Origin of the sequence: Enterobacter sp. T2 (assembly GCF_010692925.1) — a bacterium.
Taxonomy (GTDB): Bacteria; Pseudomonadota; Gammaproteobacteria; order Enterobacterales; family Enterobacteriaceae; genus Enterobacter; species Enterobacter kobei.
Map to the genome: position 1 here is coordinate 2,117,150 of NZ_CP048736.1, position 57,671 is coordinate 2,174,820.

A 57,671-nucleotide genomic window follows, 5' to 3' on the forward strand; every position below is an offset into this window, starting at 1 on the left:
CTAACTGTGTACATCAATGGCCCGCCGCAGGTGCGCCAGCCAATCCAGGATCGCACCGCGAGCCACAACGGCTCGAGCGGCTCCATCACCTACACCACCCCCGTCAGCATGCAGTACCGCGCTGATTACTGACCCGCCGCCCGGCGGGTTTTTTATTACCTAAATTCAGGAGAGTGCTATGGCATTCGCAATCCCTAACGGCTCGCGTGTGAACGTGGCCAAAGCCTATCAGGCTCCGATCACCTTCACAGCAGCCTCCAACGCGACGGAATGCGAACTTACCGTTGCCTCGGCTGCCGGGATTCTCGCGGGCGATGTTGTCCAGGTCAGCTCTGGCTGGCTCAAGCTCGATAACATGGTGCTGCGCGTCAAGTCGGTGACCAGCACCAAAATTGTGCTGGAAGCATTCGATACCACCGATACCACCAAATTCCCGGCAGGCACCGGCGCGGGGACGCTGCGTAAAGTCGATTCGTGGATCACCATGCCGCAGGTCATGACGCTGTCCACTGAAGGCGGTGACCAGCAGACCATCAGCGTGCAGTTCCTCGAAGACGACAAAGCCCGCACCATTCCTACGTTTAAAAACGCAGTGGTTCAGGTCTACACCTTCGCTCACGACCCACAGCTGGCTATCTACAAGCGTCTGATTGACCTGGATGACTCCAGTGACACCACCGCGGTGTGGTTCCATAACCCACGCGGCAAAGCGGATCGTTACTACTCAGCCAAAGTGTCGTTCCAGCGCGTGCCGCGTACCGAAATTAACGCCGTTGAAAGCAACGAAGCGCGTATGAACTTCGAATCGGACATGCAGATTTACCCGATCGCCGATTCATCCGTGACGCCGCTGGCGTTCCTGACCGACCTGCCGTCAACCAAGTCGGTTGCCACAGGTGCTGCACTGGATCTGGCTGTGGTTATGCAGGGTGGCTCCGCGCCGTACACCTACGTGTGGAAGAAAGGCAGCACTGCTCAGCCCGGCAAGACCGCCTCGACGTTCAACATTCCTTCTGTCGAATCCAGCGATGCTGGCGTCTACACCTGCGAAGTCACCGACGCCGCGGGCAAGACCCTTACTTCCGCTGCCTGCACCGTCACTGTCAGCTAACCAACCGAGCCCGGCGCGCCGGGCTTTATTTTGCGCATCGCACGCGCACATCAAAGAAAGTCTTTCAGCTGTGAGCCTGGGTAAACCGTTAACTTTCGGCGGCCTTGCCGTGCGACAGGCTCACGCCTAAAAGGAACATAAAATGTCTGAATCTTTAAGCATCCCTCGTGTAACAACGACACCCAAACCTTTTGGCGTAAACGTCGAATGGAAGTGGCCGGAAAGCCAGATGTGGTTTCTCTCGCTGGAACTGCAATACCTTCGTGAAGATGGCCGTTTCGAGAAGAAGCGCATCTACTGGCCTACTGCCAGCCATCTGATCTCCGGCCTCAAGTCTGGTGAGCGATTACAAGTACGCCTGCGTCCAGTTGCAGTGGATGGTACTGCGCGTGAATGGCTGGCTGCTGATTGGATTGACTGTATCTCATCAGTTAATACCGAAGAGATTCTCCAGGCGCTGGGCGACGAAATCCATAACAGCGATGCATTTAAAGTCCTTGGCGGCGGGTGGTCTTGCGAAAAAACCGGAACGCTGATTATTAATAACGGCCAGGTGTTCATTAACGATGCGAAGATTGGTGGTGGCATATGTTCTACGAACTATAGCCTGAAGGCAGGCGTGGACTACGGCGAAAAACAACATTCAGCCGGCATGGCCATCGGCGTTGAAGGCAAGCAGCGCAAGGTAGAGTTTAAAGCCGATCGCTTTAAGGTGCATGAAGCCGCTTCATCCATCATCAAAAACGCCGTCGCAACAAGCGTTAAGACGAAGATTAGGCTTGGCGATGAAATGAAGCAGGCCGTGATTGATGCCGTGCGAGAAAGTGATTTGTTCGCATCCCTCCAGGCAGGTATTGATGCGCAAACAGCTTCAGTAGCTGGCCTGCAACAGGCGATGCACGATGCGGTGAACGATGCTATCCGCAACGCGCTGAAGCCCGGCGGCCTGCTATACCGCCGCTAAATCCCATCATGCATTTGAATATCCAACCCGCTTCGGCGGGTTTCTTTTTTTCTAAGGAACCGAAATGACCAAATTTTCCCTGATCCCAAACCCTACCTTTTCAGTGACCGCGAGCATTCCGCGCGCTGGCGCTGAAGACGGCAAGCTGACGTTCACTTTCCGCCATAAAACGCTGGAAGAGCTGCGCTCTATGGACGAAAAGCTGCAAAAGGATGCTGAAGGTAAAAAGGCTGCTATCGAGCCGCAGGCCGACTACCTCATGGAAATTGTCGAGGGGTGGGCGCTTCCCGATGAGTTCAACCGCGAAAACGTTATTGTCCTTCTGCGGAACTATCCACGCGCGTTCGACAGCATCGGGCTGGCATACACCAAAGAGCTGATGGGTATCCGCGAAAAAAACTGAGGCAGGTCGCCGCAGCGTTGTACACGCCGGGGCCGACTCTCGCGGAGCTGAGCGCTTTTGGTTTGACGCCTGAGGACGTGGAGGAAGAGGTGGGGATACTGCCATCTGTGTGGGAGTCTTTCACCATCTTCTCTGCCCTGGCAACCCAGTGGCGAGTCGGCGCGAGCGGGGCGACCGGCCTTGATTACAACGTTCTCCCCTGGATGTTCGAGTTACACGGGGTTGAGGATGCGGCGGCCTGCATGGCTGACCTTCAAATTATGGAAAGCGAGGCTCTCAAGGTAATGCATAAGGAGACGAAATAATGACTGACCAGATCGCCTCGATTACTTTGCGGGCCGATGTTTCTGACCTGAAAACAGCCAGCAACGAACTGGATAAACTCGGCCAGGCAGCGGCCGGTGCCGTAGATAAAGCAGATGATCTGAATAGCGTGTTTCGCGCTGGCGCTGAATCTGCGAAGCAAGGCAGTGAAGGGCTCAAGGAGCAGCAGAACGCGCTCAAAGGGCTGCTGGAGAATATCGACCCGGTTACCAAGGCCTTAAACCGCCTGGATGAGCAGCAAGAATCGCTGCGGAAATTCCAGGCCAAAGGTTTCCTGGATACCGATACCTTTCAGGCTTACAACAAAATCCTGGATGACACCCGCCTCAAGCTGACCGACACCGGAGAAGCCGCGGCGCGCGCTCAGGCCGAATTAGCCGCTACCCAGGCGGCAGAGAAGCAGTCCGCCGCGTTAAAGAATCTCCTGGGCTCAATCGACCCGACGATTCGTGCGTTCAACTCACTGGATGAGCAGCACGCACAGCTGGTAGCCCATTTCGAAGCAGGGCGCATTAACGGCGCGCAGTTCGAGCACTTCAACACAATCCTTAACCAGACGCGTGAGCGCCTCTCTGGTGTAGCTGACGTACTGCCAGAGGCGCTATCCCGGCAGGAAGCTGCTGCCCGGCGCGCTGGAATCTCCGTTGGGCAGTACAGCGCAGCGATGCGTACGCTTCCGGCACAGTTCACCGATATCGCCACGCAGCTGGCTGGTGGTCAGTCTCCGTTCCTGATCCTGCTCCAGCAGGGTGGGCAGATTAAAGACCAGTTTGGTGGAGTGAAAGGCGCGCTGACTGGTGTAGGCGATTATTTACGCACTCTGATTGGCTTCATTAATCCGGTGACAGTGGGTATTGGCGGCCTAGTGGTTGGCCTTGGAGCAATTGCTGTAGCTTGGTACAAAGGCAGCCAGGAAGCCAGTGAGTTTAATAAGCAGCTGATACTCACGGGTAATTATTCGGCAAGTTCTGCGAGCCAGTTGTCGGACATGGCTCAAAAAATTGGCGGCTCCAGTGGAAAGGTTGCGGCTGCCGCTCGAACACTCGCAGAGGTGGTTGGAGCAGGTACATTTAAAACGGAGCAGCTCGAAACAGTTACCCGGGCAGCACTGGCGATGCAGGAGGCCACTGGCCAATCTGTTGATAGCACCATTAAGAACTTCCAAAAGCTGTATGCAAGCCCAACCAAGGCAGCGGAAGATCTTAATTCGACGCTCCATTTCCTCACCTCATCCCAATACGACTATATTTCGGCGCTGGAACGGCGGGGTGATAAAGAGGGCGCGGCAGAGGCGGCAGCCAAAGCCTATAGCGAGGCTGAGCAGAAGCGCAGCCAGCAAATCCTCGACAATATGGGCTTTATCGAGAAAGCGGCTAAAGCGACTGGTGACGCCATCAAGGGGATGTGGGACAGCCTTCTTGATATCGGTCGTCCAGAAGCGCCTGCCGATATGCTTAAGAAGATGCAGGCGCAGCTTGCTGAGTATGAGAAGGCTCTCCTACCAGAAAGACAACGGATGGGGTATGGCTACAGCTATGATACGAGCAGTAGCGATCAGGAGTATGACTCACGACGCAAGGCTCAGTTGGCGGCTATAGCATCCCTGAAGGAGCAGATCGGCCTAAAGCAAAAAGAAGTATCCACTCAAAAGGAAATTAATGAGTCAGAAAAACAGGCGGCCGATGCCGACAATAAACGTACCGATGCACTGATTTATCGGAATCGTATCCTTGAACAGTCAGCGACCTGGCAGGAGAAACGCACTAAAGCTCTGTCTGAGCTATGGAAAAATGTCGCACTCGCTCCTGATAAATGGAGTGAGCAACAACGCCAACAGGCAGTTGACGCGATAAACAAGCAGTTTCACCCAAATAAAACGCCCAAAACCCCAGCCGTTAAGGTGTCTGTAGGTGATCGCTCAACCGACACTTACAATGCTGAGACTTTAGCTCTGCAAGCGCAGCTAAAAACGCTTCAAGAACATCGTGATATTAACGATGTAATCAGTCAGCAACGTAAGCAGCAATGGGAGCTGATATCCAAAATCAGTATTCTCGAGGCAACGGCAAATGATCCAAAAGGCCGTGCGCTTACCATTGATGAGAAGTCACTGCTCGCCAATAAGGATAAACTTCTCGCGCAGGCTGATATTAATGCAGCATTGGGCGATCAGATTGCAAGGCAGCAGAAACTGAATTCTCTTGCCGATCAGGCGACCAAATTTGCTCAGCAGCAGGCAGCTAAGCAAGCAGAAATTGATGCGGCAGCTGCAGGGACCTCAACCAGGGAGGCTGAGCGGGCGGCAACACGTCAGCGTTTGTCTGAGACCTATGCCTTCAATCCTGACGCGCAAAAAAAAGTTTTGGCTCAGCAGGAAGAGACATACCGGAAGGAAGACGAACTTCGCAGTAACTGGCAGGCTGGAGCAAAGCGCGGATGGGCTGATTATGCGGATTCTGCAACTAACACATTCGAAGCAATGCGTAACGTTGCTGGATCCACCTTCAGTGGCCTTTCCGACATGCTGACCAGTTTGGTCACAACTGGAACTGCCAGCCTCAAAGAATTCACCAAATCCATGTTAAAGATGATCGCCGAGGTGACCAACCGGTTACTGGTTGCCTATGCAGTACAGGCCGCAATGGGCTGGATAAGCGGTGGCAGCAAAGGCGGAAGCACCCCAGGGGGATCATATGCGAACGCTGCTGCTGGCGTAACGTTCAATGCCAAAGGCGGCGTGTATGATTCATCCGGGTTAAGTAAGTATGTGAATGGCGTCTACGATTCTCCTCAGTATTTCACCTTCCAGGGCGCATCGAAGTTTGCGAAAGGCGGTGTTTTCGCAGAGGCTGGTGAAGAAGCTATCATGCCGCTAACTCGGGATTCTGCAGGGCGGTTGGGTGTGCGTGCCCAGGGCGGTGGTGCTTCTGGACATCAAATCAACGTTGATATTTATGTCGATAACAAAGGTAACGCGACTGCAAATACCAGCGGGGGTGGTGACGCGGCTGCTCGCGCGCTGGCTGATCGTGTGAAGCAGTATGTTCAAGAAGGCATCGCCAGAGCAATCAGAGATGATGGAGCGATTGGTGGCCGCTTTGTGAAAAAGTAATATCATCGAGTTGCGTTACATTCTGACATCCCCTTGTTATCATGCGTTAAACCATGCTAATCAAGGGGATGCATATGGGATAGCTAAACCTTAGGATGTTGCGTACAGCTACTCTCCATTGTCATAACCGTCCATTGCCGTATTAATACAGGCCTTAATTATCGCCTTGGTTGCAACTATGCTACCAAGCGAGGCTGTATTATCTATTGTTGAATCCGTGCAGGTTTCAGTAATACCTGATAACGAGGACTTTCTCTTTAGTGATTCTCTAACATTTTTAGCATTATCATCTAAATGTCTTAACTTCACCCCTGCCTGATACCAGTTGATACCGCTGGCTATAAATTGATCTGGCGTGGAAAGGACCGGATTATCAGGATAGTTTTTTTTGATCCAAATGTTCATGTAAGTAGTTACAGTTTCAGCATAAGCTCTAGCGGATGCCTCTTGTCCGGCCAAGGCATTTCCGCTAAGTAATATTAGAATTAATGCTACCATCTTTTTCATTTGTTCATTTCATCCTTAATTAATGTAATGCGATGACGGCAGGCGCGATCTGTAATCGGCTTTGCAGTCTGCTCAGGAGGGCTCGCTACTTAATTAATGGCTAGTCCTTATCGTTACCAGCGCCAGCCATTGCGGTTACTAAGTTATAAAACGCCTCCCTCACTTCAGGGTACTTGTTCAGCAGGTCTCTACCAAGAATCACGACCATTGAATTTCTAGTCTGCGCCTCACGACTGATAGCCTCAGAAAGAATAGATACTATTTCTGCATTCATCGAACGGTTGTTTGCTTTCGAGGCGATTTCTATTTTTTCTTTTAATTCAATAGGAAGTCTAATCCTTAGCTGTGGATCTTCTCTGCTCATTGTTATTACACGCTCTACAAAATTCACAATATGTAAATTATGCCCCACGGTGGGGTTGACAGCAATGACGCACGGTGTGACACTTACATCAAGCCTCACGGTGGGGCATTTACTGGAGGGTTTAATGGAAAAGGCAAAAGACATGTACCAACGCAAGGTTCGCTTCCCTGAAGACGTACGTAAGGCTATCGAGAAGAACGGTGGCGATGAGTGTCGTCAGTTTAATACAGAGCTTATTTACCAGCTGAGAAAGGTGTACGGATTGGCAGGTGAGAAAAGTGCTCAAGCATAAAAACGTTGAAGCCCCGGCTGCGCTAACAGTCAGGGCTTCGGTATCGAACAAATCCAGCGACGGAAGTATCGACATGAATATTGTACATAACAACGAATTAACTTTCCAGAATATCAACTTCGCTTACATGGAGGTTGCAGGGCAGATTTGGCTGACCGCTGCCCAGGTAGGCGAGGCTCTCGGCTACTCTGATGATAAAGCCATTCATCGCCTTTATCGTAAGCATGCTGATGAATTTACAGCAAATATGACAGGGGTGGTTAAAGTGACCACCCCCGGTGGAGTGCAGGATTCTCGCGTTTTTTCTCTGCGCGGAGCCCACCTGATGGGTATGTTTTCTCGAACCCCAGTTGCCAAAGAGTTCCGACGCTGGGTGCTGGATGTGCTGGATCGCGAGGTGCAGCATTCACCGATCGCTAAGCAATTCTCCGATGAGGAACTGGTTAGCCTTTGTTACCTGCAGTTGTGGATGGAAAGGAGCCAGTTGGTCAGCAAGAATCTTTATCCCGCGATGAAGCAGGCAAAATCTGAGTATGCGGGGGCGCTGTACGATATTGCCCATGATATTCACTACATGACTGTAGAGACCAAAAAGATTTTACTCCGGGAAGCTAAAAATCTGGATGACAAGAATTTTGTCGTAAGTCGCGCTCAGCCGATGCTGGCAAAACTTCGCGGCGAAGACGGATGGATTCACTGATGGGCGCATGGGATGGCGCAAAAAGAAAAAGCCGATAGTTCGAGCTACCGGCTTTCAATGAAACGTGTCATAAGGACCAACGAATGACTTCATTAAATTTAGCAGTTCACGAGCGTAATGTCGATCCCCAAGCATTCCCTGTGCTGGAATGGTCTGGTATGCGTGTTGTTACCACGGAGATGCTGGCCTCTGGATATGGTTGTGAAGAGAAAAGCATCCGTATGAATCTTTCACGAAACTTAGAGCGCTTTGAAGAGGGGAAGCACTACTTCATGGTGACTGGCGCAGACCTCAAAAATTTGCGAGCCACTGACAGTGGCTCACAAATCTCCACCAAAGTACGCACTCTAACTTTATGGACGGAGAAAGGCGCTGCCAGGATGTCGAAGATAGTCGACTCTGACGAAGCGTGGTCCTTCTTTGAGCGCCTGGAAGATTCATATTTCCGACCTGCGCCGGTTGCAGCGATTCCTCTGACTTACGAGGCCGCGCTCGAAGACCTCCTGGCGAAAGTGAAAGAGAACCGCATCATCGCCGAACAGCGTGATCGTGCAGTCAAAGAGAAGCGTTGGATCTCTGAGAAGCGCGAAGCCACCGCCATGGCAACAGCTTCCGCAGCTGTTCGTGCCAAAAACAAACTGGCAGAACGCATCGGGGAGGGGAAAAACTACGCAGCCATCATCCCTGTAGAGAAGAAGCTCGGGCAGAAATTCAAATGGCAGCCGCTCCGCAAGTGGTGCAGGGAGAATGACACTGAACCGCATGAAGTCGAAGATCCGCGCTTTGGCACTGTTAAGTCATGGCCTCGCGCTGCTTGGATGGCGGTTTATGACGTGGATTTACGCAAGATTTTTTAATCGGCTGAAAAGACAGCCAATCGGCCGATTTCTTGGCCAAACATTTAACCCGCTCCGGCGGGTTTTCCCGTTCCCGGTCGATTGAGATCAATAAATCAGCGTTTGCCGTTGCGCCTGTGCTATTCCTGGGTAGGATGTTTCCACTTTTACCAATGGGGAATAGGGATATGAAGAAGTTGATTGTTTATGGTGTGGTAATTCTTTTGGTTTGCTCTGTTGCGGCAATCGCATTGGTTCCGGGTCAGGATGCTCAGAATGCAGCAATGACTGATGCATGTAGCTCAATTATCAAGTCAAGAATGAAATCACCAGCATCCTATTCGATGGAGAAGGCTCTCATCAGCTCTAAAGAGCTTTCTGGCGAAGAACGTGACAAGAAGATTGATAGCCTCCAGACGGATGCTTTGCGCGAAGGGGTGAGAAACGGGCTTTTTACGCTTAAAAGTGCCGAAATATTTGTAGATTTCAATGCGAGCAATGCTTTTGGAGTACAACTCAAAGGTTTGGGGAAATGCGAATACAGCATCTTCAGCAAGGATTGGGTATCCCTTGAGTCTGTAATAATTGATGGTAATTCTTTGCCTTCCGTTGATGTGACGATTGAATCAGTTGGCAATAAAATTGATTCGGGATTTTCCTCAAAACTAAAATATTTGGAATATAAGGTTCAAGGCAAGATTTGATTCCTTAAATATCATACAAACCCGCTTCGGCGGGTTTTTTTATGGAGTAAATATGGCAGTTGAAACATACAGCTGGCGCTCGCAGCTCGGTGCTGGTGCGATTGAATATAGCCAGGCAGTACGCGCTGCGCAGTTCGGTGATGGCTATGAGCAGGTTGCTGATAATGGCATTAACTCTACTGCTATTCAGGTGCCAATGAAGCATACCGGCACCGAAACGGAGGTGAACAGTATTCGTGATTTCCTCCTGGCTCATACCGTGAAGGCCTTCATCATCACGCCGCCGGGAGAAGAGAAGGGGCTTTACCGTGTAGTCGCAGATTCTGTGCGGAAAAATCAGATCAGCAGCAAATTCGCTGAGCTGACATTCACTATCAAACGGGCTTATGGGGTGTATGCATAATGGCATTAGTCGATCAGGCGGCAATGCTGGCGCCGGGTGGCAGGGTCCGCCTGGTTGAAGTTGACGCCTCAGAGTTCAGTGGCGGGATCCACCGATTCCACTACGCACCTTTCCCCCATACACCCGAAGAGATCGATGTTGCCAATGGAGATGAACAAAAGCTTGGACCCAAGCCAATCGTCTTCGGAGGCAACACCTACGATTTTTGGCCGTTTCAGGTTTCAGGCCTGGAGCTTTCAACAGACCAGGCGGCGGAGCCCACCCTCAGCGTCTCAAACCTTGACGGCCATATCACTGCGCTGTGCCTGCAATTTAAGGACATGGTTAACGCCAAAGTGGGCATTATCGATACCTATGCGGTCTATCTCGATGCTGTGAATTACCCTGGTGGCGTAAACCCTGCAGCTGACTCGTCAATGTTCACCCTTCAGACTTTCTGGCTTGACACCAAAACCTCCGAAGACGACGAAGTGGTTTCATGGTCACTCAGTAGCCCCGCAGACTTGCAGGGGCTTGTTATCCCAACCAGACAAATCACCTCGCTCTGCGAATGGGCGCTACGCGGGCAGTACCGGAGCGGCGATGGATGCACCTATAACGGCACTGCGTATTTCGACGCTAAAGGGAATCAGGTTTCAGATCCTGCCCTTGATGTATGTGGTGGTTGCTTAAGTGACTGCCGTAAACGATTTGGGGCTGGCCTGGCAGAGCCCAGCGCTGCAATTCTCGATTTTGGCGGCTTCCCGGCAACAGTTCTCTTCACCCGATAACCGGACAATCCAATGAACAAAACCATAATGGCAGCTATCCGGGCACATGCGCTGGAGGAGTCTCCGCGCGAGTGCTGTGGCTTCGTTATTCAGTCCGGGCGCAGGCAGCGTTACCTCCCGGCACCGAACAGCCACGAAAACCCTACTGAGCATTTCCGCATTGACGGCGAGCACTGGGCGAATGCAGAGGATGAAGGAACCATTATCCGCGTTATCCATTCTCATCCTGGCGATGGTGCGCGGCCTATCCCGTCAGACTTCGACCGCCAGCAGTGCAATAACTCAGGAGTGGTCTGGGGCATCTACGCGCCGGACTGTGACGAGTACGCTGAGATATCGCCGGATGCGATCCCGCTGATTGGTCGCCCGTTCATTCTGGGCTCGCACGACTGCTGGGGGCTGATTATGGACTGGCACGCCATTCAGGGCGTCACGCTGAACGATTTTCGCGTCGATTACCCATGGTGGGAAAGCCAGTACCCGGACAATCTCTATTTCGAAAACTGGGAGCGGGAAGGGTTTGTCGAATGCGACCCGTCGCCAGGCTGTATGGTCATCATGCAGGTTGAATCCAGTAAGTGGAACCACGCGGGGATCATTACCGAGGAAGGTGAGCTGCTACACCATCTGTACGGGCAGCCATCCTGCATCACGCCGTATGCGCGCGGTTATTTCAAAGACAGGACTATGATCTGCGTCCGTCACAAAGAGCTACCACAGGAGATAAAGCCATGGCGCGTTTAACCACGATTCGATTGTATGGCGCACTGGGCGCCCGGTTCGGGCGCGTGCATAAACTGGCAGTGCAGACATCTGCCGAAGCGGTCAAAGCCCTGTGTATCAACTTCGACGGGCTGGAAGACTATCTGATGAATGCAAAAAAAAATGGCATGACCTTCGCGGTGTTTCGCGGTAAGCGCAACATAGGCGTGCAGGACTTCCAGGAGCTGGCAGGCGATAGCGATATTCGCATAGCGCCAGTTATGGAAGGGGCGAAGAAGGCCGGCATGTTCCAGACAATCCTCGGCGCCGTGATGGTTGTTGCTGGTGTTATTACTGGAGTGGCAACCGGCTGGACGGGCGTTGGCCTAACCTTTGGGGCCGGACTTATCATGTCGGGCGCGTCAATGATGGCGGGCGGTATTTACCAGATGCTTTCGCCCCAGCCCAAAGGGTTACAGGGTCGCGATGACCCGGACAACAAGCCCAGTTATGCCTTCGGCGGCGCGGTTAACTCTTTGGCGATGGGTAATCCGGTCCCGCTGCTGTACGGCGAGCGCGAGATTGGCGGCGGGATCATCAGTGCCGGCATCGTCGCCGAAGACATTTAATATTTCCTTCTCTGACCAATAAGCACCCAATCGGGTGCTTTTTTTATGGACGCAATATGGAAACCATCACTGGTGCAAAAGGTGGCAGTCAGAAGCAACACACGCCCGTTGAACAGCCAGATTCAGCACAGTCCATGGCGCGCTGCCGCATGTTGCTGGCGCTCGGTGAAGGCGAGTTTGCTGGTGGCCTGGATGCGACCCGGATATTCCTGGACGGTACGCCGCTGGGAAACTCAGACGGAACGATGAACTTTGAAAACGTTTCCTGGGAATTTCGGCCAGGAACACAGACCCAGACGCCGATTCCGGGTTTCCCCGCAGTGGAGAACGAAACTACAGTCGGCGTATCGCTGACAAAAGCCACGCCCTGGACGCGCGCGCTGAGCAACACCCAGATTGACGCTGTGCTCGTTCGCATTGGTATTCCGGGTTTGCAGCAGCAGGAAAACGACGCGGATATTGTCGGCACTACCGTAAAGTACCATATCGATCTTGCTGTAGATGGTGGTGCGTTCTCTACGGTCATGACAAGAACCGTCACAGAGAAACTCAGTTCGCTCTATGAACTAACCCATCGTATCAACCTGCCGAAAGCCACTACAGGCTGGCAGATACGGGTGGTGCGCGATACCGATGACAGCACCAGCCAGATGTTGCAAAACAAAACACAGGTGCAGGCCATCACTGAGGTGATCGATGCGCGCCTGCGCTATCCCCATACGGCGCTGTTGTACGTGTCGTTCAACGCAAAGTCATTCAACAACATCCCGAAAATTTCCTGTAAGCCGAAGGGCCGAATCATCCGCATCCCTTCAAATTACGATCCATTAGCCCGGTCCTACAGCGGGGCCTGGGACGGAACGTTTAAGTGGGGCTGGACGAACAACCCTGCGTGGATCTGGTTCGATGTTCTGACCGAGCCGCGTTTTGGTCTGGGCCGCCGCGTCACTGCGGACATGCTGGACAAATGGGAGCTTTACCGCATTGCCCAGCGCTGCGATCAGAAGGTGCCGGACGGCAAAGGCGGCAGCGACACCGAGCCGCGCTTCCTGTTTGACGTTTACATCCAGTCACAGGCCGATGCCTGGCAGGTGATCAAGGATATTGCCGCAGGCTTTAACGGCATGACGTTCTGGGGCAACAACATGTTTAACGTTGTCTCTGACATGCCGGCGGACACGTCGAAGCTTCAGATACTGACGCGCGCCTCGGTAGTGGGTAAACCGGTCTACTCGAGCGGCAGTGAGAAAACCCGCTTTTCAAGCGCGCTGATCAACTTCAGCGACCCGGATAACCATTATCAGGACCGCACCACGGCGGTTATGTTTCCGGACCTGGTTAAACAATTCAAGTTTAAGCAGACGCAAATCACTGCGATCGGCTGTACCCGCGAGAGTGAGGCTCAGCGGCGCGGCGGGTGGGCTGTGTACTCCAACTCACTCGACCGGATTATCACGCTACAGACCGGGCTTGATGGCTATGTCTACGTGCCAGGTACCGTGTTTGCATTTGCCGACGAACGCCTTTCAGGGCGTGTTTATGGCGGGCGTATAACCGGATATAACGCCGGGTTGAAGGCTGTGACAACCGATCGGGGTACCAGTGCCGTTGCGGGTGACACACTGATGATCCGCACACAGGGCGGTACCGTTGAAAGCATGGTGATCCAGGCCGTAAACGGCACGCAGCTGGTGGTTGCCACTCCTTTCACGGCAGCGCCGTTACCCAATGCTGTATTCGTCATCGATGCCGGGCAGTTACGCCTGCAATACTTCCGCGTTACGAACCTAAGATTTGATGATGAAGAAAACACCTTCACAATCACCGGGGCCGAATATAACGCATCAAAATATGATGCGGTCGACAACAATGCCCGCCTGGACACGCCGCCAATCAGTCTGATACCAACCGGCCTCGTAAACCAGCCGACCAACATCGCGGTAGCGAGCTATGACGCAGTGCGCCAGGGGCAGCGAGTGGCTACCCTGACGGCATCCTGGGATGCGCCGGTCGACAAGAACGGCAAACCACAGGCGGATGTCATAGCCTATCGGGTGCAGTGGAAGCGCGGCGACAATGAGTGGGTTAACGTACCGGAGACCGGTCTTCGCAATATCGAAGTGCCTGGCATTTTCGAGGGTGATTATCTGGTCCGTGTACGCGCGATCAACTCCGGCGGTGCGTCGAGTCTCTGGGCAACTTCCGCGCTTACACACCTGAAGGGACGCGCTGGTGATGTACCCAAACCTGTCGGGCTTAAAGCCTCCGAAGACGTCGTATTCGGAATCAACGTCACCTGGGGATTCCCGGCGAATACCGGCGACACCCTGAGCACTGAGCTGCAATACAGCATTGCCGCTGACGGTTCGAATCCGATGCTTTTGGCATCTGTACCGTATCCGCAGAAACTTTATCAGCAGATGGGGCTGAAAGCAGGCCAAGAATTCTGGTATCGCGCCAGGCTGGTTGACCGCATCGGGAATCAGAGCGACTGGACCGACTGGGTGCGCGGGCAGGCCAGCATAGATGTTTCCGATATCACCGATGCAATCCTGGAGGACATCAAAAGTTCTGAAGTCTTCAAGGACCTAATTGAGGATGCAGTAGCCAGCAGTGACAAACTGGCCGAATTGTCTGATGCGATTAAGGAGAACGCCGATGGTCTGGCTGCAGCAGTAGGTTCGAATAAGCAGACAGCAGAAGCAATCATTGGCAACGCCCTGGCTATTGCTGATGTTGTTGTGCGCCAGACTGCGCAGCAGGGGGCTAACTCTGCGACATTCGAACAGCTCCGGGAAGTGATCGCTACTGAGACGGAAGCGCGCGTCACGGATGTTACTCGTCTAGAGGCGAAAACTGCCCAGAATGAAGCGGGTATTACTGATGTTCGCCAGGCGTTAGCAACGGAAACTGAAGCTCGCGCTTCTGCGGTAAGTCAATTGACGGCTGCCACTCAGGCCGCATCTGACAAAGCTGATTCAGCAGCGGCTGTAGGTGCTCAGAATACAGCATCAATCACTGACCTTAGCCAGGTTGTCACGGACCTCGATTCCTCAATGGCATCACGCCTGGAAGAGCTGGGTGCACAAACTGATAAGGCCAGCGGCGGTATTCAGAACAATGCTATCGCGCTGATCACCAGTACGCTCGCGCAGGCTAACCAGCGCAACCTCCTGAGCGTCCAATATGGAGATAACAAAGCCAGTATCGATCGAGTAGACAATGTGATGGCCGACGCCAGTAAAGCTGTCGCTGAGTCATTGCGCACCTTGGATTCCAGCACCGGTGGAAACACCGCGAATGTCACTGACTTGTCAAAGACGCTCGCTGACTTCACTCAGGTGTCTGCTACGCAAATCAACTCGCTGAAGGTCACGGTTAACGGTCAGTCTGCGGCTATTATCCAGAACAGCCAGGTATCAGCGGACATCAATAACAACCTGAATGCGATGTACAGCATCAAGGTCGCTGTTGATTCTAATGGTAATCAGTATGCAGCAGGGATGGGGATTGGTGTTCAGAATACGCCATCTGGAATGCAGACGCAGGTTATCTTCGTGGCTGACCGCTTCGCGGTTATGACCCAGGCAGGCGGCGCCGTGACTCTTCCTTTTGTTATCCAGAACGGACAAACCATCATCCGTGACACAGTAATTGGTGACGGGACGATCGGTAACGCCAAAATCGGCAGCTACATTCAGTCTTCAACATGGGACGGCACCGGAAATGTTGGCTGGCACATCAACAAGTCTGGCTACGCGACGTTCAATAATGTGACCGTTCGTGGCTCGATTTACGCCATAAACGGTAATTTTTCTTTCAATGGCTCCGGCAACACAACGGTGATTAATGGTAATGGCGTAACCATTAATATTCCGGGTGGCGGCCGCATCGTACTGGGGACGTGGACATAAATGCCGACAGGACTACTGATAGAACTAAATGACGGCGGAAAGCGCATGGAGATAACGGCGGGGCTGAGATGCCCGTCATTTGGAGCAAGTTTTGACAGTGGATATCAGAAAGCCAAGTACGCGGATATTTCCGGTTATGTATCCGGTTCGCAGGTGTTGTTTATCCCCCACGCGACGGCTTATCTTGATTCAGGTCTGCTTCATAAAATGAACTCGGTCACCATATCGGGAGCGCGAGTCACGCAGAACTCAACGATGAAAGACAACAGTATCAGCGAACGAGAAAGCACGTACACGTTTCCCGGAAGCCTCTGGCAGATATTTCCGACGGGCCAGCGTAGTGGTGTGGGCTTGCTCATAAGCGACAGCACAGATTTCACATCTATAACTAACGCTACTCAGTCAGGCCAGTGTATCTGGAAAGGTACTGTGAATGTTCCAACCGGGGGCTGGGCGGTTCCGACGATAGCAGGTTATGACAAGTCGAAATATATCGTTTTCGGACGCTGTAATAGCGGTAATACGATTGACTTCGACGGCAACACAGTAAGATTCTTCAGTCCTCCGTCAACTAATGATGACGCTCCCACAACCGGCACGATAGACATCGTTATCTTCGCCAGTGGTGTGACGCCGCAGCCGGGAACGGGGCTAAACATCTTCAATGCAGCCGGGGCCTGTACGTTTTCAACTACAAAGCGACCTTTCGTATACCTCAATCAACTCTGGTCACCTTCCACAAGTGCCGTGAGCATCGGCAGCGGCTATGTACCGCTGGGCAGATTTGGTCTGATGATTCATATGGTAAATGGCATGTACGTGTATCGGATGTTCGGAATAAAGATACAGAACGGTAGCGCTTCAGTTCAGGGCGGGAAATACCTTGGACGCGAGCAGTATGCCATATTCGGTAATAACACGATTACTCCGCTCAGCCTTCCCGTCTTGCCTGATATGTACGTCTGAATTAACTTTCTATTCAAATCAACCTCGCTCCGGCGGGGTTTTTTATTACCTGGAGATAATATGATTTATACCACTGGCACTATTGCCATTAGCGGAAATACCCTTACAGGTACGGGAACAAACTTCACTGCAGCTGGATCGCTGATTCGTAACGGCTGTACCGTCATCGCACTGACCAGCCCCGCCCAGGTATTCCAGATCACTGCTATCGGCGGGGCAACAAGTCTCACAGTGACTCCTGCGGCAAGTCCTGCAATACCGGCGGGAACGAAGTATTCCATTTTGCTAAGCGACAGCCTGAGCGTGGATGGTCTGGCGCAGGACATCGCTGAAACATTCACTATGTACCAGCGTTACATGAGCGGTTTCGCTGATGTGATGAACGGTACTACAGACGTCACTATCACGATTAACGGTGTGCCCGTCACCGTACCGGGGCAGAAATCGCTGGCGAAGAAAGGGGCTAACAGCGATATAAGCAGCCTAAGCGGCCTGACTACCGCACTCAGTATCAGCCAGGGCGGAACAGGTGCAAAGAATGCTGCTGACGCTCGCACAAACCTCGGTTTGGGAAGTGCCGCCACCAAAGATGTTGGCCCCAATACTGGTAATGTCCTGGGAGTTGGATATTTTGGTTTCGGAACTCCAACTATTAACGTTTTAGGAAGTACAGAATCAGGGTTTTATGGTATTGACGGCTCTGGTACTTCCTGGGCGCCGCAAGCAGGATCTGGAATTGTATGCGGGTATGACCCAACTCGCCGACAGCAAATATTTACAGGAGCATCCGGCAATCTTTTTGTCCGGAACCTGGCTAGTGCTGCTATGAATACAGCTTCGTCCACCATTCCATGGACACAGATGCAGTCTGTTGGAACATCAGATATTAATTTCAAGCACGTCAATGGCGATCTCGATGTTGATGTTTCTCTTGAAAACATCTGTCAGATGGAGTTTAAGCGATTCTACTATCTTGATGATGATGAGCAGACAGAGCGCCGTGGCGTAATTGCTCAGCAGATCGAACAAATCGACAAGCAATATGTTCACTCTGCTGAGGGCGTAGGGAAAATGACGCTTGACCTTAACCCACTGATGATGGATGCCCTTGCAGCCATAAAGGCACTTAACGCAAAGGTAGCAGAACTTAGTAAACAGGTTGATGAGCTAAAACAGGGTGGAGCTTGATATACCTGAAGACAGCATATTGAAACGGCTTTGTTAAGAAAACCGCCGCCCGTCTTAAGAAAGAACGGGCGGCGGCTGGTTGCTCAGTGTTCATGCCCGAGCAAACGTGGGGAATATTACACGATAGATAGTTAAAGCCCAACCTGGCGAACAGTAGGAGACTCAGAGGTCAGCCACATGTCAGAATCTTCAAACATCTCCTCCAGCATGCGGTTCAGTTTTTCCCGATCGCTTTTGCTGGCGTCGCTATTCAGGCCGTTTGCCTGCATCGGCTTCACCTTCACTTCGGCATCAGGGAAAATCTGATGCACCCGCTTCGTCAGCTCTGCCAGTATGATTTCTCTGGCCCCTTCTAGCCCCTCAACATTACGCTTGTCATAAACCAGTTCTACGAACATAAATGCTCCGCTAATCACTGTTTGAATATACAGTATTTTTGCTTTGGCGGTTTTATCTGTCAAGGCATGAACAACTTGTTTTTAAATTTTGGGGAACATACTGCTGGCGTGTTTGTTATCGATTAGCCCTACAGGGCTGATGTGGTCTGGCGCTGACTAAAATTATGCGTGGGGCATGGATGGGGCAAAAATTTAGCGCAAAACAACTCAAACACACAGAAGGTGATGATTCGTCTTGCGCTAACACTTTGCTTTTTACCTGCTTACTTTATACATACTCATGCTTTCATTTTTTGCACCTTTAAATCATGGATTTCCAGCTCTACTCGCTGGGGGCCGCCCTGGTATTTCATGAAATCTTCTTCCCGGAACAGTCCGCTGCGATGGCACTGATCCTGGCGATGGGAACCTACGGCGCAGGCTATATCGCGCGTATCGTCGGCGCCTTTATTTTTGGTCGCATGGGCGACAGCATTGGCCGTAAAAAGGTACTGTTTATCACCATCACCATGATGGGGATCTGCACCACGCTGATTGGCGTGCTGCCCACCTATGCACAGATCGGGATTTTCGCGCCCGTACTGCTGGTGACGCTGCGCATCATTCAGGGACTCGGGGCAGGGGCAGAGATCTCCGGGGCCGGGACCATGCTGGCGGAGTACGCACCGCAAGGTAAACGCGGCATCATCTCCTCGCTGGTGGCGATGGGGACTAACTGCGGGACGCTGAGCGCGACCGCTATCTGGGCCGTTATGTTCTTTGCCCTCGACCGCGAACAGCTGCTCGCCTGGGGCTGGCGCGTGCCGTTCCTCGCCAGCGTCGTGGTGATGATCTTTGCCATCTGGCTGCGTATGAACCTCAAGGAGAGCCCGGTCTTTGAGAAAGTGAACGATGCGCAAACCGCGCAGCCGGACACATCGTTAGGGGCCATGGTGAAAAGTAAATCTTTCTGGCTGGCGACCGGTCTGCGTTTCGGTCAGGCGGGCAATTCGGGTCTGATTCAGACGTTTCTGGCCGGTTATCTGGTCCAGACGTTGCTGTTCGATAAAGCCATTCCCACCGACGCGCTGATGATAAGCTCCATTCTTGGGTTTATCTCTATCCCGCTGCTGGGCTGGCTGTCCGATAAAGTGGGACGCCGTCTGCCGTACATTATCCTTAATATTTCCGCCATTATGCTGGCGTACCCGATGCTGTCGATCATCGTCGATAAAAGCTATGCGCCGGGAACCATTATGCTCTCCATCATCGTTATCCATAATTTCGCGGTACTGGGGCTGTTTGCGCTGGAAAATATCACCATGGCGGAGATGTTTGGCTCGCGAAATCGCTTTACCCGGATGGCTATCTCCAAAGAGGCGGGCGGTCTGGTGGCGGTGGGGTTTGGTCCGGTGCTGGCGGGGATCTTCTGTAACATGACCGGTTCCTGGTGGCCGATTGTGGCCATGCTGGTGGCTTACTCTGTGATTGGTCTGGTCTCGGCCTGCCTGATGCCCGAAGTGCGGGATCGTGATTTGAGCGCAGCGGAAGATGCTGCGGAGGCCACGCCAAAAGAGCCTGTGGCCTACGGCACGGTATCGTCACGGCGGTAATGGTACACAGCCTTCGTGACTTGTCACACAACTTTGTCTTTGTGTCACACCACCTGAACAAAAGTTAATATAAATCAAAATCTCAAATGGCAGTATCAGTATGGTGGATGGCAGAGATTTTTTACCCCAACTGCCATTCTAGTTGGTGTAGTCAGCAGGCGCTGCCGCTTTATAACAAGCGGCAGCGATCCACAGCTTTCTAATTAACGAGTCTTAATCATGGAAAACACGTTATTACAGGCCAAAGCGACGCTGCCTCAGTACAATCGCGACAGCCTTAAAGCACGCATTGTTCATTTAGGATTTGGCGCCTTTCACCGCGCGCATCAGGCGGTGTATGCCGACATCCTCGCGTCTGATTATGGCAGCGACTGGGGCTACTGTGAGGTTAACCTGATTGGCGGCGAGCAGCAAATTGCCGACCTGAAGGCGCAGGATAACCTCTATACCGTAGCGGAGATGTCCGCCGATGCGTGGACATCCCGCGTGGTGGGCGTGGTCAAAAAGGCCCTGCATGCGCAGGTTGACGGGCTGGAGACCGTACTGGCAGCGATGTGCGAACCGCAGGTGGCGATTGTTTCACTGACCATTACCGAGAAGGGCTACTGTCACTCTCCCGCAACCGGGCAACTGATGCTCGATCATCCATTCATCGCCGCCGACCTGCAAAACCCGCATCAGCCGACGTCCGCACCGGGTGTGGTGGTGGAAGCGCTGGCGCGTCGCAAAGCGGCGGGGTTACCGGCCTTTAGCGTGATGTCCTGCGACAACATGCCGGAAAACGGTCATGTGATGCGCAACGTAACCTGCTCCTATGCCCGGGCGGTAGACGGCGAGCTGGCGGACTGGATCGAGGCTAACGTCACGTTCCCGTCAACCATGGTGGATCGCATCGTACCTGCGGTCACGCCTGATACGCTGGATAAAATCGAACAGCTCACTGGCGTGCGTGATCCGGCGGGCGTGGCCTGTGAACCCTTCCGCCAGTGGGTGATCGAAGATAACTTTGTGGCGGGGCGTCCTGCTTGGGAAAAAGCCGGGGCCGAGCTGGTATCAGACGTCATTCCGTTTGAAGAGATGAAGCTGCGCATGCTTAACGGCAGCCACTCCTTCCTGGCTTACCTGGGGTATCTGGCCGGTTATCAGCATATCAACGACTGCATGGAAGATGAGAATTACCGCGTTGCGGCTCACGCGCTGATGCTCCACGAGCAGGCGCCGACCCTGAAGGTGAAAGGCGTCGATTTAGGACATTACGCCGATCTGCTGATTGCCCGCTACAGCAACCCGGCTCTGCGTCATCGCACCTGGCAAATCGCGATGGACGGCAGCCAGAAGCTCCCGCAACGCATGTTAGATTCCGTGCGCTGGCATCTGGTGCATCAGAAACCTTTCCCCCTGCTGGCGCTGGGCGTGGCGGGCTGGATGCGGTATGTCGGCGGAGTGGATGAGCAGGGTAATGCCATTGAGGTGAGCGATCCGCAGCTGGCGGTGATTCAGGCGGCAGTGAAGGGAAGTGCTGAAGGGGAAAGCCGCGTGCGTGCGCTGCTCGGCATTGAGTCTATCTTTGGCAAAGAATTACCGCGTGAGACGGTCTTTGTTGATGCGGTGATGACCGCGTACCAGTCTTTGGTGCAAAAGGGCGCGAAAGCTACCGTGGCGCAGTACGCGTCTCAACGGTAATTCAGTACATGCCGCCGTGCGCGGCGGCATGTCAGCGCACAACTTAGTGCATACCCAGACGAATCAGCTCAATCGGCTCGAACTTACCTTCGCATCCTTCCACTTCCACCGTTTTGCTGCGGCGCACCTGCGCGGCATCCAGCCCGTCGCTGTGGATCGCTTTAATCACGCCAGTTTTGCCTGTGCCGCTAATCATCACGCGGCTGCCAGTGGTAATTGCATTGCGGTTACGGTCGTATGTCATCATGGTATTTTCTCCTCTCTAACTTATCCGTTACGGCGGTATTTCAGGTTTCACCGTCCACGGGGCATATAAATACGCCTGTCTGCAAGTGATGTTTTTGTTTTTGATCAAAGTCACACTTTTTTCTTAATGACATGAGGTGCTGACGGTTCGCGACAGCAATTTACAAAGCAGACCGTTATTTTCATTTATTGATAGTTTCAACATGGAAGCGTTTAGGATTGGTTTATATTCCTGCTGCCATTCTGGGTGCAGGAAATAACCCTTTCATCGGAATAAGGAGTCAGGCTTATGTATAAGAACATTTTGATGCCTGTAGATGTGTTTGAAATGGATTTGAGCGACAAAGCGGTTCGCCACGCGGCAAGCCTTGCAAAGGCAGAGGGGGCATCAATTACCCTGGTCAACATTCTGCCTGCCAGCAGTCGGTCTCTGCTGCGCGGATTCAATGCCGATATCAAAAAGTTTGAAGAGTATATGACCGCGGAATCCGCGAAGAAAATGAACGAATTAAAAAGACTGTTTGATATTGCCCCAGAGAATATTCACAGCATGGTTCGTTTTGGCAACGTTCGCGATGAAATTATCAAGCTGAGCAAAGAGGGGAAATATGATGCGATTGTCATCGGGTCGAAAAACCCGAGCATCACCACCCATCTGCTGGGATCGAATGCGGAATCCATTCTGCGCTACGCCACGATTCCGGTGTTAGTCGTTCGCTAAACCCAACGCCGCGCCCAACAGGGTGCGGCGAATATTACTCCTCGCTAAACCACTCGCTGTTTTCCTGACGAATAAGCTGCACGGATTCGCTGATTTCCTGCAAATGCAGCGTCATCGCTTTTTCCACGCCGTCCGGGTCGCGTTTTTCCAGCGCGCTGAAAATATCGTGATGCTGTCTGAGCAACATTTCCGGCGGGGAGACGTGATCGAGGCTCATATAACGCACGCGGTCGATGGTGGCCTTGATGTTCTCAATGGTATCCCAGGCCAACTGACAATCCGCTATTTGTGCCAGTTTCTGGTGGAATTCATCATCGAGCTGGAAGAAATCGTTGAGCTGCTTACGGTCGATCGCTATACGCTGCTGATGCAGGTTCTGCTCCAGCAGGTAACACTGGTTATCATTGATAAGCGTTGCCGCCCGGCGGGCGACCGCGCATTCAATGGCCTGGCGAACGAAACAGCCGTTACGCACCTGAGAAAGTGAAATTTTGTTTACGTAGCTGCCGCGCTGCGGGCGGATCTGAATCAGGCCGTTTTCAGCAAGCTTAATGAACGCTTCACGCACCGGCTGACGGGAGACGTCAAAACGCACTGAGACCTCTTTTTCAGAAAGCGGCGTTCCCGGCGGAATCAGGCAATGGACAATATCACGTCGCAAAATGCGATAGATTTGCTGGTTTACGGGCTGGGTGGGATTGAGTTGCGATTCAGCGGCCATGAGTTGTCATTTCTCAGAGAGTTAGCCTGAACATACTACCATTCTTTTCGAACCCGAAACAGACCCGGCCCGCAGGCCGGGTGGGGCTTATTTAGCCACGATGGACGCTAAGTCCGGCAAAACTCTGGGTGACTGGCATCATTTCCACGGTATTGATGTTGACGTGCTTAGGCAGCGTCGCCACCCACCAGACCGCTTCAGTGACATCTTCCGGCGTCAGCGCGTTAGCATTTTCGTAGGTTTTATCCGCTTTCGCGTCGTCACCCTTGAAGCGCACGTTGGAGAATTCAGTGCCGCCCACCAGACCCGGCTCGATATCGGTAACGCGAATGGCGGTGCCGTGCAGATCGGTGCGCAGGTTCAGGCTGAACTGACGGACAAACGCTTTGGTCGCACCATAGACGTTGCCGCCCGCGTAAGGCCAGCTCCCGGCGGTAGAACCAATATTGATAATGTGACCGCGATTACGCTCAACCATGCCCGGCAACACCGCGCGAGTCATATAGACCAGCCCTTTGTTGTTGGTGTCGATCATGTTTTCCCAGTCTTCAACGCTGGCTTTGTGCGCGGGCTCCATGCCCAGCGCCAGTCCGGCGTTGTTGACCAGCAGATCAATGGCGCGCCACTCGGCAGGCAGGTTAGCAATCATCTCTTCAATGGCTGCGCGGTTGCGCACGTCCAGCTGTGCGGTCAGGATGCTGTCACCTAATTCATCTTTCAGCTCCTGCAGGCGCTCCTGACGACGGCCCGTTGCAATCACCTTGTGCCCGTTGGCGACGAAGCGACGCGTGATGCATTCACCAAAACCCGCCGTTGCCCCGGTAACTAAAATAATCATCTCACTGTTCCTCAACGCTTTTTGTGTTGTACTAACATAGCACGGCCGCAGAGGGTGCGTTAAGGCAACATTTGTATGACAGCATTGCAGGTGATGGCGGCCTGGCCTACTCTGGGAAGATATCCGTTCTGAGGAGTGAAAGATGACGGCCACGAATCCTTTTTTTGAAATCAGTCTGTTGCCTTACCAGGCACCCCATTTTGATCAGATTAACGACAGTCACTATCGTCCGGCGTTCGATGAAGCGCTGCGTCAGAAGCGGGTGGACATTGATGCGATTGTCTCGCAAACCGCCGCGCCAGACTTCAATAATACCGTGCTGGCGCTGGAGAAAAGCGGCGTTATGCTCTCGCGCGTCAGCAGCGTCTTTTTCGCCATGACCTCTGCGCATACCAATCCGTACCTGCAAGAGTTAGAGGAGCAGTTTTCTACTGAACTTGCCGCGCTGGCGAATGACATCTGGCTGAATGACACACTTTTCGCCCGCGTTGAGAGCGTCTGGCAAGATCGCGGTGCGCTGGATGCCGAGTCCCGTCGGCTGGTCGAGGAGACGTACCAGCGGTTTATTCTGGCCGGTGCGCGTCTGAATGAGACAGAAAAAGCCGAGCTGAAGGCGCTGAACACCGAGGCAGCCTCCCTGACCAGCCAGTTTAACCAGCGTCTGCTTTCCGCCGATAAAGCGGGTGGGCTGGTGGTGGATTATGCGCATCAGCTTGAGGGGCTCAGTGCAGAAGAGATCGCCGCCGCCGCGCAGGCGGCCGCGGAAAAAGGGCTTAACGACCGCTGGCTGATCTCGCTGCTGAATACGACTCAACAACCTGCGCTCTCTGCGCTGCGCAATCGGCAGACGCGTGAAAACCTGTTCAACGCAGGCTGGACGCGTACCCAGAAAGGGGATGAAAACGATACCCGCGCGCTGATCCTGCGTTTGACGGCGCTCCGTGCGCGTCAGGCTCGCCTGCTCGGCTTTGAGGATTACGCCAGCTGGAGTATTGCCGACCAGATGGCGAAAACCCCCGACGCCGCGCTGGCCTTTATGCGCGGCATTGTGCCTGCCGCCCGTGCCCGAGCGGAGCGCGAACAGGCCGATATTCAGAAAGTGATTGATGACGAGCAGGGCGGTTTCACCGTGCAGGCCTGGGACTGGGCCTTTTATGCCGAGCGCGTGCGCCAGGCGAAATATGCGCTTGATGAGTCGCAGATCCGGCCCTACTTTGCGCTCAATACCGTGTTGCATGACGGCGTCTTCTGGGCGGCCAGCCAGCTGTTCGGTATCCGCTTCGTGGAACGCTTCGATATTCCGGTTTATCATCCGGACGTTCGCGTATGGGAAATTTTCGACCATACCGGTGAAGGGATGGCGCTATTTTACGGCGACTTCTTTGCCCGCGATTCCAAGCAGGGCGGAGCCTGGATGGGCAATTTCGTTGAACAATCTTTTGAGTTTTCTGCCCGCCCGGTTATCTACAATGTCTGTAACTACCCAAAACCGGGTAACGGGGGCACCGCGTTACTCTCCTGGGACGACGTAATTACCCTGTTCCACGAGTTTGGGCATACCCTGCACGGTCTGTTTGCCAGCCAGCGCTTCGCCACGCTGTCCGGTACCAATACGCCGCGTGATTTCGTTGAATTTCCGTCGCAGATCAATGAACACTGGGCCAGCCATCCTCAGGTATTTACCCGCTACGCCCGTCACTACGAAACCGGTGAACCGATGCCGGACGCGCTGCGGGAAAGCATGCTCAACGCGACCCATTTCAACAAGGGTTATGACATGACGGAGCTGCTGGGTGCGGCATTGCTGGACATGAACTGGCACGCCATCAGTGAAGCCGTATCTGACGTTGAAGCCTTTGAAACGGCTGCGTTGAAAAAAGAGGGGCTGGACCTGCCCGCGGTACCCCCGCGTTATCGCAGCAGCTATTTTGCCCATATCTTCGGCGGTGGCTATGCGGCGGGGTATTACGCCTACCTGTGGACGCAAATGCTGGCAGACGATGGCTATCAGTGGTTTGTCGAGCAGGGCGGGTTGACGCGTGAAAACGGACAGAAATTCCGCGAGGCGATTCTGTCCCGCGGGAACAGCACTGATTTAGCTGAACTTTACCGGAGCTGGCGCGGGCACAATCCAAGGATTGAACCGATGCTGGAGAATCGTGGGTTAAGTGAATAGTGTCCATTTGGGCTGAAAAAAGAACCGGGCGTGAAGCCCGGTTTTTTATACCCTTTAATCAGCGATATTTTAGCATACTTTTGAAAGATAACCGGTGAAATTGAACGCGCCGATAAAAGGATTTTTTATTAATAGAGACAAAGCGCTACATTCGAGAACTGTTAATAATTTGATCTGGGTTGTAAGAAATAAAATCTTCTTTCAAATGTCTTTTTTAATTCTAAATTTTTGCCCTTTTATGCCGATAAATGAGGATAACAAAAAATCGACGTTATAGCAGTTAAGAAGGCGAAAGATGACCCTACCTCTGACCACTCCTGGCTTTACGGATGCTGAGCATTCTAAGAGGCTGATAAATAAAACCTTTACCTATGTTGTAACGTTGCTGATCGCTATTTTTGCGGCGGCAATAATTTCTTTATTGATAATAAAAAATAATGTTAATGAAATCAGCGATTCGCATGATGATTTCTTACTAAGAAAAGCGTTAGATACCCGACAGGAGAGCATCCGTAGCCATTTAAAAGACTATGCCGAGTGGGGGGATGCCTACAAACATCTTCATCAGAATGTTGACATGCACTGGGCATGGGATAAGCAGAATCTTGGCAAGTCTCTGTATGATAACTTTGGCTATGAGGGGGTGTTTGTTCTCTCTCCGGAAGGCGCCACGCGCTACAGCGTGATTTCCGGGAAACGGATACCTGAAGATCTGGAGCGTTGGTTGGGTCAATCCACAAAAGACCGTTTACTCAGTGAACTGAGCAAAAAAAAGGGATTGCCGGTGTCTATGCTAACGCTTATCGACGGCATACCGGCCATTGTTTCTGCTGAATGGATAACAACGGGTGATGATTCGAGTGTACAACCGTTACCGGGCAGACCTTCAGTCATGGTGTTTGTCGACAAATTAACGGCTAAAAAACTCCTTGCGATTGGGCATGATGCCGCCATCAAAAATGTTCGCATTTCACCCAATGAAGTGAATAATCAGACGTCATTGACCATAAGCACGCCAAATGGTGATGTGCATATTTTATGGGACAGTGAAAATCCTGGCCAGGCGCTGATCGTTTATTTCCTGCCATTACTCATTCTTTCCGTACTGCTGACAATATCGATGACGGTGATCCTTATGCGTCATATTATGCACAAGGCGAGAATTCATGACGAAAATGCCTTTCTCCTTGAGCAGGCACGGTTGAATCTTATCACCAGTGAAAAACGATTCAGGGATGTCAGTGAAACAACCAGCGATTGGTTCTGGGAAACTGACTTATCGTTAAAGATTACATGGCTATCAGGTCGTTTCTCCACGGTAACGGGATATGAACATAGTCAATGGATCGGCCGCAGGCTGGATGAGCTCTTTCCGTCGACAAGTCACTTACTTCATGATCGTGTCCGCCACCGGGAATTAACTGGACGCTTCGAATTTAAGAATTGCCCTTATATTAACTATCAGCAATCCACGTCCTACTGCACGCTTCTGGCTAAATTTTCTTCTCAGCCTGATGGTTCGGTGGTTTTACGGGGCGCGGCAACAGATGTCTCTCTGGAAGTGGAAGCAACTAAACGTGTGGAATTTCTGTCACGGCATGATGAATTAACGGGGCTTCCAAACCGGTATCATATTAAGGAGTTTCTGGCGGGCCGGTTAGCCAATGAAGGCGTCAATAATTATCCCTTTGCAATGATTTGCCTGGATCTGGACAAGTTCAAACCCGTCAATGACATTTTTGGGCATTCCACCGGCGACGCTCTGCTTGGCGAGGTCGCCTTACGTCTTAAAAGCTGTATTCGGAGCGGTGATTTTGTTGCACGGCAGGGCGGGGATGAATTTATGCTGCTCCTCGGTAACACCAGCCAGACAGACCAGATTGAAGAGGTGTGCCAGCGCATCGTGTCAGAACTCAACCGTCCTTTCACCATTGATGGCAATGATGTGACAATAGGGGTAAGCATGGGGATTGCACTGGCCCCACAAGACGGCAACAGCGCAAACGATCTTCTGCGCTATGCTGACATTGCGCTTTACCAGGCAAAACAATCCGGGAGAAACCGATGGGTCTATTATCGCCAGGATATGTCGGAAAAGCTGACCGAACGCAGAAAACTCGAACTGGAGCTGAAGACCGCCATTCGCGAAGACCAACTCTATCTGGTTTATCAACCGCGTTATAACCTCCGATATTCGAAAACAGATGCCGTCGAAGCGCTGGTCCGGTGGCAACACCCGGATCGAGGAACCATGATGCCCGATCAGTTTATCCCGTTGGCTGAAGAAACAGGGCTGATTATTAGCCTCAGCAACTGGGTCATTCGTAAAGCGTGTACGGAGGCCAAAGATCAATTGCCGGGGTTATCGGTATCAGTCAACATTTCGGCTATTGAATTCCAGGCGAGCGATCTGGCTGAAAGAGTAAAAGAAATTCTTCACGAAACGGGACTTGAACCCACCAGGCTGGAAATAGAAGTGACTGAAAATGTCACGCTTTCCGATCCAGAAAAAACGTTGCACACCATGAAAGCCCTCAAAAAAATGGGCGTACGGATTCTGATCGATGATTTCGGTACCGGCTATGCCTCTCTGAGCTATCTTCGAAAGTTTCAGTTTGATGGGCTAAAGCTCGATAAAAGCTTTATTTTTACCTTAGCGGATTCGCCACAGAACCAATCGGTAGTCGAGAAGATAATCGATTTGGGTAAAGCCTATTCCATGGAAGTGACCGCTGAAGGAGTGGAGACCAGCGAACAGCTGGCTTTTCTTAAAAAAAATAAGTGTGATGAAGTTCAGGGGTATTAACTTGGAAAACCCGCCGCCATTGCCGATCTCAATTTAAACGCCAACCTGGTGAATACATAAACGCGTTTTAGCATCTTCCGCGCCCCCTGGAACAGGGAAGCATCAGCGAAAAAAAACCGGGCTTTTCGCCCGGTTTTTTATCTTACGACCAGCACAGGGCATTTTGCGTGGCGCACCACTGCCGCCGCATTTGAACCTAACAGATACGTTGATATGTCAGGCTTATGGGAGGCGATGATGATCAGGTCGGCGCCGATCGTGTCCGCGAGTTTAAGGATCTGATCTTTTGGCGATCCCGTAACGGCGTGCGTCTGCACCTTTTCTGGCGGAATTTTAAATTGCTTAACGATTTCATCCAGTTTTTCTAAGGCCGCATGCTGGAACTCTTTTAGCTTCGGCATCTCCACGGAGTAGGCCAGGCCTAAAGATGAATAATAAGGTAGCGAAGGAATGACCGTAAGAAAATGGACTTTAGCTGTGTTAAGTGCGGTATGAGCCTGAACGAAAGGAATCACCATATGCGTCAGGCTATCTTCGGAAATATCAATGGGAACCAAAATTGAATTGTACATGTGTCCCTCCTGCGTGTTTTTTACACAATTCAGGTTAGACCGTTAATTCCAGGAAAACAGAGAGCAGGTTGTCATAACGGAGACAAATTTCGGTTCTGTGATAGCTATACAGGCGAACGTTCCCGGCATGGGGTCAATGACGCGTTCAGCCTGTCGTGACGATGAACATCCTGGCCTGCTGGGCTAGCTGGCGTTCAGCCTTAATCGGCGCATACTTTTCTGAATGATAGAAAGCAAGCGCCTGATCTAAAGTCGGGAATTCAAAAATGCCAGCATAGGGTAACGGGGCTTCATCGCCTTCGAGTACTTCTGCAACCGAACCAAAATGCACAATTTTCCCTCCCGCTTCCTCTAACGCTAATGTGAAGCGGGGGGCAAGGCTGGCCTGTCGCGCAGGGTCAATAATACGTAAGTTGATGTGGACGAATGCGGGCATCACTGTTCCTCAAATCTGATTAATAGTGTATATACAGTATTTGAGATTGTATTGATTGTCGAGATGAAAAGATGAACAACATCGATGTGGCGCTGCTGAAGACCATTCCGGAAGTGTGTCCTGTGTTTCAGGCGCGAGCCACTGCCCGGGCTATTACACGCTATTACAACGCCTGCTTAAGACCGTTTGGTCTGACCGCAGAGCAGTTCAGTCTTTTGGTTGGGATCGGAGGTACACCCAATGAAACCGTTGCAGAACTGGCCGCAAGGGCGGGGGTAGATGCCACCACGCTGAGTCGAAATATAGGTAGTATGGTGTCCCGCGGCATTATCGACGCGGTGGGAGGCCGGGGACGTGCCGGTAAACGACTCACCCTCACAGCAGAGGGCTGGAGCCTGCTCGAACAGGTCATTCCGGTATGGAAGGCAGCTATGGAAGAACTGTCCCATCAGATGGGGAGCGAACAACTTAGCCTGACGACGAATATGATGAGAAGCCTGGGCAAAGCCACTGCTTCTTTATGACGCGATCCGCGACAATCCGTACCTGCAACGCGACGTACCAAACCGCGCAATGCCGGGTATACTACGTTTTAATTTTTTCAGGCGACCCTTTGTAAAGGCAGGCAGTATGTCTCTTCGTTCGCTGCGGGCGTTATGCCTGACCAGTTTTTTCATTGCGGATGTTCGCGATGGCCTCGGCCCTTTTCTCGGTATTTTTCTCACCGAACGTCACTGGACGCCTGATGATATTGGTATTCTGATGACGGCGGGTGGGCTGGCGGGTTTACTGGCCACGCTCCCGGCGGGATTCATCACCGACACCTCCCGAAACAAACGCGCTGTACTCGCGCTGCTTTGCCTGTTGATCACCCTGAGCACGCTTCTGCTCTGGTTTAGCCAGCAGAGCGGCGTTGTCGCCGTTTCACAAATTATCACCGGCATCTGTGCGGCGTTTGTGGGGCCATTGATCACCGGAATTACCTTAGGGCTGACCGGCCAGAGTGGGTTCAGCGCGCAGATGGGCAAAAATGAAGCGTTTAATCATGCGGGCAATTTTATGACCGCACTGATGGCTGGCGGTATTGCCTGGTACTGGGGCGTCGGCGGAATTTTCCTGCTGATGACCTGTACGACGTTGCTAACGTTGTGTGCGCTGCTTGCCATTCGCAATAAGGATATCGATAACAATGCCGCGCGCGGGTTGTCCTCTTCAGCGAACCTGCCTGTTCCGGGCTTTGCGGTGCTGATTAAAAACCGGGCGCTGTTTATTACTGGACTGACGCTGCTCCTGTTCCATCTGGCGAACGCTGCGCTATTACCGATGCTCAGCATGAGGGTTGCGGCGGCACCCGCCTCAATCAACCCCGGCTTGTATGCAGCGGGCACTGTCATTATTTCTCAGGCCGTGATGATCCCCGTCGCCATTTGGGTCGCACGGAGAATAGAACACTACGGCTACTGGCGATTAATTATGCTGGCGCTGCTGGTGATGCCGGTGCGTGCGGCGCTGGCGGCGTCCACGGACGCGCCGTTGATGATGATCCCGGTGCAAATTCTCGACGGGCTGGCCGCTGGCATCCTCGGCGTCGTGGTACCGTCGTTTATTGTTGTGCTGTTGCGCGGGAGCGGGCACGTCAATGCCGGGCAGAGCGTGGTGATGTTGATGCAGGGCGTTGGGGCATCGATGAGCCCGGCGTTAACCGGCACGATAGCCGGGCATTACTCCTTTGCGACGGCATTCAGCGTGCTGAGCGCGATTGCGCTGGTGGCCGTCCTGCTCTGGTGGCGCGTTGCTCACCGAACCTGGGAAACAGACAGTACGCCGGGTGGGGCATAGCCGCCACCCGGCGTCATACTTATGCCAGCTCGTTAGGGCAGGTTTCGCCTTTTTCCAGCTGCTGCAGGTTACCCAGCGTGGTTTCTGAAATGCTGATCAGCGCTTCAGCCGTCAGAAACGCCTGGTGACCGGTAAACAGGACGTTATGACAGGCAGACAGGCGGCGGAACACGTCGTCCTGAATCACATCGTTGGACTTGTCTTCAAAGAACAGATCGCGTTCGTTCTCATACACGTCCATCCCGAGCGCGCCAATTTTCTGGGTTTTCAGCGCTTCGATAGCGGCCTGAGAGTCAACCAGGCCACCACGGCTGGTGTTGATGATCATCACGCCGTCCTTCATCTGGTCAAACGCCGCCTGGTTCAGCAGGTGATAGTTTTCCGGCGTCAGCGGGCAGTGCAGGGAGATCACATCAGACTGCGAGAACAGGGTCGGCAGGTCAACATATTCCACGCCCAGCTCCAGCGCCGCGGCGCTTGGATACGGATCAAATGCCAGCAGACGCATGCCAAAGCCTTTGAGGATCCGCAGGGCAGCGACGCCAATTTTCCCGGTCCCGATCACCCCTGCGGTTTTACCATACATGGTAAAGCCGGTAAGCCCCTCCAGCGAGAAGTTGGCATCACGGGTGCGCTGATAAGCGCGGTGAATACGACGGTTGAGCGACATCATCATGCCAATCGCATGTTCCGCGACGGCTTCCGGGGAGTAGGCCGGAACGCGCACCACCTTCAGCCCCAGCTCTTTCGCCGCATCGAGATCCACGTTGTTAAAGCCTGCACAGCGCAGGGCGATATACTTCACTCCCTGTTTTTTCAACTCTTCCAGCACCGGACGACTGCCGTCATCGTTAACAAAAATGCAGACGCCTTCACAGCCGTGCGCCGTTTTGGCGGTTTTTTCGGACAGCAGAAAGTCGAAAAATTCAAGCTCAAACCCGTAAGCTTCGTTAACATGTTGCAGATACTTTTTGTCGTACTGCTTTGTGCTATATACCGCGAGTTTCATAAGACTTTCTCCAGTGATTTTGCATTCACGTTAGCATGATTAAAATTATCTTACAATTTCTAAAATATTATTGAATTCAATAAGTTCTATGAATTATTCTAGAGCATCTATCCTTAAAAATGGCATTTCCTTCAACTGACTGGCTAAACATGCGACAATGAAAGGCATCGTCGGCTTAATTCTTTCGCTAAATCAGGATATTAACTGCCCATGAAGGGTAAATACAAAGCCGCACTTGCGCTTTTACTGCTGTTCATTTTATTGCCGCTGACGCTGCTGATGACGCTCGCTCAGTGGGTACCGACGCTTGCCGGAATCTGGCTTCCCGTCGGGACGCGTATCGCTTTCGAAGAGAGTCCTAAACTGACTCGTCATGCGCTGGTGATCCCCGATCTCCGCTATCTGGTAGAAGAGTGCGAAATTGCTCGCATTGAGAACGTGACGCTGTCACATCCGAGCCGCTGGCAGCTGGATATCGGCGCGCTGGATCTTAACGCCGTCTGCCTCAGCAAAATTCCCCAATCCGCGCCGTCGACCGTTGCCCCCAAAACGCTGGCGCAGTGGCAGGCGGTGTTACCGAATACCTGGCTGACCATTCACCGTCTCACCCTCTCGCCCTGGCAGCAGTGGCAGGGTGAGCTGAAGGCCTCGCTGACCCCGTCCAGCCAGGAGATAGCCTATAAAGGCGAGCGGGTGAGCATTCAAGGAACGCTTCGCGGCCAGACGCTTTCGGTCAGCCAGTTCGATGTTCAGCTACCCGATCAGCCGCAGCCCATCAAACTGGTGGGGGAGTTCACTCTGCCGCTGGTGCCGGATGGCGTGCCGGTAAAAGGCCACGCGGTGGCAACCTTTAACGTGCCACAACTGACGTCTCTCGTCGATGCCGATCTGGACTGGGAAGACAACCGTGGACAACTGGTGGTGATGGCGCGGGACAATCCCGATCCGCTGCTCGATCTGCCGTGGCAAGTTACGGCGGAACAGCTGAACATCAGCGACGGGCGCTGGAACTGGGATCTGTCCGGTATGCCGCTGAGCGGACGCGTTTCGCTTCGCGCCGATAACTGGCAGCAGGGGCTTGAGAAAGCCACCCTGACCGGGCGTTTGAACGTGCTTACCCATGGTGATGCTGGGAAAGGCAACGCGGTACTCAATATTGGGCCCGGCAGGCTCAGTATGGAAAACAGCGACATGCCGCTGCATCTCAGCGGTGAGGCGAAGCAAAACGACCTCATTCTTTATGCCAAATTGCCGGCAACACTGACCGGCAGCGTATATGAACCGCAACTCGCCTTTGAACCGGGCGCACTGCTTCGCTCGCGCGGGCGCATCATTGACTCGCTTGATATCGATGAAATCCGCTGGCCGCTGGCAGGTGTGAAGCTGACGCAGAAGGGCGTGGACGGGCGGTTACAGGCTATCCTGCGTGCCCATGAAAACGAGATGGGCGATTTTGAACTGCATCTGGACGGGCAGGCGAACGACTTTTTACCCGACAGCGGTCTCTGGCAGTGGCGCTACTGGGGAAAAGGGAGTTTTACGCCGATGCATGCCCGCTGGGATGTCGCCGGGAAAGGCGAGTGGCGTGACAAACTCATTGAGCTCACGGCGCTCTCCACCGGTTTTGACAAGCTCCAGTATGGAACCATGGAGGTCAGCACGCCGCGTCTGGTGCTGGATCAACCCGTGCGCTGGTTCCGTGACGCCGAAAAGCCGACGTTCAGCGGCGCGCTGGCGCTCAATGCCGGGCAAACCCGTTTCTCCGGTGGCAGCACGCTGCCACCGTCGGTGCTGACCTTTAGCGTCGACGGCACCGATCCGACGGTGTTCCAGTTTAAGGGCGACCTCCATGCAGAGAAAATCGGCCCGGTACAGGTGAATGGTCGCTGGGATGGTGAACGTCTTCGCGGGCAGGCCTGGTGGCCGAAACAGTCGCTCACCGTGTTCCAGCCTCTGATCCCTCCGGACTGGAAAATGACGCTGCGTGACGGGGAACTCTATGCGCAGGTGGCTTTCTCGGCGGCGGCCGATCAGGGCTTTGAGGCGGGGGGGCACGGCGTGCTGAAAGCCGGTAGCGCCTGGATGCCGGATAACCAGATCAACGGTGTCGATTTTGTGCTGCCGTTCCGCTTCAGCAAGGGGACCTGGTCCCTGGGCACGCGCGGCCCGGTTACGTTGCGTATTGGCGAAGTGGAAAACCTGGTGACCGCGCGCAATATTACCGCCGATCTACAGGGGGATTATCCCTGGACGGAGGACAATCCGCTGCTGCTTACCAACGTGAAAGTGGAAACCCTCGGCGGGAAGATTACGATGCAGCAGTTGCGGATGCCGCAGCACGATCCGGCGCTGCTCCGCGTGGACAATATCTCGTCAAGTGAACTGATCGGCGCCGTCAATCCGAAACAGTTTGCCATGTCAGGCCCGGTAAGCGGGGCGCTGCCATTCTGGCTGGACAATGAAAAATGGATCATTAAAGATGGCTGGCTGACCAACCCTGGCCCAATGACGCTGCGTATCGACAAAGATACGGCGGATGCCATCGTGAAAGATAATATGGTTGCGGGTGCCGCGATCAACTGGCTCCGCTATATGGAAATTTCTCGTTCGTGGACAAGAATCAATTTAGATAACCTGGGTGAATTAACCATGCAGGCGACCATCAAGGGAACCAGCCGTGTGGATGGCAAAAGCAGCTCCGTCAACCTGAACTATACCCATGACGAGAATGTCTTTACCCTCTGGCGCAGCCTGCGTTTTGGAGACAACCTGCAAACCTGGTTTGAGCAACACGCGGCGATACCCGGTCTCCGCAGTTCGACTGGCAAGGAAAGTGAGGAACAACAATGAAAAAGATGGCTGGTGTACTCACCGTTGCCGTTGCTGCGCTAATGACCGGCTGTACGCCGCGTATTGAAGTCGCTGCGCCGAAAGAGCCGATTACCATCAATATGAATGTCAAAATCGAACACGAGATCCACATTAAGGTCGATAAAGACGTTGAAACCCTGCTGAAATCGCGCAGCGATCTGTTCTGAGGATGCCATGAAACGTTTAGCTCTGATTCTACTGGCTCTGGGGATGAATGCGCAGGCGGCTGCGCTGACCTTAAATGATGCCCGGGCGCAGGGGCGCGTGGGGGAAACACTCAGCGGGTATATTGCCCCGATCCAACAGGATGCAGAAACGCTGGCGCTGGTAAACCGTATTAACGCGGCGCGCACCGAGAGCTATCAGAAGCTGGCCGACAGCAATAATTTACCAGTCGATGAAGTGGCGAAAATGGCGGGGCAAAAACTGGTTGCTCGCGCGCAGCCGGGCGAATACGTGAAGGGAATTAACGGCAAATGGCTGAAAAAATAGCTAGCGGTGGCGCTTGCGGTATTCGCCGGGCGAGACGCCAAAACGCTGCTTAAAGGCCGTTGAAAAATGGCTATGGTCGGTGAACCCCCAGCTGTAGCCAATTCCCGCCAGCTTTTCATCATCCCCGGCAGAGCGCAGCACCTGCGCACAGAGATCCAGCCGACGGTTTTTAATGTACTGCGCGACCACCAGCCCCTTCTCGGCAAACATGCGGTAGAGGCTGCGCACGGACATCCCGCTCTCGGCGGCAATCCACTCCGGGCGCAGAGAGTCAGACTGAATATGATCGTCAATCAGCGCCACGACATGCTGGAACTGGCGTTCCTTGCGCGGCTGAATCACGTCGCGTTGCTGAAACGCGGGGCGCAGCAGGCAGACCATGGCTTCGAGCGCGGCTTCGCTCTCCCGGTCACTCAGGTCGGCGTTGTTCATGCTTTCCATCAGCAGGCGATGGCTCAGCTGTACCGTTGGCAGCGAGCGAGAGAGGGCGAGCGCGCAGCTAATCTCATGGAAACGACACTGTTGCTCAATAATCTGGCGGGGTACCAGCAGCGAAATCTGGCGGGATTTTTCCTGCCAGTTGATTGACAGGGCCGGGAGGCGTCAAGCAACGTGATATCGCCTGTTCGGAGCACAGCGCGACGGTCATCCTGTTCAATTTCCGCACTGCCCTCAAGCTGGAAGACGGTATAGAACCAGGCATCATTACTCTGTTTGATCTCCTGACGGGAGCGGAACAGATTTACGCCGCCGGCGGTGACGGTGCTGAGCTTCAGGCTGCGCGCATAGCTGGTCTCCAGTTCGCCGACGAATTTTCCCCCGGAGGGCTGTGCATTAAAACGCCCGCACACCTGGTTAATCTGCGCCAGCCACTGCTGATACTGTTCCTGCTCGCTTGCACACGCCATCGTTTCTCTCACTGCATCGTCAATGTTTTCGCATTGTTGCATTTATGTTGCGTTTTGTCAGAGCTCTGGGCTGACTATAGGAAAGAACACTCATCGGGAACAGCGATATAAGGTGGAATTATCACGATTTGCGGCACCTGTCACAGGTGGCAAAGCGAATGTCACAGAGACAAAAGCGAGAATGCGAAACCCCTCTTAGACTGGATGAACACCCTGCGAATAATAACGAAGGAGTATCCTATGTCCGAATCCCAGGTGGCTATTCAGCCTGCCGTGCAGCAGTTTTTAGACCGACATCATGGCCTGTGGATTGAAGGGCGTCAGGCCGCGTCGGACAGCGAAAAGCGGCTCAACGTCTATAACCCGGCCACGGGCGAGGTGATTGCCTCGACGGCCGATGCCAGCGTCGATGACGTTGACCGTGCCGTCATGTCCGGCTGGCGTGCTTTTGTTGCCCGCAGCTGGGCCGGAAAATTACCGGCGGAGCGCGAGCGGATCCTGCTCCGTTTCGCCGATCTGGTTGAACAGCACAGCGAGGAGTTGGCCCAGCTTGAAACGCTGGAGCAGGGGAAATCGATTAACATTTCCCGTCTCTTTGAAGTGGGTTGTACCCTGAACTGGATGCGCTATACCGCCGGGCTGACCACCAAAATCGCAGGCAAAACCCTCGACCTTTCTATTCCCCTGCCACAGGGGGCGCGTTATCAGGCATGGACACGTAAAGAGCCGGTTGGCGTGGTGGCCGGGATTGTGCCCTGGAACTTCCCGCTGATGATTGGGATGTGGAAAGTGATGCCTGCGCTGGCGGCGGGGTGCTCGATTGTCATCAAGCCATCAGAAACCACGCCGCTGACCATGCTGCGCGTGGCGGAACTGGCCAGCGAAGCGGGCATTCCGGACGGGGTATTCAACGTGGTGACCGGGAGCGGCGCGGTGTGCGGCGCAGCGCTGACCTCGCATCCGCATATTGCAAAGGTGAGCTTTACCGGCTCAACGGCGACGGGCAAGCAAATTGCCCGCGCGGCGGCAGATACCCTGACAGGCGTGACCCTGGAACTGGGGGGCAAAAACCCGGCTATCGTACTCAAAGATGCGGACCCGGCGTGGGTGATCGAAGGCCTGATGACCGGGAGCTTCCTGAACCAGGGACAGGTGTGTGCGGCGAGTTCCCGTATCTACATTGAAGCGCCGCTGTTTGACACGCTGGTCAGCGGCTTCGAACAGGCGGTGAAATGCCTGAGCGTCGGGCCGGGTATGTCCCCGGAAGCATTTATCAACCCGCTAGTGTCGCGTGCGCATTGTGACAAGGTGCAGACTTTCCTCGATGAAGCGCAATCTCGCCACGCAGAGCTGATTGTCGGTAACCGTGGCCCGGAAGGGAAAGGCTATTACGTTTCGCCGACGCTGGTGGTCAACCCGGATGCCGCGCTGCGCTTAACCCGCGAAGAGGTGTTTGGCCCGGTGGTCAATCTGGTGCGCGTTGCCGATGGTGAAGAGGCGCTTCAGCTGGCAAACGACACCGAATATGGCCTGACCGCCAGCGTCTGGACGCAGAATATCAGCAAGGCGCTGGAGTACACCGACAGGCTGCAGGCGGGCACCGTCTGGGTAAACAGCCATACGCTGATCGACGCCAACCTGCCGTTCGGCGGCATGAAGCAGTCCGGCACCGGTCGCGACTTTGGCCCGGACTGGCTGGACGGATGGTGTGAGACGAAGTCGGTGTGTGTGAGGTATTGAAAACAAGCCGGGCGGCGGCTACGCCTTACCCGGCCTACTTTCTCTGGTTTTGTAGGCCGGGTAAGCGCAGCGCCACCCGGCATTATTCAAAGCGACCACCGATCCCGCCCGGCCTCTTTCGCCCGATAAAGCGCCGCATCGGCGCGGGCGATTATTTCGGTGCCGGCTAACCCCTCCGTCATGCCGGCAATCCCCATGCTCACGGTCACATGGTCGCTGACCGTCGAGGCGCCATGCGGTATGGCCTCCGTGCGCAGCCCGTCCTGAATACGCATGGCAACCTTTTCTGCGATGTTTAGCGGGCAATTGAAAAGGATCACCACAAACTCCTCGCCGCCGTAACGTGATACGACGTCGTCCGGCGTTCGTACCGACTGCTTCAGCACCCGCGCCACGCGCGTCAGGCAGTCATCACCCGCCTGATGGCCGTAGGTGTCGTTGTAGCGTTTGAAATAGTCGATATCCAGCATAATCAGCGAGAAAGGTTTCTTCTGCTCAACCGCGTTTTCCAGCACCACCTCCATTCTCCGGCGGTTGGCGGTTTTGGTTAGCGGATCCTGATGCGCCAGCGCATCCAGCCGTGAGATCAGCAGTTGATTTTGCTGATTACGACGCCAGGCTTCATCAAACCAGCTCAACAGGATAAAACGCCCGCAGATCAGGATCAGGGTAAACACGCTCCAGATGATGACAAAGTGAAGGTTGAGGCCATCGTTGAGTATCCAGCTTGCGACCGGCAGGGTGATCCAGAGCGGAAGCACAAAGGCGAGTAATCCCTCAGGGTAAAAGTAGAGCGCCGTTAACCCTGCGAGTAACAAAATCACGCACAGCGGCCAGACGTGGGGCAGCAGCAAATAGGTAATAAACAAAAAACAGGATACCGACCAGATGGCGCTACAGATAAAGAGCACCACGCTGATACCCGCAATACGCCGCCAGGCCATCAGGATCAACGCGGCAGAGAGGATAATAATGCCGAGCATCGAGGCATCGACCAGGGTCGTCAGTTGCGGTATATGAGGATAAAGCGGATCGCTGGCCTTAAGCAGGACGTGTCGCAGCAGGATCATCACGGCGAAGCTGACGTTGACGAACGCCAGCCAGGGCAGGTTCATCGCCAGCCCATGCATGACCATCGCGTGGCGCGTCGGCCAGGTAGCGCGTTCCAGTGTCGGTTTTTTTCTTTTTTCCATAAAGCCCTTTCCCGTCCGGGGGATAAATCATGCAGGTGAGATATCTGTAACTATAAGCAAGCATGGACGATCCTCAAACGGCAGGGCAAAAAAAACCGGGCGATTGCCCGGCGGTGGGTTATTTTTCGTCATTTTTCTTTCCGAGCGTTGGTGTCTCGTCGAAGAAGTTCCACGGTTTAAGCAGGGCATGCACCCATTCCGTTGGCATGATCGGCCACTCTTCCGCGCGGGCGACGTGGGTCGTGCCGGTGGTCATCCAGACAACGTCATCCTGATCGTTAAGCGACTCGTTATCTTTGCTGTACTGTCCCAGGCCCGTGTCGTGGATGGAGCGGTTAGGGAATTTACCTTCCGGATAAAGTTCATCCGGGTGGTAACGGGTCACCCACAGCTGTTTATCCATAAAGCTCAGGCGATGGTAGATCCACTCATCCGGGGCAAATTTCGCGCCGGTTGCCACCGGGTGGGTGCCGCCCGCGTAGGGGATAATCTGATACGAGACCGGGTTGCCCATGCGGTTCTCTTTACGGGTGTTGCTCAGCAGGCGGATGGTGCCCGGGTCAAATTTCTGTGCTGCCTGCTGTTCGGTATCAATGTCGTACTGATTGACCTGCATGGTACTGGTGCGCGGGCCACCGGCGGTATTGGGTTTCACTTCCGGATCCATCGCCACCAGCTTGTTGTTAATACCATCGACATCCATATCAAGACGGAAGTTATAGATGTGCTGGTGCGTGGTGCCGACAATGTTGTGGTCAATCAACGTGCCGTAACGGGTATCGTCTTTGGCGGTGGCGTCATGCATGGTTTTGGCCTGAACGCCTTTCACCGCTTCGATACCCGTCGCGCCAGCATCAATGCCGAGGGTGCCGTTCTCATGGAATACCCAGTCGAAGATGTAATCGTAGTTACCGACGGTACTCACCCAGCGCACCACCAGTTCACGACGCTCGGCGCTGACGTTTGGCTGACCCATCTCCTGATGCTTGTATTCCGGCCCGGCATAGCGTTCGAAAATGGCGATTGCGCGCGGGATCTCCATCGGCGCGCCGGTGTAGTCCGGGATGGTTTCATTGAGCATCACGGCGTTGGACGGCACGTCTTTACCCCGCACCAGCGGCGAGGTCAGGGTGCCCATGCCGTAGTCGCCGGAGTCGAGATAGGCTTTAAAGTACCAGCCCACGTCCGGATCGCCGTAAGGGACAATCATGCCGCCGAGCGACCCCTGATACATCACCTGACGTTTCTTACCGTTGTCGTTATACGTGACGGTTGAGATCATCGGGCCCACGCGCGAGTCCAGACTCAGATGGAAATCCCAGTTCTGCCAGTGCACTCTGTCGCCGGTTATGGTGTAGTTCTTGCCTTCCGGTTCAATGATGTCGAGCGGTTTTTTCGGTGTCTCTATGCGGTCGCGGCCATCATAGGGGCGTGGGGTCAGGGGAACCGGGATAACGGCACCTTCTTCAATCTTCTGGATCTTCTTCTGCTCAAGGTCGACCACCGCCACCAGATTTTCAATCGGATGTGCCCAGTAGTTGCCGTCGCCGACATCCAGATAGCTCACCACTTTCAGCAAACGGTCTTCCTGCTTAAGACCATCTTTACCGTCGAAATAGCCGACGGTCAGCGGCGTGGTAATCACTTTTTTCGGGTCGGTTATGCCGTGCTTTTTAAGCACCTCAGCAAATTCGGTACTGTCGTTAATGATCTGCTGAACCGCGGTGAAATCATCCAACAGCACCATGCCGTGCGCGTCTTTGACCGGTTCCCAGCGCAGAATTTTTTTATCCTTCAGATCCACCAGGCTCTCGATGACATGCTTTCCGTCAAGCATGACGATCTTCGCCTGGCGAGGGGTATCCACTGCCGTGCCGTTGAGCACATAGTCCCACACTTTGGCTTTCTCTGGCTCCGCAAGGGCGATCTGGGTAAAGCGGGTATTCGGTTTAAAATCTGCAGAGGCTTTAACAATCTCTACGGCTTGCTTAATTTCGTCTGCCGTGAGCGCATTTAACGGGTGAGGACTTTTTTCAACCTGGAAGGTCTGATCGAGACCGGACTGGAAAACATCGTTGATGAACGTCTCTGAGATAAAGGCCTTGTTGCCTTTCATCACCACCGGCACCTCAAGCGTGAGGGTTTTACCGTTGACGATAGCGGTTTTTGCGCCCGGTTTGACCTTCACAAAGGCGCCGTCTTTCGCAATGGTGAACATCTGTGCGTAATCGTCCCACTGCACGTCTGCGCCGAAGTCCTGCAGCGTTTTGTCCATCGGGACCATATGCGCCTCGCTGCCGTGGGCGAAAACAGGGGATTGCCAGGCGCAACACAGCGCAACGGCCATGGCCAGTGCCGTTCTACGGGCAGAAAAAGAAGAATTGCTTCCCATCGTAGACCTCATCTTGTTGTGTTTATTGTGTTGTGTCAGCCTTATCCTGACAGACGCCTGAGAAAAGCGTTTGCCTGCATCTGCCAGGTTATTTGTTGCACTTGCCAGGTTAAAAAAAGAGCGGGACGGTGTCACACCCGGCAGGTCGTCGTAGGCCGGGTAAGCATCGCGCCACCCGGCAGGGAAGGCGGTGAAGGTAAGGTGTTAGAATTCACCCCGCTGGCGCGCCACCAGCGTCAGGATGGAGTAGAGCGCAACGGCCTGCTGGTGCTGGTTGAAAATCTCAACCGCCCACTCCACCACGCCCGTCGGTTTTTCTTCCGCGGTGCGCTGCTTCTTCAGCGTTTTGCGTTTGCAGGTGAGGCGCACCTGAATGGTGTCGCCCGGTTTGACCGGCTCGATAAAGCGCAGGTTTTCCATACCGTAATTGGCAATCACCGGTCCGACCCCCGCATCGACGAACAGTCCCGCTGCGGCGGAGATCAGGAAGTAACCGTGAACCACCCGTTCGCCAAAGATCGACTCTGCCGCACCAATCTTGTCCATATGGGCGTAGAAGTGATCCCCGCTCAGACAGGCAAAGTTCACAATATCCGCTTCCGTCAGGGTGCGACGCGGCGTCAGCAGGCTGTCGCCCGGCTGCAGCTCCTCAAAGTATTTTCGGAACGGATGCACGCGATCTTCCTGCACGGTTGCGCCGCGCACCCACTGCTTGCCAATGGCCGCCAGCATGGTCGGACTGCCCTGAATCGCCGTGCGCTGCAGGTAGTGCTTCACCGCGCGCAGGCCGCCCAGTTCCTCACCACCGCCCGCGCGACCGGGCCCGCCGTGCACCAGCTGCGGCAGCGGGGAGCCGTGGCCGGTGGACTCTTTGGATGATTCCTCGTTGAGGATCTGAATACGACCGTGGGCACGTGCCGCACCGGCAATGAACTGGCGGGCAAGGGCTAAATCAGCGGTAACCAGCGTTCCTGCGAGGCTGCCGCCGCCCGCGCGGGCAAGCGCCATCGCGTGCTCTGTATGGCGATACGGCATCAGCGTCGCGACCGGGCCGAAAGCTTCAGTTGAGTGCACCGCAGGGGTTTCGTCCGGCTGCGGACAGAACAACAGGGTCGGTGGGAAGAACGCGCCCGCGGCCTGTAAATCCGCTTTGCCACCCAGACGGATCTGGCATCCCGCCGTAACCAACAGGTCCACTTTCTCCTGCACGTCGGCGCGCTGTTCGGCATTCACCAGGGCGCCCATCTTCACCCCGTCCTGCGCCGGATCACCCACCACCACTTTTTCCAGCCGGGCAATCAGCGCCTGGCTGACGGCATCAATCTGATTCTGGGGGACGATGATACGGCGGATAGCGGTACATTTTTGTCCGGCTTTGGCGGTCATCTCGCGAACGACTTCCCGGATAAACAGGGCAAACTCCGGCTGCTCCGCCGTGACGTCTTCACCCAGCACGCAGCAGTTCAGGGAGTCGGCCTCCATGGTGAACGGTATCGCGTTCGCCACAATATTCGGGTGAACGCGCAGGCTTTGCCCGGTACTGGCGGAGCCGGTAAAAGTCACCACGTCCTGGCTGTCGAGATGGTCAAGCAGGTCTCCCGCGCTGCCGCAAATCAGGCTAATGGCGCCGTCCGGCACCAGTCCGCTGTCCACGATAGATTTCACCATCGCCTGTGTCACCTGCGCGGTGGCGGTGGCCGGTTTAATGATGGCGGGCATCCCGGCAAGCCAGGTCGGCGCCAGCTTTTCCAGCATCCCCCAGCAGGGGAAGTTAAAGGCGTTGATATGTACCGCCACGCCGGATTTCGAGGTCAGAACGTGGCGAGCGGCAAAACCGCCTTCTTTTGACAGCGGGATCAACTCATCTTCCGGCCACAGCGTGTCATCCGGCAGCTCCCGGCTGCCCAGGCTTGCGTAAGTAAAGAGGGTGCCAATCCCGCCTTCAATATCCACCCAGCTGTCCGCTTTCGTCGCCCCGGTCTGGGCGGAGAGGGCATAGAACGTCTCTTTTTCGCTAAGCAGGTGTTTCGCTACCGCTTTCAGCATGGCTGCACGTTCAATAAAGGTCATCTTATGAAGCGCTTCGCCACCGCGCTCAATCGCATAGCGACGAGCGGTCGCCATATCCAGCCCTTCGCTGGTGACTTCCCACAATGCTTCGCCGCTGATGGCGTGATGAATGGCGCGTTCACGGCCCCGGCCAGACTGCCAGGTACCGGACAAGAAGCTGGCTAACTGCTGCATCGCTTATCTCCAAGTGTTACGTAATTTCACCATTAATAGTTTAATTATGAATCATAAAAAGCAAGCTGAGATTTTAATGAATTGTTAATGCTGTGATCTGGCCTGATGAATTGCAGCCCGTCAGACCGCTATCTGCAAGGGCGAAAGCAAAAGCCTTGCGAGCACCATCACAAAACAAGGAAACAATTCTTGGGGTTATATTTAACCTTTGTGTAACTTTTAAAAAACAAAGTGATTCATCATTTCGCTTTAATTTGCAAACTAACGAATCATAAAGGTGATGACGTGACGCAAGAACAACGGTTTGAGCAGCGCATAGCGCAGGAGACGGCGATTGAGCCTCAGGACTGGATGCCTGACGCCTACCGTAAAACGTTGATCCGCCAGATTGGTCAGCATGCGCATTCCGAAATCGTCGGCATGCTGCCGGAAGGTAACTGGATCACCCGCGCACCCACGCTGCGCCGAAAAGCGATTCTGCTGGCGAAAGTACAGGATGAAGCCGGACACGGACTTTACCTCTACAGCGCGGCAGAAACGCTGGGCTGCGCACGGGAAGACATCTACCAGAAGATGCTCGACGGCAAGATGAAGTACTCCTCCATTTTTAACTATCCCACCCTGAGCTGGGCCGACATCGGTGTCATCGGCTGGCTGGTGGACGGGGCTGCCATCGTCAATCAGGTGGCGCTGTGCCGCACCTCTTACGGTCCGTATGCCCGGGCGATGGTGAAAATCTGCAAAGAAGAGAGCTTCCACCAGCGTCAGGGCTTTGAAGCCTGCATGGCGCTGGCCCAGGGAAGTGAGGCGCAGCGCCAGATGCTGCAGGACGCCATCAATCGCTTCTGGTGGCCTGCGCTGATGATGTTCGGGCCGAACGACGATAACTCGCCAAACAGCGCCCGCAGTCTGGCCTGGAAAATCAAACGCTTCGGAAACGACGAGCTGCGTCAGCGTTTTGTCGACAACACGGTGCCGCAGGTGGCGATGCTGGGGATGACGGTGCCGGATCCTGACCTGCGTTTTGATGAAGAGAGCGGTCACTACCGCTTCGGCGAAATCGACTGGCAGGAATTTGAAGAGGTGATTAACGGGCGCGGCATCTGCAACCACGAACGGCTGGCCGCGAAACGTAAAGCCTGGGAAGACGGGGCGTGGGTGCGGGAAGCCGCCCTGGCCCACGCAGAAAAACAACGCGCCCGTCAGGCCGCATAAGAGGAAATAATCATGAGCAATGTCTACTGGCCGCTGTACGAAGTGTTCGTACGCAGCAAACAAGGGTTGTCCCACCGTCACGTGGGCAGCCTGCATGCCGCCGACGATCGCATGGCGCTGGAAAATGCGCGCGATGCTTACACCCGTCGCAGTGAAGGATGTTCTATCTGGGTGGTGAAGGCGAGCGAGATTATTGCCTCCCAGCCGGAAGAGAGCGGCGAATTTTTCGATCCGGCGGAAAGCAAGGTTTACCGCCATCCGACGTTCTACACCATCCCCGATGGCATCGAGCACATGTGAGGCGAAGGATGAAAACAGTCACAGCCTATGCCCTGCGTCTGGGCGACAACGGTCTGGTGCTCTCCCAGCGTCTGGGGGCCTGGTGCGGCCACGCGCCGGAGCTGGAGATCGATCTCGCGCTGGCCAATATCGGTCTTGATCTGCTGGGCCAGGCGCGCAATTTCCTGGCCTACGCCGCTGCATGTGAAGGTGAGGGCGACGAAGATACCCTGGCGTTTGGGCGCGACGAGCGCCAGTTCCGCAATGTCCTGCTGGTGGAGCAACCCAACGGCAATTTCGCCGACACGATTGCCCGTCAGTACCTGATGGATGCCTGGAACGTGGCGCTGTATGAGCGCCTGACCCGCAGCACTGACGGCCAGCTTGCCGCCATCGCCGCCAAAGCGATCAAAGAGGCGCGCTACCACCTGCGCTTTAGCCGCGGCTGGCTGGTACGCCTGGGCGACGGGACCGAAACGTCCGCACAAAAAATGCAGCAGGCCATCGATAACCTGTGGCGCTTTACGGCAGAGCTGTTCGATGCCGATGACGTTGAGCTGGCGCTGATAGATTCCGGCGTGGCGGTGGACCCACGCACCCTGCGCCAGCCGTGGGAAAGCGAAGTGTATGCCGGTCTTAAAGAAGCCAGCCTGAGCGTACCCTACGAGGTGGCGTACCGCAGCGGGGGTAAGAAGGGGCTGCATACCGAACATCTGGGGCCGATGCTGGCAGAAATGCAGTATCTCCAGCGCGCGTATCCCGGTCAGCAGTGGTAAAGGAGAACGCTATGCAACGTCTCGTCGACATCGCACCGGCGCAAATCCCGGAGATCTGGTCGCTGTTAAGCCAGATCCCGGACCCGGAAGTGCCGGTATTAACCATCACCGACTTAGGCATGGTGCGCAGCGTCAAGGCACAGGGGGAAGGCTGGGTGATTGGCTTCACGCCAACCTATTCGGGCTGCCCGGCAACGGAACACCTGCTGGGGGCGATCCGCGACGTGATGACCGCGCATGGCTTTACCCCGGTGCACATTGTGCTCCAGCTTGACCCTGCCTGGACCACCGACTGGATGACCGCCGACGCGCGCGAACGCCTGCGGGCTTACGGCATCAGCCCGCCCGTGGGGCATAGCTGCCACGCGCACGCACCTTTGGAGGTGAGCTGCCCGCGCTGCGCCAGTACCGACACCGCGCTAATCAGTGAATTTGGTTCGACGGCCTGCAAAGCGCTTTACCGCTGCAACACCTGCCGCGAACCCTTCGACTATTTCAAATGCATTTGAGGCTGCCATGACAACGTTTCATTCATTAACAGTGGCAAAAGTGGAACCCGAAACCCGCGACGCGGTGACCATCACGTTTGCGGTGCCGCAGGCGCTGCAGGAAGCCTACCGCTTTCGCCCCGGACAGCACCTGACGCTGAAAACGAAGCTGGGCGGGGACGAGCTGCGCCGCTGTTACTCCATCTGCCGGAGTACCGCGCCGGGTGAGATCAGCGTGGCGGTCAAAGCCATCGAAGGCGGGCGTTTTTCCCGCTATGCCCGGGATGAGATCAAAGCAGGCATGGCACTGGAGGTGATGGTTCCGCAGGGGCAATTTGGCTATCAGCCGCAGGCCGAACGTGAAGGCCACTACCTGGCGATAGCCGCAGGCTCCGGCATCACCCCGATGCTGGCGATCCTCTCCGCCACGCTGGCCACGGAACCGAACAGCCATTTCACTCTGATTTACGGCAACCGCAGCAGCCAGAGCATGATGTTCCGCCAGGCGCTGGCGGACCTGAAAGATAAATATCCACAGCGGCTGCAGCTGGTCTCCATCTTCAGCCAGGAGCGGCTGGACAGCGATCTGCTGTATGGCCGCATCGACGGGGAAAAGCTGCAGGCGCTGGCGAAAACCCTGATCAACTTCCGTCAGTACGACGACGCGTTTATCTGCGGCCCGTCGTCGATGATGGACGAGGCCGAAGCCGCGCTGAAGGCGCTGGGGATGTCGGAAAAATCCATTCACCTTGAGCGCTTTAATACGCCGGGGACCGCCGTGAAACGCACGGTAAATGTGCAGGCGGAAGGACAGAAAGTGACCGTGCGACAGGACGGGCGCGACCGCGAAATTACCCTGACGGCAGACGACGAAAGCATTCTCGATGCTGCCCTGCGTCAGGGGGCGGACCTGCCTTATGCCTGCAAAGGCGGCGTGTGCGCGACCTGTAAATGCAAAGTGCTGCGCGGGAAGGTGGACATGGCGACCAACTACAGTCTAGAGCCGGACGAGCTGGCCGCCGGGTATGTGCTGAGCTGTCAGTCACTGCCGCTCACCGCCGACGTGATCGTCGACTTTGACGCAAAGGGGATGGCATGAGCGAACTGACTGTTACCCGTCATGGCCGCGTGCTGCAGCTGACGCTGAACCGTCCGGCGGCGCGTAATGCCCTGAATAACGCCCTGCTGATGCAAATAGCCAACGCGCTGGAAAGCGCTGCGGTTGATGCCGACATCTCGGCCTGTGTGATCTACGGCAACGAACGCTGCTTTGCCGCCGGGGCCGATCTCAACGAAATGGCAGAGAAAGACCTGCCAGCCACCCTGAACGATATCCGCCCGCAACTATGGGCGCGCATTAACGCGTTTAACAAACCGCTGATCGCCGCCGTCAACGGTTTCGCGCTGGGCGCCGGATGTGAACTTGCGCTGCTGTGCGACGTGGTGATTGCCGGGGATAACGCACGATTTGGCCTGCCGGAAATCACCCTCGGCATTATGCCGGGGGCGGGCGGTACCCAGCGACTGATCCGCAGCGTCGGTAAATCCCTTGCCAGCAAAATGGTGCTGACCGGAGAGAGCATTACTGCGCAGCAGGCGTTGAGCGCCGGGCTGGTCAGCGATGTCTTCCCGGCATCCCTGACGCTGGAGTATGCCCTGAAGCAGGCGGCAGTGATGGCGCGCCATTCCCCGCTGGCGCTGCAGGCGGCGAAACAGGCGCTTCGTCAGTCTCAGGAGGTGCCACTGCAGGCTGGCCTGATGCAGGAGCGTCAGCTTTTTACGCTGCTCTCTGCCACCGAAGACCGCCGGGAAGGTATTGACGCTTTCTTACAAAAACGCACCCCCGACTTTAAAGGACGCTAATTGTGGAATGTATTCTCAGTCAAGTAGAACAGGGCGTAATGACCATTACGCTGAACCGTCCGGAGCGTCTGAACAGCTTTAATGACGTGATGCATCAGCAGCTTGCAGAATGCCTGAAACAGGCTGAGCGCGATGACACCATCCGCTGCCTGCTGATCACCGGCGCAGGGCGCGGTTTCTGTGCCGGTCAGGATTTGAACGACCGCAACGTCGACCCCAACGGCCCGGCACCGGACCTGGGGATGTCGGTTGAAACCTTCTACAACCCCCTGGTACGCCGCCTGGCAAAACTGCCGAAGCCGGTCATTTGTGCAGTCAACGGCGTAGCGGCCGGCGCGGGCGCCACGCTGGCGCTCGGCTGCGACATGGTGATTGCCGCCCGTTCCGCCAACTTTGTGATGGCCTTCAGCAAGCTCGGCTTAGTGCCGGACTGCGGCGGCACCTGGCTGCTGCCACGCATGGCCGGACGTGCCCGCGCCATGGGACTGGCGCTGCTCGGCGATAAACTCAGCGCCGAACAGGCGCAGGCGTGGGGAATGATCTGGCAGGTGGTGGATGACGACCAGCTCTCCACTACCGCGCAGCAGATGGCGCTGCACTTTGCGTCTCAGCCAACCTTTGGGCTGGGGCTGATCAAGCAGGCGATTAACGCCGCGGAAACCAACACCCTGGATGCCCAGCTTGACCTGGAGCGCGACTATCAACGTCTGGCCGGTCGCAGCGACGACTACCGCGAAGGCGTCAGCGCTTTCCTGGCGAAGCGCACGCCGAACTTTACGGGGAAATAAGATGCTGAACATACGCACGGTCGCCGTGATTGGCAGCGGCACGATGGGCGCGGGCATTGCCGAAGTTGCCGCCAGCCACGGCCATCAGGTTCTGCTTTACGACATCGCCGGCGATGCGATTTCACGCGCCATCGACGGGATTCGCCAGCGTCTGGCCTCCCGGGTAACGCGCGGAAAGCTCTCCGCCGATGCCAGCGCCCAGATCCTGGCCCGGCTGCTTCCGGTGACGGATATCACCGCGCTTTCCGCGGCCGAGCTGGTGATTGAAGCGGCCTCCGAACGGCTGGAGGTGAAAAAGGCGTTGTTTGCGCAGCTGGCGGAGATCTGTCCGCCCCAGACGCTGCTGACCAGCAACACATCGTCCATTTCCGTCACGGCGATTGCGGCAGACGTGAATCATCCGGAGCGCGTGGCGGGGCTGCACTTCTTTAACCCCGCGCCGGTGATGAAGCTGGTGGAGGTGGTCAGCGGGCTGGCGACCTCTGAGGAAGTGGCAGACGCGCTGTGTGAACTGGCGCTGAACTGGGGTAAACAACCCGTTCGCTGCCAGTCAACGCCTGGGTTCATCGTCAACCGTGTCGCGCGCCCGTTTTATTCCGAAGCCTGGCGTGCGCTTGAAGAGCAGGTCGCTCCACCGGAGGTGATTGACGCTGCGCTGCGCGAGGGCGGCGGTTTTCCGATGGGGCCGCTGGAGCTGACCGACCTGATTGGTCAGGACGTCAACTTTGCGGTGACCTGCTCGGTGTTTAACGCCTTCTGGCAGGAGCGTCGTTTCCTGCCTTCGCTGGTGCAGCAGGAGCTGGTGCTGGCCGGAAGGCTGGGTAAAAAGAGCGGAAAAGGGGTTTACGACTGGCAGGGGGAGAAACCCGTCGTGCAGTGGGTTGAGACCGTAAATGACAGCTACAGCCCGATGCGCGTGGAAAAAAGACGTGACGGTGTCACAGAAATTGATGATGTGTATCTGGTTGAAACGCAGGGGGAAACCGCTCAAGCACTGGCGCTGCGCCTCAACGGCCCGGTAGTGGTGATGGACCGTATTGAGCGTGACGTGGCGGTGATTGCGGCGGCCGCCAGCAACCCGCACACCGCGACGCAAAAAGCCATCCGCTACCTGCAACAGCAGGGTCTCCGGGTGGTGCAAATTGCCGATTATCCCGGTCTGCTGGTCTGGCGCACGCTGGCAATGATTGCTAACGAAGCGCTGGATGCCCTGCAAAAGGGGGTCGCCAGCGCGAAGGACATCGACACCGCCATGCGTCTGGGCGTGAACTACCCGAGCGGCCCGATCGCCTGGGGCGAGCGTCTGGGCTGGCAGCGCCTGCTGACCCTGCTGGAGAACCTGCAACGACATTACGGCGAAGAACGTTATCGCCCCTGTTCACTGCTGCGCCAGCGGGCGCTTCTGGAGAGTAGCTATGAGTCATAACGCCTGGCATAACGCCCGCACGATGTACGAAAAGGACGCCTGCGCGCAGGCGATGGGGATGGACATTGTCGATATGGACGAGGGCTACGCGGTGGTGACGATGACCATCACCCCGCAGATGCTCAACGGCCACAAAACCTGTCACGGCGGCCAACTTTTTTCGCTGGCAGACACCGCCTTTGCCTACGCCTGCAACAGCCAGGGGCTGGCGGCGGTGGCCTCCGGCTGCTCGATCGATTTTCTGCGTCCGGGCTTTGCCGGAGATAAGCTCACCGCCACCGCGCGGGTGATGCATCAGGGCAAACTGACCGGCGTGTACGACATTGAAATTCAGAACCAGCAACAGAAAACCGTCGCCCTGTTCCGCGGAAAATCACACCGCATCGGCGGCACTGTCACAGGAGAGGCCTGATGCGTGACGCATTTATTTGTGATGGCGTTCGAACACCAGTGGGGAGCTACGGCGGCGCGCTTTCTGCCGTGCGAACGGACGATCTCGGTGCTGTACCGCTGCGTGCGCTGCTGGACCGCTACCCGCAGCTCGACCTGGAACGAATTGATGATGTGATTTTCGGGTGCGCCAACCAGGCGGGGGAAGATAACCGCAACGTGGCGCGAATGTCGGCGCTGCTGGCCGGATTGCCGCAGACGGTATCCGGAACCACCATTAACCGCCTGTGCGGCTCGGGTCTGGACGCAATAGGCTTCGCTGCTCGCGCTATTAAAGCAGGTGATGGCGACCTGCTGATGGCGGGCGGCGTCGAGTCCATGTCCCGCGCACCGTTTGTGATGGGGAAAGCCACCGCCGCGTTTCAGCGCCAGGCGGAGATCTTTGATACCACCATCGGCTGGCGATTTGTGAATCCGCTCATGCATCAGCAATTCGGAACTGACAGTATGCCGGAAACGGCAGAGAATGTAGCTGAATTGTTAAATATCAGCCGTGCCGATCAGGACGCGTTCGCGCTGCGCAGCCAGCAACGAACCGCTCTGGCGCAACAGAACGGCATTCTGGCGCAGGAAATCGTGCCGGTACGGGTACCGGGTAAAAAAGGGACGGTCACCGAATTCAGCGTGGATGAACATCCGCGCGCAGAGACCACGCTCGAACAGCTTTCCGGGCTGAAAACGCCGTTCCGTAAGAACGGAGTGGTGACGGCGGGGAATGCGTCCGGCGTCAACGACGGCGCGGCGGCGTTAATCATCGCCAGCGAGAAAATGGCGCTGGCGCAGGGATTAATCCCCCGCACGCGGATCGTGGCGATGGCAACGGCAGGCGTGGAGCCACGTTTAATGGGGCTCGGACCGGTGCCTGCCACCCGCCGGGTGCTGGAGCGTGCCGGTCTCAGCATCAACGATATGGACGTCATCGAACTCAACGAAGCCTTCGCCGCGCAGGCGCTGGGTGTCCTGCGTCAGCTGGGTTTGCCGGATGATGCAGCGCACGTTAACCCGAACGGCGGCGCGATTGCGCTGGGCCATCCGCTGGGAATGAGCGGGGCCAGACTGGCGTTGGCCGCGAGTAATGAATTGCATCGACGCAACGGGCGCTACGCGCTCTGTACGATGTGCATCGGTGTGGGTCAGGGCATTGCCATGATCCTTGAGCGTGTTTGATCAAATTTCACTGTGAGCACCCTACAATGACAAATACAACAAAGCTTGATCCGATTGAAACAGCCTCCCTTGACGAGTTACAGGCGCTGCAGACTGAGCGTCTGAAATGGACGCTGCATCACGCCTACAACAACGTGCCGATGTACAAACGCAAGTTTGACGCCGCGGGCGTTCACCCTGACGATTTCAACGAGCTGGCGGATATCCGCAAATTCCCGTGCACCACCAAGCAGGACCTGCGGGATAACTATCCGTTTGATACGTTTGCCGTGCCGATGGAGCAGGTGGTGCGCATTCACGCATCGTCCGGTACCACCGGCAAACCGACCGTTGTCGGCTACACGCAGGGCGACATTGACAACTGGGCCAACCTGGTGGCCCGTTCCCTGCGCGCCGCGGGCGGTAGTGCGAAGGACAAAATTCACGTGGCGTATGGCTATGGTCTGTTTACCGGCGGACTGGGCGCACATTACGGTGCCGAGCGCTTAGGGGCGACGGTGATCCCGATGTCCGGCGGCCAGACGGAGAAGCAGGCGCAGCTGATCCGTGATTTCCAGCCGGACATGATCATGGTGACGCCATCCTATTGCCTCAACCTGATTGAGGAGCTGGAACGTCAGATGGGCGGCGATGCCAGCACCTGTTCCCTGCGCGTGGGGGTATTCGGCGCCGAGCCGTGGACACAGGCCATGCGCCGTGAAATCGAAAAACGCCTGGGGATTACGGCGCTGGACATTTACGGCCTCTCTGAAGTGATGGGGCCGGGCGTGGCGATGGAGTGTATTGAAACCGCCGACGGTCCGACCATCTGGGAAGATCATTTCTATCCGGAGATCGTCAACCCGAACGACGGCACGCCGCTGAACGACGGCGAGCAGGGCGAACTGCTGTTCACCACGCTCACTAAAGAGGCGCTGCCGGTGATCCGCTACCGCACCCGCGACCTGACGCGTCTGCTGCCCGGCACCGCACGTACCATGCGCCGCATGGACCGGATCAGCGGTCGCAGCGACGATATGCTGATCATCCGCGGCGTCAACGTCTTCCCGTCACAGCTGGAAGAGGAGATTGTGAAGTTTGAACATCTCTCACCCCACTACCAGCTGGAGGTGAACCGTCGCGGACATCTTGATTCACTTTCCGTGAAGGTGGAGCTGAAAGAGAGCAGCTTAACGCTGACCCACGAGCAGCGTTGCCAGGTGTGCCACCAGCTGCGTCATCGCATTAAATCGATGGTGGGGATTTCCACCGATGTGATGATAGTCAACTGCGGCAGCATCCCGCGTTCAGAGGGCAAGGCCTGTCGGGTGTTTGATTTGCGTAAAGTCGCGGCCAACGGTTGAGTTTCCCACAAGTCAGCCCTCTCCCCTTGGGAGAGGGTTAGGGTGAGGGGAATATGCTATGATTCATCCAGACCAAAAATAACAACAGAATGAATCACATGAATAAACTCGATGCCTTTATCCAGCACGCGGTTAGCTCGGTTCCCGTTAGCGGAACGTCGCTTATCTCCTCATTATACGGTGACGCGCTTTCACATCGCGGCGGCGAGATTTGGCTTGGCAGCCTCGCCGCCTTACTGGAAGGCATGGGGTTTGGCGAGCGCTTCGTGCGCACCGCGCTGTTTCGCCTCAACAAAGAGGGCTGGCTGGACGTCTCGCGCATCGGGCGTCGCAGCTTTTACCGCCTGAGCGATAAAGGGCTGCGCCTGACCCGTCGCGCGGAGAATAAGATTTACCGCGCCGAACTGCCCGCCTGGGACGGAAAATGGCTGTTACTGCTCTCCGAAGGGCTGGACAAAACCACCCTTGCCGACGTCAAAAAGCAGCTGATTTGGCAGGGGTTTGGCACGCTGGCGCCGAGCCTGATGGCCTCGCCGTCGCAGCATCTGGCGGATGTACAATCTCTGCTTCACGATGCTGGCGTGGCGGAGAACGTCATTTTCTTTGAAGCCCACTCGCCGCTGGCGCTCTCCCGCGCGGCGCTGCGTTCACGGGTAGAAGAGTGCTGGCAGCTAACCGAGCAAAACGCGATGTATGAGTCGTTTATTACTTCGTTCCGGCCGCTTCTGCCGCTGTTAAAAGAGGCCGCACCGGAGGAGCTGACGCCAGAACGGTGCTTCCAGATCCAGCTGCTGCTGATTCACTTTTATCGTCGTGTGGTGCTAAAAGACCCGCTGTTGCCGGAGGAGTTACTGCCTGCGCACTGGGCGGGACAAAGCGCCCGACAGCTCTGCATCAATATCTATCAGCGTGTCGCGCCGGGGGCGCTGGCGTTTGTCAGCGAGAAGGGGGAAACCTCCGTCGGCGAACTGCCCGTGCCCGGCACGCTCTACTATCAACGCTTTGGTGGTCTTTCAAGCGCATAAGGAGTGAAGATGCCTGTTTATCAAATTGACGGTCTGACGCCGGTGGTGCCTGACGAGAGCTACGTCCACCCAACGGCGGTGCTGATTGGGGACGTGATTCTGGGTAAAGGCGTTTATGTCGGCCCTAACGCCAGCCTGCGCGGTGATTTTGGCCGCATTGTGGTGAAAGATGGCGCCAACATTCAGGATAACTGCGTCATGCATGGCTTCCCGGAGCAGGACACGGTGGTGGAGGAGGACGGGCATATCGGCCACAGTGCCATTCTCCATGGGTGCATTATCCGCCGTAACGCGCTGGTGGGCATGAACGCGGTGGTAATGGACGGAGCGGTCATCGGTGAAAACAGCATCGTCGGCGCGGCGGCGTTCGTGAAGGCGAAAGCGGAGATGCCCGCTAACCATTTGATTATCGGCAGTCCGGCCAAAGCGATCCGCGAGCTCAGCGAGCAGGAACTGGCCTGGAAGCAGCAGGGCACGCGGGAGTATCAGGTGCTGGTGGAGCGCTGCAAGCTGACGATGCACCAGGTCGAGCCGCTGCGCGAGGTTGAGCCTGACCGGAAGCGACTGACGTTTGATGAGAATTTAAGGCCGAAGTCGGCGGTGTAGGGGGGGAGGTCCGCTTTGTGCCAGGAGCGGACATTCAACACCTCGTAATTTGATTACTTTAGAGATGTGATCTGGCTGCTTGACTCGTAGGTTGCGCTAAACTCAAACTCCACTTAATTAACCAACCGACCAATGTTAAAGGCAAGATGTATGTCTGTTGATAATTTATCCCGCATGGGCACTGCCAAAGTGACGCTTCTGGTGGATGAAACTGGTCATAAGGTAATCGAAAAATTGCCTGTGGGTGATGTCGAATTTAGTTTTTATCAACACGCAGCCAAGCATCTCACTCGAGCTGATATTTCCACGCCAAGAATGTTGTTTGCCGATCCAATTACACGCCGGTTAAGACTGGAATATATCCCACACCAGGTTGATCAGGACGAAGTTGGAGGAGATGAAGTGTTATCAGTTTTGTCCCGCTTACATGGCTACCGACCTGACCCTTCATGGATTTATCACAATCACACCTGGTCAGAAGCAGCCCTCGAAAAATCGCTCCTACTTTTGGCATTATCGGACAAAGCAGCAAAACAGTTACGGTACTTTCAACAGGCAAGTGATGTTCTGTTTAGTGGTCAGTGTTTAATTTCCGGCGACAGTAATGCGGGTAATTGGGGAAAAAGGGATGGCGGCGATTTCGTTCTTTTTGACTGGGAAAGATTCAGCATTGGTAGCCCAGCGATTGATCTTGCCCCACTTATAAAGGGAATGGGCTCTAAACAAAAGTTTATTGAGTTTGCTGAGCGCTATACCTGGTTATCACATAATTATAATCCTAATGATTTAGCTAAAGAAATTGCGATTGCTAAAGCATGGATTGTTACGGAGGTAATTGTATTGCTTCATGAACGGCAGAAAAATGATTTTCAATTGTATCTCAATTGGTACAGAGAAAATCTCCCCGCCTGGTTAGATAACACTTCAAAAATGCTTTGATGATGCATTTTTCGGTCGGCCAGATTCCGAGTGCTCGGAAATCACCTGCAACAAGTGGGATTCCCTTCAGGTTGACCGGCATAAGATGTGGATTGTACGCTCCTCGCTCACAACAGACCTTCAGCCTAGTCATCTTGTCCGCTTTGTGCCAAAAGCGGACGTTTACGTCCGTTCTTGAAATATTGGCCCGATAATTCAGCGTTAAATTTTCCGGTTAATACGCAACGCATCCACAACGAGTGAAAACGCTGGGGAAGGCTGTTTACGGCTGGGATAATAAAGATAGTAGCCGGGAAAAGGACGGCACCATTCTTCAAGCACGCGGATCAGTTTTCCTTCCTGCAGATGTGTGCCGAACTCCTCTTCAGGTAAAAAGGCAATGCCCAGTCCGGCAAGAGCTGCGTCAACAACGTGTTCCGATGTGTTAAACGTCAGTTGCCCTTCAACCCGAACGTGAAATTTACCGTTTTCCTGCTCAAACTCCCAGGCGTAAATTTTCCCCGATTGAACCATGCGCTCATTAATACAGCAGTGTTGCAT

At 54.9% G+C, this 57,671-nt stretch carries 53 protein-coding genes and 3 pseudogenes (2 of these 56 running past the window's edge); 42 read left to right on the top strand and 14 right to left on the bottom strand.

Annotated features, from left to right (window positions below; genetic code table 11):
- From G0034_RS10220 to G0034_RS10245, 6 genes are all read left to right on the top strand, one after another.
- A protein-coding gene (locus G0034_RS10220) for a DUF4128 domain-containing protein (protein ID WP_286079239.1) crosses the window boundary here: on the top strand, nucleotides 1–132 show its end. It extends 297 nt beyond the left edge of the window; 132 of the gene's 429 nt are visible here — the last part of the coding sequence; its start codon lies off the left edge, out of view; the stop codon is at nucleotides 130–132.
- 46 nt (nucleotides 133–178) lie between these two features.
- Nucleotides 179–1,111: a phage tail tube protein gene (locus G0034_RS10225; RefSeq protein WP_179120807.1), complete on the top strand. Its 933-nt coding sequence runs from the start codon at nucleotides 179–181 to the stop codon at nucleotides 1,109–1,111.
- Nucleotides 1,112–1,253: 142 nt separating this feature from the next.
- Nucleotides 1,254–2,075 carry a phage tail tip fiber protein gene (locus G0034_RS10230; RefSeq protein ID WP_286079240.1) on the top strand — a complete coding sequence of 274 codons (822 nt, stop codon included), beginning with the start codon at nucleotides 1,254–1,256 and terminating at the stop codon, nucleotides 2,073–2,075.
- Nucleotides 2,076–2,139: 64 nt separating this feature from the next.
- Nucleotides 2,140–2,478, top strand: a complete 339-nt coding sequence (locus tag G0034_RS10235; protein WP_058683392.1) for a phage tail assembly chaperone — start codon at nucleotides 2,140–2,142, stop codon at nucleotides 2,476–2,478.
- A gap of 62 nt (nucleotides 2,479–2,540) precedes the next feature.
- The gene (locus tag G0034_RS10240; protein WP_260472163.1) at nucleotides 2,541–2,783 is read left to right on the top strand and encodes a DUF1799 domain-containing protein; all 243 of its coding nucleotides are present in this window, start codon (nucleotides 2,541–2,543) and stop codon (nucleotides 2,781–2,783) included.
- Complete coding sequence (locus G0034_RS10245) at nucleotides 2,783–5,914, top strand: phage tail tape measure protein (protein WP_179120808.1); 3,132 nt, start codon at nucleotides 2,783–2,785, stop codon at nucleotides 5,912–5,914. The genes G0034_RS10240 and G0034_RS10245 overlap by 1 nt, the downstream gene beginning before the upstream one ends.
- A 108-nt stretch (nucleotides 5,915–6,022) precedes the next feature.
- On the opposite strand, the gene G0034_RS10250 is transcribed toward G0034_RS10245, so the two are convergent.
- Entirely contained in the window at nucleotides 6,023–6,421 is a 399-nt protein-coding gene (locus G0034_RS10250) for a hypothetical protein (RefSeq protein ID WP_111995323.1), read from the bottom strand.
- A 246-nt stretch (nucleotides 6,422–6,667) separates the two neighbouring features.
- Nucleotides 6,668–6,785: pseudogene (locus G0034_RS23340) on the bottom strand (Arc family DNA-binding protein); the annotation flags it as partial.
- A gap of 124 nt (nucleotides 6,786–6,909) precedes the next feature.
- Between G0034_RS23340 and G0034_RS10260 the strand changes: the two are divergent.
- From G0034_RS10260 to G0034_RS23345, 11 genes are all read left to right on the top strand, one after another.
- Nucleotides 6,910–7,077, top strand: coding sequence for a hypothetical protein (locus G0034_RS10260; RefSeq protein ID WP_002462729.1), 168 nt, complete (start codon nucleotides 6,910–6,912; stop codon nucleotides 7,075–7,077).
- Nucleotides 7,064–7,777 (top strand): P22AR C-terminal domain-containing protein, encoded by a 714-nt coding sequence (locus tag G0034_RS10265; RefSeq protein WP_411813753.1) that lies wholly within the window; start codon nucleotides 7,064–7,066, stop codon nucleotides 7,775–7,777. The genes G0034_RS10260 and G0034_RS10265 overlap by 14 nt, the downstream gene beginning before the upstream one ends.
- 83 nt (nucleotides 7,778–7,860) lie before the next feature.
- Nucleotides 7,861–8,634, top strand: coding sequence for an ORF6N domain-containing protein (locus G0034_RS10270; protein ID WP_179120809.1), 774 nt, complete (start codon nucleotides 7,861–7,863; stop codon nucleotides 8,632–8,634).
- A 167-nt stretch (nucleotides 8,635–8,801) separates the two neighbouring features.
- Nucleotides 8,802–9,317, top strand: coding sequence for a hypothetical protein (locus G0034_RS10275; protein WP_039025422.1), 516 nt, complete (start codon nucleotides 8,802–8,804; stop codon nucleotides 9,315–9,317).
- A 52-nt stretch (nucleotides 9,318–9,369) separates the two neighbouring features.
- Complete coding sequence (locus tag G0034_RS10280; RefSeq protein WP_179120810.1) at nucleotides 9,370–9,720, top strand: phage tail protein; 351 nt, start codon at nucleotides 9,370–9,372, stop codon at nucleotides 9,718–9,720.
- Complete coding sequence (locus G0034_RS10285) at nucleotides 9,720–10,490, top strand: phage minor tail protein L (protein WP_286079241.1); 771 nt, start codon at nucleotides 9,720–9,722, stop codon at nucleotides 10,488–10,490. Before G0034_RS10280 ends, G0034_RS10285 begins: the two co-directional genes overlap by 1 nt.
- Before the next feature lie 12 nt (nucleotides 10,491–10,502).
- A complete protein-coding gene (locus G0034_RS10290; protein ID WP_179120811.1) occupies nucleotides 10,503–11,234 on the top strand; it encodes a C40 family peptidase in 732 nt (243 codons plus the stop codon).
- Nucleotides 11,222–11,821, top strand: coding sequence for a tail assembly protein (locus G0034_RS10295; RefSeq protein ID WP_179120812.1), 600 nt, complete (start codon nucleotides 11,222–11,224; stop codon nucleotides 11,819–11,821). The genes G0034_RS10290 and G0034_RS10295 overlap by 13 nt, the downstream gene beginning before the upstream one ends.
- Nucleotides 11,822–11,877: 56 nt before the next feature.
- The gene (locus G0034_RS10300; protein ID WP_179120813.1) at nucleotides 11,878–15,735 is read left to right on the top strand and encodes a TipJ family phage tail tip protein; all 3,858 of its coding nucleotides are present in this window, start codon (nucleotides 11,878–11,880) and stop codon (nucleotides 15,733–15,735) included.
- Complete coding sequence (locus G0034_RS10305; RefSeq protein ID WP_032636937.1) at nucleotides 15,736–16,701, top strand: DUF6453 family protein; 966 nt, start codon at nucleotides 15,736–15,738, stop codon at nucleotides 16,699–16,701.
- A gap of 60 nt (nucleotides 16,702–16,761) precedes the next feature.
- A complete protein-coding gene (locus tag G0034_RS23345) occupies nucleotides 16,762–17,889 on the top strand; it encodes a tail fiber domain-containing protein (RefSeq protein ID WP_286079242.1) in 1,128 nt (375 codons plus the stop codon).
- Nucleotides 17,890–18,020: 131 nt separating this feature from the next.
- Here the strand turns inward: G0034_RS23345 and G0034_RS10320 are convergent, their stop codons facing one another.
- Nucleotides 18,021–18,287: a DinI family protein gene (locus tag G0034_RS10320; protein WP_023296458.1), complete on the bottom strand. Its 267-nt coding sequence runs from the start codon at nucleotides 18,285–18,287 to the stop codon at nucleotides 18,021–18,023.
- Between the two features lie 308 nt (nucleotides 18,288–18,595).
- Here G0034_RS10320 and G0034_RS10325 point away from each other — a divergent pair.
- Both G0034_RS10325 and G0034_RS10330 read left to right on the top strand, forming a co-directional pair.
- Nucleotides 18,596–19,879 (top strand): annotated as a pseudogene (locus G0034_RS10325) (MFS transporter); the annotation flags it as partial.
- A gap of 219 nt (nucleotides 19,880–20,098) precedes the next feature.
- Complete coding sequence (locus tag G0034_RS10330; protein WP_179120815.1) at nucleotides 20,099–21,562, top strand: mannitol dehydrogenase family protein; 1,464 nt, start codon at nucleotides 20,099–20,101, stop codon at nucleotides 21,560–21,562.
- Nucleotides 21,563–21,605: 43 nt separating this feature from the next.
- Here the strand turns inward: G0034_RS10330 and ydfZ are convergent, their stop codons facing one another.
- Nucleotides 21,606–21,809 carry a putative selenium delivery protein YdfZ gene (gene ydfZ / locus G0034_RS10335; RefSeq protein WP_014883679.1) on the bottom strand — a complete coding sequence of 68 codons (204 nt, stop codon included), beginning with the start codon at nucleotides 21,807–21,809 and terminating at the stop codon, nucleotides 21,606–21,608.
- A 288-nt stretch (nucleotides 21,810–22,097) separates the two neighbouring features.
- Here ydfZ and G0034_RS10340 point away from each other — a divergent pair, with 288 nt between their 5' ends.
- Nucleotides 22,098–22,529, top strand: coding sequence for a universal stress protein (locus tag G0034_RS10340; RefSeq protein ID WP_014883680.1), 432 nt, complete (start codon nucleotides 22,098–22,100; stop codon nucleotides 22,527–22,529).
- A gap of 34 nt (nucleotides 22,530–22,563) precedes the next feature.
- Here the strand turns inward: G0034_RS10340 and G0034_RS10345 are convergent, their stop codons facing one another.
- Both G0034_RS10345 and ydfG read right to left on the bottom strand, forming a co-directional pair.
- Nucleotides 22,564–23,250 (bottom strand): GntR family transcriptional regulator, encoded by a 687-nt coding sequence (locus G0034_RS10345; protein ID WP_014883681.1) that lies wholly within the window; start codon nucleotides 23,248–23,250, stop codon nucleotides 22,564–22,566.
- A 91-nt stretch (nucleotides 23,251–23,341) separates the two neighbouring features.
- Entirely contained in the window at nucleotides 23,342–24,088 is a 747-nt protein-coding gene (ydfG, locus tag G0034_RS10350; RefSeq protein ID WP_023330307.1) for a bifunctional NADP-dependent 3-hydroxy acid dehydrogenase/3-hydroxypropionate dehydrogenase YdfG, read from the bottom strand.
- A gap of 142 nt (nucleotides 24,089–24,230) precedes the next feature.
- On the opposite strand from ydfG, the gene dcp reads away from it, so the two are divergent.
- Complete coding sequence (gene dcp, locus G0034_RS10355) at nucleotides 24,231–26,264, top strand: peptidyl-dipeptidase Dcp (protein WP_179120816.1); 2,034 nt, start codon at nucleotides 24,231–24,233, stop codon at nucleotides 26,262–26,264.
- A 295-nt stretch (nucleotides 26,265–26,559) separates the two neighbouring features.
- Entirely contained in the window at nucleotides 26,560–29,070 is a 2,511-nt protein-coding gene (locus G0034_RS10360) for a bifunctional diguanylate cyclase/phosphodiesterase (protein WP_179120817.1), read from the top strand.
- Between the two features lie 137 nt (nucleotides 29,071–29,207).
- Here the strand turns inward: G0034_RS10360 and uspF are convergent, their stop codons facing one another.
- Together uspF and G0034_RS10370 are read right to left on the bottom strand one after the other, a co-directional pair.
- Nucleotides 29,208–29,642 carry a universal stress protein UspF gene (gene uspF / locus G0034_RS10365; protein WP_023338284.1) on the bottom strand — a complete coding sequence of 145 codons (435 nt, stop codon included), beginning with the start codon at nucleotides 29,640–29,642 and terminating at the stop codon, nucleotides 29,208–29,210.
- Nucleotides 29,643–29,787: 145 nt separating this feature from the next.
- Entirely contained in the window at nucleotides 29,788–30,078 is a 291-nt protein-coding gene (locus G0034_RS10370; protein ID WP_014883686.1) for a DUF1330 domain-containing protein, read from the bottom strand.
- Nucleotides 30,079–30,149: 71 nt separating this feature from the next.
- On the opposite strand from G0034_RS10370, the gene G0034_RS10375 reads away from it, so the two are divergent.
- Together G0034_RS10375 and G0034_RS10380 are read left to right on the top strand one after the other, a co-directional pair.
- Complete coding sequence (locus tag G0034_RS10375; RefSeq protein WP_179120818.1) at nucleotides 30,150–30,602, top strand: MarR family winged helix-turn-helix transcriptional regulator; 453 nt, start codon at nucleotides 30,150–30,152, stop codon at nucleotides 30,600–30,602.
- 106 nt (nucleotides 30,603–30,708) lie between these two features.
- A complete protein-coding gene (locus G0034_RS10380) occupies nucleotides 30,709–31,917 on the top strand; it encodes an MFS transporter (protein ID WP_058689971.1) in 1,209 nt (402 codons plus the stop codon).
- 19 nt (nucleotides 31,918–31,936) lie between these two features.
- Here the strand turns inward: G0034_RS10380 and G0034_RS10385 are convergent, their stop codons facing one another.
- Entirely contained in the window at nucleotides 31,937–32,926 is a 990-nt protein-coding gene (locus G0034_RS10385) for a 2-hydroxyacid dehydrogenase (protein ID WP_023338286.1), read from the bottom strand.
- A gap of 210 nt (nucleotides 32,927–33,136) precedes the next feature.
- Between G0034_RS10385 and G0034_RS10390 the strand changes: the two genes are divergently transcribed.
- Genes G0034_RS10390 through G0034_RS10400 form a run of 3 tightly spaced genes read left to right on the top strand, consistent with a single transcriptional unit; the run spans nucleotide 33,137 to nucleotide 36,289 of the window.
- A complete protein-coding gene (locus G0034_RS10390; RefSeq protein ID WP_045135008.1) occupies nucleotides 33,137–35,776 on the top strand; it encodes a YdbH family protein in 2,640 nt (879 codons plus the stop codon).
- Nucleotides 35,773–35,964: a YnbE family lipoprotein gene (locus G0034_RS10395; RefSeq protein ID WP_010430706.1), complete on the top strand. Its 192-nt coding sequence runs from the start codon at nucleotides 35,773–35,775 to the stop codon at nucleotides 35,962–35,964. The genes G0034_RS10390 and G0034_RS10395 overlap by 4 nt, the downstream gene beginning before the upstream one ends.
- A gap of 7 nt (nucleotides 35,965–35,971) precedes the next feature.
- Nucleotides 35,972–36,289, top strand: a complete 318-nt coding sequence (locus tag G0034_RS10400) for a YdbL family probable chaperone protein (protein WP_023330315.1) — start codon at nucleotides 35,972–35,974, stop codon at nucleotides 36,287–36,289.
- Here G0034_RS10400 and feaR read toward each other — a convergent pair.
- Nucleotides 36,290–37,197: pseudogene (gene feaR, locus G0034_RS10405) on the bottom strand (transcriptional regulator FeaR).
- A 240-nt stretch (nucleotides 37,198–37,437) separates the two neighbouring features.
- On the opposite strand from feaR, the gene G0034_RS10410 reads away from it, so the two are divergent.
- The gene (locus G0034_RS10410; protein ID WP_179120819.1) at nucleotides 37,438–38,937 is read left to right on the top strand and encodes an aldehyde dehydrogenase family protein; all 1,500 of its coding nucleotides are present in this window, start codon (nucleotides 37,438–37,440) and stop codon (nucleotides 38,935–38,937) included.
- A gap of 86 nt (nucleotides 38,938–39,023) precedes the next feature.
- Here G0034_RS10410 and G0034_RS10415 read toward each other — a convergent pair whose 3' ends face one another.
- The 3 genes from G0034_RS10415 to paaZ form a co-directional block, all read right to left on the bottom strand.
- Nucleotides 39,024–40,130, bottom strand: a complete 1,107-nt coding sequence (locus G0034_RS10415) for a GGDEF domain-containing protein (RefSeq protein ID WP_023330317.1) — start codon at nucleotides 40,128–40,130, stop codon at nucleotides 39,024–39,026.
- A gap of 118 nt (nucleotides 40,131–40,248) precedes the next feature.
- Entirely contained in the window at nucleotides 40,249–42,522 is a 2,274-nt protein-coding gene (gene tynA / locus G0034_RS10420; protein WP_179120820.1) for a primary-amine oxidase, read from the bottom strand.
- Between the two features lie 204 nt (nucleotides 42,523–42,726).
- Complete coding sequence (paaZ, locus tag G0034_RS10425) at nucleotides 42,727–44,766, bottom strand: phenylacetic acid degradation bifunctional protein PaaZ (RefSeq protein WP_023338291.1); 2,040 nt, start codon at nucleotides 44,764–44,766, stop codon at nucleotides 42,727–42,729.
- Nucleotides 44,767–45,051: 285 nt separating this feature from the next.
- On the opposite strand from paaZ, the gene paaA reads away from it, so the two are divergent.
- The 14 genes from paaA (at nucleotide 45,052) to G0034_RS10495 (ending at nucleotide 57,131) form a co-directional block, all read left to right on the top strand.
- Nucleotides 45,052–45,981, top strand: a complete 930-nt coding sequence (paaA, locus tag G0034_RS10430; protein WP_014883698.1) for a 1,2-phenylacetyl-CoA epoxidase subunit PaaA — start codon at nucleotides 45,052–45,054, stop codon at nucleotides 45,979–45,981.
- Between the two features lie 12 nt (nucleotides 45,982–45,993).
- Nucleotides 45,994–46,281 carry a 1,2-phenylacetyl-CoA epoxidase subunit PaaB gene (gene paaB / locus G0034_RS10435; RefSeq protein WP_006175064.1) on the top strand — a complete coding sequence of 96 codons (288 nt, stop codon included), beginning with the start codon at nucleotides 45,994–45,996 and terminating at the stop codon, nucleotides 46,279–46,281.
- Between the two features lie 8 nt (nucleotides 46,282–46,289).
- Complete coding sequence (gene paaC / locus G0034_RS10440; protein ID WP_179120821.1) at nucleotides 46,290–47,036, top strand: 1,2-phenylacetyl-CoA epoxidase subunit PaaC; 747 nt, start codon at nucleotides 46,290–46,292, stop codon at nucleotides 47,034–47,036.
- A gap of 11 nt (nucleotides 47,037–47,047) precedes the next feature.
- On the top strand, nucleotides 47,048–47,545 hold the full coding sequence (gene paaD / locus G0034_RS10445; protein ID WP_088126804.1) for a 1,2-phenylacetyl-CoA epoxidase subunit PaaD: 498 nt from the start codon (nucleotides 47,048–47,050) through the stop codon (nucleotides 47,543–47,545).
- A 7-nt stretch (nucleotides 47,546–47,552) separates the two neighbouring features.
- A complete protein-coding gene (gene paaE, locus G0034_RS10450; protein ID WP_045269530.1) occupies nucleotides 47,553–48,623 on the top strand; it encodes a 1,2-phenylacetyl-CoA epoxidase subunit PaaE in 1,071 nt (356 codons plus the stop codon).
- Nucleotides 48,620–49,387 (top strand): 2,3-dehydroadipyl-CoA hydratase PaaF, encoded by a 768-nt coding sequence (paaF, locus tag G0034_RS10455; RefSeq protein ID WP_179120822.1) that lies wholly within the window; start codon nucleotides 48,620–48,622, stop codon nucleotides 49,385–49,387. Before paaE ends, paaF begins: the two co-directional genes overlap by 4 nt.
- Complete coding sequence (gene paaG, locus G0034_RS10460) at nucleotides 49,387–50,175, top strand: 2-(1,2-epoxy-1,2-dihydrophenyl)acetyl-CoA isomerase PaaG (RefSeq protein WP_047626268.1); 789 nt, start codon at nucleotides 49,387–49,389, stop codon at nucleotides 50,173–50,175. Before paaF ends, paaG begins: the two co-directional genes overlap by 1 nt.
- A 1-nt stretch (nucleotide 50,176) precedes the next feature.
- Nucleotides 50,177–51,601: a 3-hydroxyacyl-CoA dehydrogenase PaaH gene (paaH, locus tag G0034_RS10465; protein WP_179120823.1), complete on the top strand. Its 1,425-nt coding sequence runs from the start codon at nucleotides 50,177–50,179 to the stop codon at nucleotides 51,599–51,601.
- Nucleotides 51,591–52,013: a hydroxyphenylacetyl-CoA thioesterase PaaI gene (gene paaI, locus G0034_RS10470; protein ID WP_014883705.1), complete on the top strand. Its 423-nt coding sequence runs from the start codon at nucleotides 51,591–51,593 to the stop codon at nucleotides 52,011–52,013. The genes paaH and paaI overlap by 11 nt, the downstream gene beginning before the upstream one ends.
- On the top strand, nucleotides 52,013–53,218 hold the full coding sequence (pcaF, locus tag G0034_RS10475; protein ID WP_179120824.1) for a 3-oxoadipyl-CoA thiolase: 1,206 nt from the start codon (nucleotides 52,013–52,015) through the stop codon (nucleotides 53,216–53,218). Before paaI ends, pcaF begins: the two co-directional genes overlap by 1 nt.
- 26 nt (nucleotides 53,219–53,244) lie before the next feature.
- Nucleotides 53,245–54,561, top strand: a complete 1,317-nt coding sequence (gene paaK / locus G0034_RS10480; RefSeq protein ID WP_014883707.1) for a phenylacetate--CoA ligase PaaK — start codon at nucleotides 53,245–53,247, stop codon at nucleotides 54,559–54,561.
- A gap of 89 nt (nucleotides 54,562–54,650) precedes the next feature.
- On the top strand, nucleotides 54,651–55,586 hold the full coding sequence (gene paaX, locus G0034_RS10485; RefSeq protein ID WP_014883708.1) for a phenylacetic acid degradation operon negative regulatory protein PaaX: 936 nt from the start codon (nucleotides 54,651–54,653) through the stop codon (nucleotides 55,584–55,586).
- Between the two features lie 9 nt (nucleotides 55,587–55,595).
- Complete coding sequence (gene paaY / locus G0034_RS10490; RefSeq protein ID WP_032636682.1) at nucleotides 55,596–56,192, top strand: phenylacetic acid degradation protein PaaY; 597 nt, start codon at nucleotides 55,596–55,598, stop codon at nucleotides 56,190–56,192.
- Nucleotides 56,193–56,342: 150 nt separating this feature from the next.
- Entirely contained in the window at nucleotides 56,343–57,131 is a 789-nt protein-coding gene (locus G0034_RS10495; RefSeq protein ID WP_179120825.1) for a phosphotransferase family protein, read from the top strand.
- A gap of 201 nt (nucleotides 57,132–57,332) precedes the next feature.
- On the opposite strand, the gene G0034_RS10500 is transcribed toward G0034_RS10495, so the two are convergent.
- A protein-coding gene (locus G0034_RS10500) for a LysR family transcriptional regulator (RefSeq protein ID WP_179120826.1) crosses the window boundary here: on the bottom strand, nucleotides 57,333–57,671 show its 3' portion. The gene runs 561 nt beyond the window's last position; only the last 339 of its 900 coding nucleotides appear in the window; its start codon lies beyond the right edge, outside the window — the gene reads right to left on this strand; it ends in the stop codon at nucleotides 57,333–57,335.

Coding starts and splice junctions, on each gene's coding strand:
- G0034_RS10270 (WP_179120809.1), top strand. CDS start 7,861: ATGACTTCATTAAATTTAGCAGTTCACGAGCGTAATGTCGATCCCCAA.
- paaY (WP_032636682.1), top strand. CDS start 55,596: ATGCCTGTTTATCAAATTGACGGTCTGACGCCGGTGGTGCCTGACGAG.
- G0034_RS10345 (WP_014883681.1), bottom strand. CDS start 23,250: ATGGCCGCTGAATCGCAACTCAATCCCACCCAGCCCGTAAACCAGCAA.
- G0034_RS10225 (WP_179120807.1), top strand. CDS start 179: ATGGCATTCGCAATCCCTAACGGCTCGCGTGTGAACGTGGCCAAAGCC.
- pcaF (WP_179120824.1), top strand. CDS start 52,013: ATGCGTGACGCATTTATTTGTGATGGCGTTCGAACACCAGTGGGGAGC.
- paaZ (WP_023338291.1), bottom strand. CDS start 44,766: ATGCAGCAGTTAGCCAGCTTCTTGTCCGGTACCTGGCAGTCTGGCCGG.
- G0034_RS10230 (WP_286079240.1), top strand. CDS start 1,254: ATGTCTGAATCTTTAAGCATCCCTCGTGTAACAACGACACCCAAACCT.
- G0034_RS10415 (WP_023330317.1), bottom strand. CDS start 40,130: ATGGAAAAAAGAAAAAAACCGACACTGGAACGCGCTACCTGGCCGACG.
- G0034_RS10300 (WP_179120813.1), top strand. CDS start 11,878: ATGGAAACCATCACTGGTGCAAAAGGTGGCAGTCAGAAGCAACACACG.
- paaE (WP_045269530.1), top strand. CDS start 47,553: ATGACAACGTTTCATTCATTAACAGTGGCAAAAGTGGAACCCGAAACC.
- G0034_RS10275 (WP_039025422.1), top strand. CDS start 8,802: ATGAAGAAGTTGATTGTTTATGGTGTGGTAATTCTTTTGGTTTGCTCT.
- G0034_RS10390 (WP_045135008.1), top strand. CDS start 33,137: ATGAAGGGTAAATACAAAGCCGCACTTGCGCTTTTACTGCTGTTCATT.
- paaI (WP_014883705.1), top strand. CDS start 51,591: ATGAGTCATAACGCCTGGCATAACGCCCGCACGATGTACGAAAAGGAC.
- G0034_RS10305 (WP_032636937.1), top strand. CDS start 15,736: ATGCCGACAGGACTACTGATAGAACTAAATGACGGCGGAAAGCGCATG.
- G0034_RS10340 (WP_014883680.1), top strand. CDS start 22,098: ATGTATAAGAACATTTTGATGCCTGTAGATGTGTTTGAAATGGATTTG.
- G0034_RS10235 (WP_058683392.1), top strand. CDS start 2,140: ATGACCAAATTTTCCCTGATCCCAAACCCTACCTTTTCAGTGACCGCG.
- G0034_RS10375 (WP_179120818.1), top strand. CDS start 30,150: ATGAACAACATCGATGTGGCGCTGCTGAAGACCATTCCGGAAGTGTGT.
- G0034_RS10385 (WP_023338286.1), bottom strand. CDS start 32,926: ATGAAACTCGCGGTATATAGCACAAAGCAGTACGACAAAAAGTATCTG.
- paaX (WP_014883708.1), top strand. CDS start 54,651: ATGAATCACATGAATAAACTCGATGCCTTTATCCAGCACGCGGTTAGC.
- paaH (WP_179120823.1), top strand. CDS start 50,177: ATGCTGAACATACGCACGGTCGCCGTGATTGGCAGCGGCACGATGGGC.
- G0034_RS10260 (WP_002462729.1), top strand. CDS start 6,910: ATGGAAAAGGCAAAAGACATGTACCAACGCAAGGTTCGCTTCCCTGAA.
- G0034_RS10280 (WP_179120810.1), top strand. CDS start 9,370: ATGGCAGTTGAAACATACAGCTGGCGCTCGCAGCTCGGTGCTGGTGCG.
- G0034_RS10290 (WP_179120811.1), top strand. CDS start 10,503: ATGAACAAAACCATAATGGCAGCTATCCGGGCACATGCGCTGGAGGAG.
- tynA (WP_179120820.1), bottom strand. CDS start 42,522: ATGGGAAGCAATTCTTCTTTTTCTGCCCGTAGAACGGCACTGGCCATG.
- uspF (WP_023338284.1), bottom strand. CDS start 29,642: ATGTACAATTCAATTTTGGTTCCCATTGATATTTCCGAAGATAGCCTG.
- G0034_RS10250 (WP_111995323.1), bottom strand. CDS start 6,421: ATGAAAAAGATGGTAGCATTAATTCTAATATTACTTAGCGGAAATGCC.
- G0034_RS10360 (WP_179120817.1), top strand. CDS start 26,560: ATGACCCTACCTCTGACCACTCCTGGCTTTACGGATGCTGAGCATTCT.
- G0034_RS10410 (WP_179120819.1), top strand. CDS start 37,438: ATGTCCGAATCCCAGGTGGCTATTCAGCCTGCCGTGCAGCAGTTTTTA.
- G0034_RS10380 (WP_058689971.1), top strand. CDS start 30,709: ATGTCTCTTCGTTCGCTGCGGGCGTTATGCCTGACCAGTTTTTTCATT.
- G0034_RS10495 (WP_179120825.1), top strand. CDS start 56,343: ATGTCTGTTGATAATTTATCCCGCATGGGCACTGCCAAAGTGACGCTT.
- paaD (WP_088126804.1), top strand. CDS start 47,048: ATGCAACGTCTCGTCGACATCGCACCGGCGCAAATCCCGGAGATCTGG.
- paaK (WP_014883707.1), top strand. CDS start 53,245: ATGACAAATACAACAAAGCTTGATCCGATTGAAACAGCCTCCCTTGAC.
- G0034_RS10295 (WP_179120812.1), top strand. CDS start 11,222: ATGGCGCGTTTAACCACGATTCGATTGTATGGCGCACTGGGCGCCCGG.
- G0034_RS10245 (WP_179120808.1), top strand. CDS start 2,783: ATGACTGACCAGATCGCCTCGATTACTTTGCGGGCCGATGTTTCTGAC.
- paaF (WP_179120822.1), top strand. CDS start 48,620: ATGAGCGAACTGACTGTTACCCGTCATGGCCGCGTGCTGCAGCTGACG.
- G0034_RS10370 (WP_014883686.1), bottom strand. CDS start 30,078: ATGCCCGCATTCGTCCACATCAACTTACGTATTATTGACCCTGCGCGA.
- G0034_RS10400 (WP_023330315.1), top strand. CDS start 35,972: ATGAAACGTTTAGCTCTGATTCTACTGGCTCTGGGGATGAATGCGCAG.
- ydfG (WP_023330307.1), bottom strand. CDS start 24,088: ATGATTATTTTAGTTACCGGGGCAACGGCGGGTTTTGGTGAATGCATC.
- ydfZ (WP_014883679.1), bottom strand. CDS start 21,809: ATGATGACATACGACCGTAACCGCAATGCAATTACCACTGGCAGCCGC.
- paaB (WP_006175064.1), top strand. CDS start 45,994: ATGAGCAATGTCTACTGGCCGCTGTACGAAGTGTTCGTACGCAGCAAA.
- G0034_RS10320 (WP_023296458.1), bottom strand. CDS start 18,287: ATGTTCGTAGAACTGGTTTATGACAAGCGTAATGTTGAGGGGCTAGAA.
- G0034_RS10395 (WP_010430706.1), top strand. CDS start 35,773: ATGAAAAAGATGGCTGGTGTACTCACCGTTGCCGTTGCTGCGCTAATG.
- paaC (WP_179120821.1), top strand. CDS start 46,290: ATGAAAACAGTCACAGCCTATGCCCTGCGTCTGGGCGACAACGGTCTG.
- G0034_RS10285 (WP_286079241.1), top strand. CDS start 9,720: ATGGCATTAGTCGATCAGGCGGCAATGCTGGCGCCGGGTGGCAGGGTC.
- dcp (WP_179120816.1), top strand. CDS start 24,231: ATGACGGCCACGAATCCTTTTTTTGAAATCAGTCTGTTGCCTTACCAG.
- G0034_RS10330 (WP_179120815.1), top strand. CDS start 20,099: ATGGAAAACACGTTATTACAGGCCAAAGCGACGCTGCCTCAGTACAAT.
- G0034_RS23345 (WP_286079242.1), top strand. CDS start 16,762: ATGATTTATACCACTGGCACTATTGCCATTAGCGGAAATACCCTTACA.